Origin of the sequence: Novosphingobium terrae (assembly GCF_017163935.1) — a bacterium.
GTDB lineage: Bacteria > Pseudomonadota > Alphaproteobacteria > Sphingomonadales > Sphingomonadaceae > Novosphingobium > Novosphingobium terrae.
In genome coordinates, this window is the sequence record NZ_JABVZR010000001.1 from 2,794,190 (window position 1) to 2,849,952 (window position 55,763).

At 65.6% G+C, this 55,763-nt stretch carries 53 protein-coding genes and 1 tRNA gene (2 of these 54 running past the window's edge); 20 read left to right on the top strand and 34 right to left on the bottom strand.

The genetic code is table 11. The annotated features are described in order from the left end of the window. From HGK27_RS12495 to HGK27_RS12505, 3 genes are all read right to left on the bottom strand, one after another. Nucleotides 1-305 carry the 5' portion of a glycoside hydrolase family 3 C-terminal domain-containing protein gene (locus HGK27_RS12495; RefSeq protein ID WP_206240962.1) on the bottom strand. It extends 2,341 nt beyond the left edge of the window, so the window shows 305 of its 2,646 coding nt (coding positions 1-305); it begins with the start codon at nt 303-305; its stop codon lies beyond the left edge, outside the window. Nucleotides 306-334: 29 nt separating this feature from the next. Then, nucleotides 335-1,879: a tryptophan halogenase family protein gene (locus tag HGK27_RS12500; protein WP_206240963.1), complete on the bottom strand. Its 1,545-nt coding sequence runs from the start codon at nt 1,877-1,879 to the stop codon at nt 335-337. A gap of 74 nt (nt 1,880-1,953) precedes the next feature. Further along, nucleotides 1,954-4,869 (bottom strand): TonB-dependent receptor, encoded by a 2,916-nt coding sequence (locus HGK27_RS12505; protein ID WP_206240964.1) that lies wholly within the window; start codon nt 4,867-4,869, stop codon nt 1,954-1,956. Between the two features lie 358 nt (nt 4,870-5,227). Here HGK27_RS12505 and HGK27_RS12510 point away from each other — a divergent pair, with 358 nt between their 5' ends. The 3 genes from HGK27_RS12510 to HGK27_RS12520 all read left to right on the top strand — a co-directional run bounded on the left by HGK27_RS12510 (nt 5,228) and on the right by HGK27_RS12520 (nt 8,050). Beyond that, a complete protein-coding gene (locus HGK27_RS12510; RefSeq protein WP_206240965.1) occupies nt 5,228-5,905 on the top strand; it encodes a SapC family protein in 678 nt (225 codons plus the stop codon). 5 nt (nt 5,906-5,910) lie between these two features. Then, the gene (locus HGK27_RS12515) at nt 5,911-6,906 is read left to right on the top strand and encodes a cupin-like domain-containing protein (protein ID WP_206240967.1); all 996 of its coding nucleotides are present in this window, start codon (nt 5,911-5,913) and stop codon (nt 6,904-6,906) included. A 91-nt stretch (nt 6,907-6,997) separates the two neighbouring features. Beyond that, entirely contained in the window at nt 6,998-8,050 is a 1,053-nt protein-coding gene (locus tag HGK27_RS12520; protein WP_206240969.1) for a LacI family DNA-binding transcriptional regulator, read from the top strand. A gap of 83 nt (nt 8,051-8,133) precedes the next feature. Here HGK27_RS12520 and HGK27_RS12525 read toward each other — a convergent pair whose 3' ends face one another. From HGK27_RS12525 to HGK27_RS12535, 3 genes are all read right to left on the bottom strand, one after another. After that, nucleotides 8,134-8,559 carry a hypothetical protein gene (locus HGK27_RS12525; protein WP_206240971.1) on the bottom strand — a complete coding sequence of 142 codons (426 nt, stop codon included), beginning with the start codon at nt 8,557-8,559 and terminating at the stop codon, nt 8,134-8,136. Nucleotides 8,560-8,730: 171 nt separating this feature from the next. Continuing rightward, nucleotides 8,731-10,638, bottom strand: coding sequence for a sialate O-acetylesterase (locus HGK27_RS12530; RefSeq protein WP_241127102.1), 1,908 nt, complete (start codon nt 10,636-10,638; stop codon nt 8,731-8,733). 13 nt (nt 10,639-10,651) lie between these two features. Next, a complete protein-coding gene (locus HGK27_RS12535; RefSeq protein ID WP_206243132.1) occupies nt 10,652-11,752 on the bottom strand; it encodes a glycoside hydrolase family 43 protein in 1,101 nt (366 codons plus the stop codon). A 167-nt stretch (nt 11,753-11,919) separates the two neighbouring features. Here HGK27_RS12535 and HGK27_RS12540 point away from each other — a divergent pair, with 167 nt between their 5' ends. The 4 genes from HGK27_RS12540 (at nt 11,920) to HGK27_RS12555 (ending at nt 14,864) form a co-directional block, all read left to right on the top strand. Continuing rightward, nucleotides 11,920-12,864, top strand: coding sequence for a LysR family transcriptional regulator (locus HGK27_RS12540; protein WP_241127104.1), 945 nt, complete (start codon nt 11,920-11,922; stop codon nt 12,862-12,864). Nucleotides 12,865-12,972: 108 nt separating this feature from the next. Next, nucleotides 12,973-13,218: a hypothetical protein gene (locus HGK27_RS12545; RefSeq protein WP_206240972.1), complete on the top strand. Its 246-nt coding sequence runs from the start codon at nt 12,973-12,975 to the stop codon at nt 13,216-13,218. Between the two features lies 1 nt (nt 13,219). Then, complete coding sequence (locus HGK27_RS12550; RefSeq protein ID WP_206240973.1) at nt 13,220-13,552, top strand: hypothetical protein; 333 nt, start codon at nt 13,220-13,222, stop codon at nt 13,550-13,552. Nucleotides 13,553-13,835: 283 nt separating this feature from the next. Continuing rightward, entirely contained in the window at nt 13,836-14,864 is a 1,029-nt protein-coding gene (locus HGK27_RS12555; RefSeq protein ID WP_206240974.1) for an aspartate-semialdehyde dehydrogenase, read from the top strand. Between the two features lie 38 nt (nt 14,865-14,902). Here the strand turns inward: HGK27_RS12555 and HGK27_RS12560 are convergent, their stop codons facing one another. Further along, nucleotides 14,903-15,880, bottom strand: a complete 978-nt coding sequence (locus HGK27_RS12560) for a GlxA family transcriptional regulator (RefSeq protein WP_206240975.1) — start codon at nt 15,878-15,880, stop codon at nt 14,903-14,905. Nucleotides 15,881-16,109: 229 nt separating this feature from the next. On the opposite strand from HGK27_RS12560, the gene HGK27_RS12565 reads away from it, so the two are divergent. Further along, nucleotides 16,110-16,769, top strand: a complete 660-nt coding sequence (locus HGK27_RS12565; RefSeq protein WP_206240977.1) for an HD domain-containing protein — start codon at nt 16,110-16,112, stop codon at nt 16,767-16,769. Nucleotides 16,770-16,822: 53 nt separating this feature from the next. Here the strand turns inward: HGK27_RS12565 and HGK27_RS12570 are convergent, their stop codons facing one another. After that, on the bottom strand, nt 16,823-18,349 hold the full coding sequence (locus tag HGK27_RS12570; RefSeq protein WP_241127106.1) for an FAD-dependent oxidoreductase: 1,527 nt from the start codon (nt 18,347-18,349) through the stop codon (nt 16,823-16,825). A gap of 61 nt (nt 18,350-18,410) precedes the next feature. On the opposite strand from HGK27_RS12570, the gene HGK27_RS12575 reads away from it, so the two are divergent. Further along, nucleotides 18,411-18,863 carry a MarR family winged helix-turn-helix transcriptional regulator gene (locus HGK27_RS12575; protein ID WP_241127108.1) on the top strand — a complete coding sequence of 151 codons (453 nt, stop codon included), beginning with the start codon at nt 18,411-18,413 and terminating at the stop codon, nt 18,861-18,863. Here the strand turns inward: HGK27_RS12575 and HGK27_RS12580 are convergent. From HGK27_RS12580 to HGK27_RS12630, 11 genes are all read right to left on the bottom strand, one after another. Next, entirely contained in the window at nt 18,860-19,246 is a 387-nt protein-coding gene (locus HGK27_RS12580; protein WP_206240980.1) for a VOC family protein, read from the bottom strand. The two genes, HGK27_RS12575 and HGK27_RS12580, sit on opposite strands and share 4 nt — an antisense overlap. Beyond that, nucleotides 19,243-19,650, bottom strand: coding sequence for an ArsR/SmtB family transcription factor (locus HGK27_RS12585; protein WP_206240981.1), 408 nt, complete (start codon nt 19,648-19,650; stop codon nt 19,243-19,245). The genes HGK27_RS12580 and HGK27_RS12585 overlap by 4 nt, the downstream gene beginning before the upstream one ends. Further along, nucleotides 19,650-20,147 (bottom strand): SRPBCC family protein, encoded by a 498-nt coding sequence (locus HGK27_RS12590; protein WP_206240982.1) that lies wholly within the window; start codon nt 20,145-20,147, stop codon nt 19,650-19,652. The genes HGK27_RS12585 and HGK27_RS12590 overlap by 1 nt, the downstream gene beginning before the upstream one ends. A gap of 79 nt (nt 20,148-20,226) precedes the next feature. Then, the gene (locus HGK27_RS12595) at nt 20,227-21,795 is read right to left on the bottom strand and encodes a tryptophan halogenase family protein (RefSeq protein ID WP_206240983.1); all 1,569 of its coding nucleotides are present in this window, start codon (nt 21,793-21,795) and stop codon (nt 20,227-20,229) included. 203 nt (nt 21,796-21,998) lie between these two features. Beyond that, the gene (locus HGK27_RS12600) at nt 21,999-23,393 is read right to left on the bottom strand and encodes a glycosyltransferase 87 family protein (RefSeq protein WP_206240984.1); all 1,395 of its coding nucleotides are present in this window, start codon (nt 23,391-23,393) and stop codon (nt 21,999-22,001) included. A gap of 181 nt (nt 23,394-23,574) precedes the next feature. Further along, a complete protein-coding gene (locus tag HGK27_RS12605; protein ID WP_206240986.1) occupies nt 23,575-25,242 on the bottom strand; it encodes a TadE/TadG family type IV pilus assembly protein in 1,668 nt (555 codons plus the stop codon). An 11-nt stretch (nt 25,243-25,253) separates the two neighbouring features. Continuing rightward, nucleotides 25,254-25,805: a TadE/TadG family type IV pilus assembly protein gene (locus HGK27_RS12610; RefSeq protein ID WP_206240987.1), complete on the bottom strand. Its 552-nt coding sequence runs from the start codon at nt 25,803-25,805 to the stop codon at nt 25,254-25,256. Next, the gene (locus HGK27_RS12615) at nt 25,805-26,359 is read right to left on the bottom strand and encodes a TadE/TadG family type IV pilus assembly protein (RefSeq protein WP_206240989.1); all 555 of its coding nucleotides are present in this window, start codon (nt 26,357-26,359) and stop codon (nt 25,805-25,807) included. Before HGK27_RS12615 ends, HGK27_RS12610 begins: the two co-directional genes overlap by 1 nt. Before the next feature lie 132 nt (nt 26,360-26,491). Further along, nucleotides 26,492-27,448, bottom strand: a complete 957-nt coding sequence (locus tag HGK27_RS12620) for an autotransporter outer membrane beta-barrel domain-containing protein (protein ID WP_206240990.1) — start codon at nt 27,446-27,448, stop codon at nt 26,492-26,494. Continuing rightward, a complete protein-coding gene (locus tag HGK27_RS12625) occupies nt 27,445-29,442 on the bottom strand; it encodes a sensor histidine kinase (protein WP_206240991.1) in 1,998 nt (665 codons plus the stop codon). The genes HGK27_RS12620 and HGK27_RS12625 overlap by 4 nt, the downstream gene beginning before the upstream one ends. 97 nt (nt 29,443-29,539) lie before the next feature. After that, nucleotides 29,540-29,683 carry a hypothetical protein gene (locus HGK27_RS12630; RefSeq protein ID WP_206240992.1) on the bottom strand — a complete coding sequence of 48 codons (144 nt, stop codon included), beginning with the start codon at nt 29,681-29,683 and terminating at the stop codon, nt 29,540-29,542. 350 nt (nt 29,684-30,033) lie between these two features. On the opposite strand from HGK27_RS12630, the gene HGK27_RS12635 reads away from it, so the two are divergent. Then, on the top strand, nt 30,034-30,786 hold the full coding sequence (locus tag HGK27_RS12635) for a response regulator (protein WP_206240994.1): 753 nt from the start codon (nt 30,034-30,036) through the stop codon (nt 30,784-30,786). A 32-nt stretch (nt 30,787-30,818) separates the two neighbouring features. Here HGK27_RS12635 and virB11 read toward each other — a convergent pair whose 3' ends face one another. The 8 genes from virB11 to HGK27_RS12675 are packed head-to-tail and all read right to left on the bottom strand — an operon-like array spanning nt 30,819 to nt 38,267. Further along, the gene (gene virB11 / locus HGK27_RS12640; protein ID WP_206240996.1) at nt 30,819-31,787 is read right to left on the bottom strand and encodes a P-type DNA transfer ATPase VirB11; all 969 of its coding nucleotides are present in this window, start codon (nt 31,785-31,787) and stop codon (nt 30,819-30,821) included. Further along, complete coding sequence (locus HGK27_RS12645) at nt 31,784-32,869, bottom strand: TrbI/VirB10 family protein (RefSeq protein ID WP_206240997.1); 1,086 nt, start codon at nt 32,867-32,869, stop codon at nt 31,784-31,786. Before HGK27_RS12645 ends, virB11 begins: the two co-directional genes overlap by 4 nt. 10 nt (nt 32,870-32,879) lie before the next feature. Then, nucleotides 32,880-33,584, bottom strand: a complete 705-nt coding sequence (locus HGK27_RS12650; protein WP_206240999.1) for a TrbG/VirB9 family P-type conjugative transfer protein — start codon at nt 33,582-33,584, stop codon at nt 32,880-32,882. Continuing rightward, on the bottom strand, nt 33,581-34,726 hold the full coding sequence (locus tag HGK27_RS12655) for a type IV secretion system protein (protein WP_206241001.1): 1,146 nt from the start codon (nt 34,724-34,726) through the stop codon (nt 33,581-33,583). The genes HGK27_RS12650 and HGK27_RS12655 overlap by 4 nt, the downstream gene beginning before the upstream one ends. Next, nucleotides 34,723-37,092, bottom strand: a complete 2,370-nt coding sequence (locus HGK27_RS12660; RefSeq protein WP_206241003.1) for a VirB4 family type IV secretion/conjugal transfer ATPase — start codon at nt 37,090-37,092, stop codon at nt 34,723-34,725. The genes HGK27_RS12655 and HGK27_RS12660 overlap by 4 nt, the downstream gene beginning before the upstream one ends. Continuing rightward, nucleotides 37,082-37,378, bottom strand: a complete 297-nt coding sequence (locus HGK27_RS12665) for a type IV secretion system protein VirB3 (RefSeq protein WP_206241005.1) — start codon at nt 37,376-37,378, stop codon at nt 37,082-37,084. Before HGK27_RS12665 ends, HGK27_RS12660 begins: the two co-directional genes overlap by 11 nt. 5 nt (nt 37,379-37,383) lie before the next feature. Then, nucleotides 37,384-37,686: a TrbC/VirB2 family protein gene (locus HGK27_RS12670; RefSeq protein ID WP_206241007.1), complete on the bottom strand. Its 303-nt coding sequence runs from the start codon at nt 37,684-37,686 to the stop codon at nt 37,384-37,386. Continuing rightward, nucleotides 37,683-38,267, bottom strand: a complete 585-nt coding sequence (locus HGK27_RS12675) for a lytic transglycosylase domain-containing protein (RefSeq protein WP_206241008.1) — start codon at nt 38,265-38,267, stop codon at nt 37,683-37,685. Before HGK27_RS12675 ends, HGK27_RS12670 begins: the two co-directional genes overlap by 4 nt. Nucleotides 38,268-38,419: 152 nt before the next feature. On the opposite strand from HGK27_RS12675, the gene HGK27_RS12680 reads away from it, so the two are divergent. Then, entirely contained in the window at nt 38,420-39,346 is a 927-nt protein-coding gene (locus HGK27_RS12680) for a dioxygenase family protein (RefSeq protein WP_241127110.1), read from the top strand. Nucleotides 39,347-39,484: 138 nt separating this feature from the next. After that, the gene (locus HGK27_RS12685; RefSeq protein WP_206241010.1) at nt 39,485-42,832 is read left to right on the top strand and encodes a DUF3857 domain-containing protein; all 3,348 of its coding nucleotides are present in this window, start codon (nt 39,485-39,487) and stop codon (nt 42,830-42,832) included. Between the two features lie 20 nt (nt 42,833-42,852). On the opposite strand, the gene HGK27_RS12690 is transcribed toward HGK27_RS12685, so the two are convergent. From HGK27_RS12690 to grxC, 4 genes are all read right to left on the bottom strand, one after another. Continuing rightward, nucleotides 42,853-42,929: transfer RNA gene (locus HGK27_RS12690), tRNA-Arg, on the bottom strand. 106 nt (nt 42,930-43,035) lie between these two features. After that, nucleotides 43,036-43,521: a DUF1178 family protein gene (locus HGK27_RS12695; protein ID WP_206241011.1), complete on the bottom strand. Its 486-nt coding sequence runs from the start codon at nt 43,519-43,521 to the stop codon at nt 43,036-43,038. Beyond that, complete coding sequence (locus HGK27_RS12700; protein ID WP_206241013.1) at nt 43,518-44,360, bottom strand: carbon-nitrogen hydrolase family protein; 843 nt, start codon at nt 44,358-44,360, stop codon at nt 43,518-43,520. Before HGK27_RS12700 ends, HGK27_RS12695 begins: the two co-directional genes overlap by 4 nt. A 4-nt stretch (nt 44,361-44,364) precedes the next feature. Then, complete coding sequence (gene grxC / locus HGK27_RS12705) at nt 44,365-44,625, bottom strand: glutaredoxin 3 (RefSeq protein ID WP_206241015.1); 261 nt, start codon at nt 44,623-44,625, stop codon at nt 44,365-44,367. A 178-nt stretch (nt 44,626-44,803) separates the two neighbouring features. Between grxC and HGK27_RS12710 the strand changes: the two genes are divergently transcribed. Further along, the gene (locus HGK27_RS12710; RefSeq protein WP_206241016.1) at nt 44,804-45,283 is read left to right on the top strand and encodes an Hsp20 family protein; all 480 of its coding nucleotides are present in this window, start codon (nt 44,804-44,806) and stop codon (nt 45,281-45,283) included. 497 nt (nt 45,284-45,780) lie between these two features. Here the strand turns inward: HGK27_RS12710 and HGK27_RS12715 are convergent, their stop codons facing one another. The 3 genes from HGK27_RS12715 to tpiA all read right to left on the bottom strand — a co-directional run bounded on the left by HGK27_RS12715 (nt 45,781) and on the right by tpiA (nt 48,851). Further along, complete coding sequence (locus tag HGK27_RS12715; protein ID WP_206241017.1) at nt 45,781-47,412, bottom strand: CTP synthase; 1,632 nt, start codon at nt 47,410-47,412, stop codon at nt 45,781-45,783. Between the two features lie 156 nt (nt 47,413-47,568). Further along, complete coding sequence (secG, locus tag HGK27_RS12720) at nt 47,569-47,952, bottom strand: preprotein translocase subunit SecG (RefSeq protein ID WP_206243139.1); 384 nt, start codon at nt 47,950-47,952, stop codon at nt 47,569-47,571. Nucleotides 47,953-48,092: 140 nt separating this feature from the next. After that, a complete protein-coding gene (tpiA, locus tag HGK27_RS12725) occupies nt 48,093-48,851 on the bottom strand; it encodes a triose-phosphate isomerase (RefSeq protein WP_206241018.1) in 759 nt (252 codons plus the stop codon). 360 nt (nt 48,852-49,211) lie between these two features. Between tpiA and HGK27_RS12730 the strand changes: the two genes are divergently transcribed. The 7 genes in view from HGK27_RS12730 to moaC are tightly spaced (at most 38 nt apart) and all read left to right on the top strand, a layout consistent with a single transcriptional unit that may run on beyond the window. Beyond that, nucleotides 49,212-51,143 carry a peptidylprolyl isomerase gene (locus HGK27_RS12730; protein ID WP_206241019.1) on the top strand — a complete coding sequence of 644 codons (1,932 nt, stop codon included), beginning with the start codon at nt 49,212-49,214 and terminating at the stop codon, nt 51,141-51,143. A 38-nt stretch (nt 51,144-51,181) separates the two neighbouring features. Next, entirely contained in the window at nt 51,182-52,714 is a 1,533-nt protein-coding gene (gene trpE / locus HGK27_RS12735) for an anthranilate synthase component I (protein ID WP_206241021.1), read from the top strand. Continuing rightward, complete coding sequence (locus HGK27_RS12740; RefSeq protein WP_206241023.1) at nt 52,711-53,262, top strand: YcxB family protein; 552 nt, start codon at nt 52,711-52,713, stop codon at nt 53,260-53,262. The genes trpE and HGK27_RS12740 overlap by 4 nt, the downstream gene beginning before the upstream one ends. Nucleotides 53,263-53,272: 10 nt before the next feature. Continuing rightward, a complete protein-coding gene (locus HGK27_RS12745; RefSeq protein ID WP_206241025.1) occupies nt 53,273-53,881 on the top strand; it encodes an anthranilate synthase component II in 609 nt (202 codons plus the stop codon). Next, the gene (trpD, locus tag HGK27_RS12750) at nt 53,878-54,888 is read left to right on the top strand and encodes an anthranilate phosphoribosyltransferase (protein WP_206241027.1); all 1,011 of its coding nucleotides are present in this window, start codon (nt 53,878-53,880) and stop codon (nt 54,886-54,888) included. The genes HGK27_RS12745 and trpD overlap by 4 nt, the downstream gene beginning before the upstream one ends. Before the next feature lie 26 nt (nt 54,889-54,914). Beyond that, nucleotides 54,915-55,706, top strand: coding sequence for an indole-3-glycerol phosphate synthase TrpC (gene trpC / locus HGK27_RS12755; RefSeq protein WP_206243141.1), 792 nt, complete (start codon nt 54,915-54,917; stop codon nt 55,704-55,706). Nucleotides 55,707-55,710: 4 nt separating this feature from the next. Further along, on the top strand, nt 55,711-55,763 hold the 5' portion of the coding sequence (moaC, locus tag HGK27_RS12760; protein WP_206241029.1) for a cyclic pyranopterin monophosphate synthase MoaC. It continues 430 nt past the right edge of the window; only the first 53 of its 483 coding nucleotides appear in the window; the start codon lies at nt 55,711-55,713; its stop codon lies off the right edge, out of view.

The window sequence follows — 55,763 nt, forward strand, 5'->3', positions numbered from 1 at the left end:
AGCGGCGGGTTGAAGGTAGCGGCAAGGCCGATGGGTTCGGGGAAATTGGTGGTGGGCAGCGGGCCGAAGGCGCCATGCAGCGATTCCGTCCACCAATTGTAGGCCGGGATGTTGAGGCGCGGGATCGCGGGCGCCACATTGACCAGCTGGGCGATCTTTTCATCCACCGTCAGCCTGGCGACGGTGGCGGCGGCCATCTGTTCGGCCTGATCCTGGGCACTGACCGTCTGGGCGGAAAGAGTGCTGGCGATGATGGCCGCAGTGGACAGCAAAACGCGCAGGCAGCGGGCAGGCGATAAAGGCATCGTTCTCTCCAAGGGCGGTTGGGTGCGGCTCAGACCGGCTGCATCCCGTATTCGGCAATCTTGCGGATCAGTTCGCGGTGGCGCGGCAGGCGGGTGGCAAGCGCCTCGGTGCGGGCGCGGTTTTCGCGCAGGGCGCGCTGGGCGGCGCGTTCGTCCATGGCCAGCCAGGCCGGATCGACCTCGCTGCGGAAATCCATGCCATAGAGGACATATTGGTAGCTGGCCGCCGGGAAGACCTCGTCCAGCCGGTCGAACTCGTCATGGAACCATGGGGGCTGATAGCGCCAGAGCAGCAACAGATCGCGCAGGCGGTCCGGGATGGTCTCGGGGTCGCGGTTGTCGCGCCAGAAGGCGCTGTCTTCTCGTTTGGAGAGGACATAGTGCAGTTTCAGGAAATCGATGATCCGGCCCCAGCGGTAATGGGTCGTTTCATTGAAACGGCGGGCGACGATGTCCATCACCGCGCGCGCGGCGGGCATCTGTTCGGCAATCAGCTTGGCCGACAGTTCGATCAGCACGATGGCCGAGGCTTCGAGCGGTTCGAGGAACCCCGCTGCCAGCCCGACGGCCACGACATTCCCCTTCCAGAAGGTCTCGCGATGGCCCGAGCGGATGGGGATCTTGCGGATCGGCAGATCACGCCCCGCCGGGCCAAGATAGGCACGCAACTCGCGTTCTGCCCCGTCCTGATCGATATGGCGGCTGGAATAGACATGGCCCACGCCGCGCCTTGTGGGCAGGCCGATGTCCCAGATCCATCCGGCGCTTTGCGCGGTGGAGATGGTGTGGGTGGGGATCGGTGCGTCCTCGCTCTCATAGGGGAGTTGCACCGCAAGGGCCGTGTCGCAGAACAGCACGTCCGAGCAATCGCGGAAGGGGACGCCCATGGCCTCGCCGATCAGCAGGGCGCGAAAGCCGGTGCAGTCGATAAAGAGATCGCCCTCGATGCGCCCGGCGCGGTCGGTGTCCAGCGACAGGATATCGCCATTCTCGGCTTTGGCGACGGTGCTGACATTGGCCAGCACATGGCGCACGCCCAGCTTCTCGCAGCAATGTTTTTGCAGGAAGGGCGCGAATTTCCCGGCATCGAGATGATAGGCGTAATTGGCCGCGCCCTCATATTCCGGCGTGGTGATGGCCTTGGGGGCCAGCCCCTGATCGCAGATTACGCCTTGCGCGCAGACCGCATCGCAGAAGCTGCCGTCATCCTCTGAGGCCAGCCAATGCGGGGCGAGGTTCACCTGCTCGAAGCTCTGGGGCAGCATCAGCGGGTGGTAATAGGCGTCATCCTCCGCGCCGGTGGTCCAGCGGGCGAATTTGGCGCCCTGCTTGAAGGAGGCATCGCATTCGCGGAAGAAATCGGTCTCCGAAACGCCCATCTTCTGCAGGGTGGAGCGCAAGGTGGGCCATGTCCCCTCACCCACGCCGATGATCGGCGTATCGGGCGATTCCACCAGAGTGACGGTGAAACCGGCCTTCATCCGTGCGCGATGGCGGGCGGCGATGATCCCCGCCGTCAACCAGCCGGCGGTGCCGCCGCCCACGATCACGACATGCTTGACGGTGCTGCTCATGAACTCGCCTGCCCCCTCACCTGTCCCCAATGGGCGGGCCGGATAAAGCCCCCGGCCCGATCCCGTCTCAGTCCCTAGAAATGATAGCGCGCCCCGAATGTAAAGCGGCGACCATAGCTGTAGGCATCCAGCAGCTGATTGCTGAAGCGCCCATGCGTGCTGTAGACCGAATTGTTGAGGTTGGTGATGCCACCGAACACCGAGACGTTCTTGGTGATATCATAGCTGGAGGACAGATCGACCTGCACCTGGCTGTTGACGAAGGTCGGCTCGGCGCCGAACTGGCCGGTGTTCTGGTTCTGGCCGAATTGCAGCAGATAGCTGTCGCGCCAGTTGACCGCGACGCGGACCTGGAAGCCGTGCTTGTCATAGAAGGCCACCAGATTGGCCGAATTGGCCAGACCCGTCACGGCAAAGCCGCTGGTGCTGATATCCTTGGGGTCATAGGGCTTGTTGGTGCCCACGAAGGTGGCATTGGCCGTGAGCCCGAAGCCGCTGCGCCCGAAGACATGCTGCAGCGCGATTTCCACCCCGCGCACCGTGGCATCCGGCCCGTTCACCTGCTGCGAGACGGAGAATTGCGCCGCCTGCCCCGTGGTGGGATCGATCACCCCGTTGATGGTCTGGCGCTGCACGCCCGCCACGATGAAGTTGCTGACATGCTTGAGGAAGAAATCGACCGAGAAATAAGAGTTCGGCGCGTAATACCATTCCGCCGCCGCATCGAAATTGTCCGAGAGATAGGGGCTGAGATCGGGGTTGCCGCCGGTGGCCGTCAAAGCGCCGACGCGCTGGCCGGAACCGACATTGAGCACCGGATTGAGGTTCTTCAGCGCCGGGCGCGTCAGCGTGCGCGAGGCATCCAGACGCAGATGCAGCTTGGGCGTCACCTCCAGCTTCAAGTCCATGCTGGGCAGCAGATAATTGTAGCTGTTGCCTGCCGCGATGGTCGAGGTCGCTCCGCCATTGGCATAGACGGTGGTGAGCAGCGTCGGGTCGGCGGTGCTGGTGGTCAGCGAGACCGGGGTCTGGCCCAGCGCCAGCGTGTCGAGATGGGTGTTTTCATAGCGCAGGCCGGAGATGAAGTGGAACGGCATGCTGGCGATCTGGGTGGTGAAATTGGCCCGCACATAGGCCGCCCAGGTCTTTTCGGTGATGGTCGCCACGCTTGAAGGGCTCAGCGCCAGATCGAGCGAGCCGGTGTAGTTGCACAAGCCATCGGTGCCCGGCGGACGGGCGCAATAGTTGAAACCGGGAATGTTCTTGGTCTGCGGATTGCCCAGAGATTGCAGGTAATTGTAAACGGCCAGCGGATTGTAGACCAGAATGCCCGGCGCCAGATTGCCGCTGTAGCCCGGAATGAAATTGGCCGTGCTGATTGTGCCGCCATAGATGCTGGAGGGCAGTGCCACACCGGTGGTGCGCCCGGAAGGCGTGCCATAGCCGGCATAGGCTTGCCAGTAATCATTGGTGAAGGTGTCGCTCTCGGCCAGCCGGAAGGTGTCCTGCATATAGGAGCCGCCGAATTGCAGGATGAAATTCTCCTGCTCCCAGGCGCCCTTCACATGGAACTGGCGCACCACATCGGTGTTGCGCTGGGCCTGACGCACCATCACATGCGAGCCGATCACCGAGGTATCGAGGAACTGCCCCGCATTGCCCGAGGGGCCGATGTCATGCAGCACCGGCAGATAGCCGCTGCTGGCGCCGCCCACGGCCAGACCGGTGTTGGCCCCCAGCGTGCCGCCATAGCCGATATCGGAGCTGTTGTTGCCGATCTCGCCATTGGGGTTGAGCCAGCTCTTGGCGAAGGCCGCGTCCACATCCAGCTTGAGGTGATCGGTGACCTGATACTTCAGGTTCGCGCCCAGCTGGTTGGTGTTGATCAGCGAATGGGTGATGACCGCATTCATGTCCATCGGCGTGCCCGCCTGATTGAAATCGATCGCGGTGCCGTTGCTGTCCTGCTTGACGTTGGTCAGGCTGCTCATGTTGAACCAGGCGGCATAGCCGTAGCTGGTGGTCTGCACGACCTGACTGCTGAAATTGTCGTCGATGGTCAGCAGGATACGGTCACTGGGCTTCCACTGATAGACCAGCCGCGCATCGACGCGCTCGTCCCGTGTGGTGTTCTGCTCGGCGCCCGCCTGCTGGGGGAACCAGCCGAGCACGGTCTGCTTGTCGCTGGCCAGTCCGCTGGTGGTCGAGCCGGGGTTGCAGCTGGCCGCCGTGCTGCCCGCCAATTGGCAGGGCGCGTAATAGCCGCCTTCCCAGCCATTGACGAAGACATGGTTGGTGGTGGTGTCATGGCGGGAGTAGGCGATGTCGCCCAGCACGCCCATCGTGTCATCGGCAAAGGTGTCGCTGACCAGCAACCCGCCCGAGGGCACGACATTGCCCTTGCGATCCTGAATCGAACCCGAGACCGAGGCCGCCATATGCAGACCGGGATGATCGAAAGGCTTGGGGAAAGCGATATCAATCGTCGCACCGATGGCGCTGGCTGACAGCGAGACATCGGGCGTCTTGTAGACGTTGAGCTGGCCCACGAAATCGGAGCCCACCGTCGAGAAATCGACTGCACGATTGCCGGTGGCGGTGGAAATATGGCGTTCATCGTAAAGCGTTTCGTTGAAATCGCCGCTGAAGCCGCGCACGGTCACGCCCGTTGCTTCGCCGCGATTGCCCGAGACCTGCACCGAAACGCCCGGCAGACGCTGCAGCGAGGCCGCCACATTGGGATCGGGGAACTTGCCGATATCTTCGGAGGAAATGGCATCCAGCACGCCCGCCGCATTGCGTTTGATATCAAGATTGCGCTGCAGCGAGCCGCGAATGCCCGTCACGATGATGGCAGGTTCATCGCCGGACGGCGCCGATGTGGTGGCAGGCGCCGCCGTATCCTGAGCGAGCGCGGGTGTGCCGATGGCCACCGCCAGAGCGCAGGACGCGCCCGAAACCATCAACCCTCTTATGGATCGCCTGATCATACCCCTATCCCTCTGTTTTTATTGGCGGATATTTTCCCGCCCGGACAATTCTTGAGGCACGACTTTCCAGCCGCACAATCGATGAACGACGTGACGTGATTATTCTGTCTTCACACCGAAATTCTTATGTCCGCACTCTTACGGAGTGCATCCCTCTTCCTGTTACGCCTGCTTCGACGCATTGTGATTGACTTGTTAGGGGAAGAAGGTAGCGCTATCAAGAGATATTTTCAGGGACAATTAAGGACAGGTTTTACTGTTGCCGCCAGTGCACAGTTGCCGCCGACTGTCACTGCTGTATCCTGGGCCCAACCCCAGACAAGATGGCGCCAACAAGCCATGAACAGGGAGAGAGATCGTGCTGAAACAGATGGAAATTCTCAACACGCACCAGCATCGCGACCTGCATATGCATGCCGCCCTGCCCGATCATCCCCATTGCGTGCAGGTGGTGATCGGCGAGTTCGCGCATGCCGCCACCTGCTGCCCGCTGTTCTTCGTGAAGGAGCCCGAGACGGGGCGGTTCAATGTGGTCGCCCTCTTCGGCTTCACCCCGGGCGAACTGCTGGTGGAAGGGGCGGAAAAGGGCCAGGCGCAGTTCCTCCCCCTTGAAATGGTGCGACAAGGCTTCTTCATCGATGGCGAGCATATGGCCGTCGATCTGGCGCATCCCCGCTTCGGCCCGGGCGCTGCGGTGCCCCTCTTCGAGTCGAGCGGCGAGCCGACAGATGAAACCCGGCTGATCCAGCGCTCGATCGGCATGCTGGTTTCGGGGAAAGAGGCCACCGCCGCCTTCATCCGCGAGATGGTGGCGCTGCGCCTCATCGAGCCTGTCGGCATCACGCTGAGCTTCGACGATGGGCAGAAGCTGACTCTGGAAGGCCTCTACACCGTCAGCCTCGATGCGCTTCAGGAGTTGGAAGACGGCGACGTGCTGCGCCTGTTCCGCAACGGTCATCTGGCGGCGGCGCTGTGCATTCAGGCCTCGCAGCGGCAGGTTTCCGTGCTGGCCCAACGCCGCAACGCGCGGCTTTAAGCCTTATGCCACCCTCGCCCGTGCCCGAGATCGATGCCCGTCAACCCGTCGATCTCGCTGCGCTGACCGCCGCAGGCCAGCCCATGGTGCTGCGGGGGCTGGTGGCGGACTGGCCCACCTGTCACGCCGCCGCGCAGTCGCCCGAAGCGCTCAGCACCCATCTGCGCAGCTTCGCCAACCAGCAGCAGGCCGAACTCTTCACCGCCGATGCAGCGGGCGGGCGCTACTTCTACGGCGAAGATCTGGCGGGCTTCAACTTCACCCGCATCCCCGCCACGGTGGAGAGCGCACTTGATGCCATTCTGGCGCGGGTGGAAGAGCCCGCACTGGGCTCGGCCTATATGGGCTCGCTGCCCATCGCCGCCTATCTGCCCGGTTTCAGCGCAGCCAATCCGCAAAATCTGCTGCCACCCGGCGTCGACTCGCGGCTGTGGATCGGCACCGCCTCGCGCATCGCCTGCCATTATGATGCGGTGGACAATCTGGCCTGCGTGGTGGCGGGCCGCCGCCGCTTCACCCTCTATCCACCCGAGGCCATCAGCGACCTCTACATCGGCCCGATCGACCATACGCTGGCGGGCCAGCCGATCAGCCTCGCCACGCCGGACACCGGGCGCCACCCCCGCTTCGCCAGGGCGCAGGCCAAGGCCCTGACCGCCGATCTGGCCCCGGGCGATGCGCTCTATCTGCCCAAACTGTGGTGGCATCAGGTCGAGGCCGAAACGCCCTTCAACATGATGGTCAATTACTGGTGGGATGCCCATGCCATCGGGCCAGACGCGCCAATGCTCTCCATGCTGCTGGCGATGATCGCCATTGCCGAACGCCCTCAGGCCGAACGCGACGCCTTCCGCGCCTTTTTCGAACATTACGTCTTCCGCGCCGAGGGTCACCCCCTCGCCCATCTGCCCGAGGAGCAGCGCGGTATCCTGCGCCAGATTGATCGCGCCGCCTATGGCCGCATCCGCGCCACCATCATGCGGGAGCTGCGCGGCAGCTAGGCCATGTTCCAAAGTATAAGTCGGACAAGAGCTTAACTTGCTTTCCCTTTCCCCGCCGCGATAGACAGGCGCAGGGAAACGGTGAGTCACGATGTCAGAAAAGAAATCCAATCGTCGGCACTCCGGGCGTCCGACGGTCAGTGACGTCGCCCGTTTTGCGCAATGCTCTCCCATGACGGTCAGCCGGGTGATCAACGGTCACCCCAGCGTGCGCACCGAAGCGCGCGAGGCGGTGGAGGCCGCGATCAAGGCGCTGAATTACGCCCCCAACCGCGCGGCGCGCAGTCTGGCGGGCGCGGGGCAGATCCGCATTGCCCTGCTCTACACCAACCCCTCGGCGGCCTATCTGAGCGAATTGTTGCTGGGCTGCCTCGATGAAGCCAGCCGCGCCGATGTCCATCTGGTGGTGGAGCGCTGCGCCTTTGGCGAGGATGAGGAAAAGGTCGTCAAACGGCAGATGGCCGGCGGGATCGACGGCTTTCTGCTGCCTCCGCCGCTCTGCGACGAAAAGGCGCTGCTGGACCTGTTGCATGGGCTGAAGGTGCGCGCCGTGCAGATCGGCCCGGGGCAGGCCGACCCGCATCACGACGCGGTGATGATCGACGATTATCAGGCCGCTTATGATATGACCCGCCATATCATGGCGCTGGGCCATCGCCGGATCGGCTTTATCATCGGCAACCCGCATCAGTCGGCCAGTGGGTTGCGCCTTTCCGGATTTCGCGATGCCATGGCGGCAGGGCAACTGGCGGTGGAAGAGGATCTGGTGAGGCAGGGCAGTTTCACCTATCGCTCGGGCTTCGATGGGGCCGCCGCGCTGCTGGAGCTGGCTGCTCCGCCCACGGCCATCTTCGCTTCCAACGATGATATGGCGGCAGGCTGCGTGGCAGCGGCCCAGCGCCAGCATCTGGAGGTGCCGCAAGACCTGACCGTCTGCGGCTTCGACGATACGGCGATCGCCACGAAGATCTGGCCTGAACTGACCACCGTGCGCCAGCCGATCCATGCCATGGCCTGCACCGCGCTGAACCTGCTGGTCGAGCGCATCCGCGCGGAACGCGGCGCCGACAGGTCAGCGGTTCAGCACAAGGTGCTGGATTATGAACTGGTGAAGCGCGATTCCGATGCCGAGCTTTTACCCTAAGCAACGCGCGCATCGTGCGAGCGGGTCTGCACGGCCGGTTGGCGAAATATTTCGTCAACAGCGGCCTGACCGGAGCCGATAACTTAGCGGGCCTTCCATCGGGAGTGTGCAGTCTTCCAAGCCGATGCTGAATATTCCACGCAAGTGCTTTCAAGGTCACATCCGTAGCGTCTTTCAATCAATCTCCGGTATCGATTCGCGGTAAATTGGGATGTTCTGGCATCGATTATCAGCACGATTGCCGCTGAAGGAGTCAGCTGGCGGCTTTGTACGAGATAGCTTTCTAACATGTGTTCGCTGACCTGAGCCCCGTTCCAGTATGTCTTGTTATTTCCAATTTTCAAAAGATTAGCGACCATCAGTTCGCCATTTTCGCACCCTTGCTTGCGCCAGTGATTGGGCAACGGCATGCAGTGCTTTTGAAAATACTCCCAACCACCATGTGTAACGGGAGCGCCGGTTACGGGAGCAGTCGAAGCATAGAGCAATGCAATCAGGAAATTTATCATCCTGCCTTCATAACATAGATAAGGCCCGTCCCCCCTAACCAAGCCTCCCTTCCCCTGCTGCGCAGCAGCCTTCAAAAGCAGCCAAACAGCGTTCAACCTCAATCTGAAGCACAAGGCAGACACTAAAGGGATTGCAAAGGGCGATGGCCCTTTGCCCGCCGGAGGCCCCTTTTACCGATCCGTCACCGCCATTTCGAACCCCGGCACCGGCAGATCGCGTCCATCATAGAGATTGACCCGCGGACTATCAGCCCAGGCGTAGCGCACCACCTCCGCATCGCCCGCGTCGGGCAGCAGCACGCTGTCACCCTCGACCGTCGCGGCAACCAGACGGCAATCGCGGCCATCGTGCCCGCACAGTTCGAAACCCAAAGGCCCGACGCCGCTCCAAGCGTGAAGCCCGCCTTCCACACCGCTGAAGCGCAGGCGGATGGCGCTGCCCTCGCGCTGCGCCGAGAGCGGCATCGGCATGGGCACACCGCGCGCTGCCAGCGCCAATCGGTCCCCCAGCGTTTCCTTGTTGGCCGGGTGGATGTCGCTGCTCTCGCCAAGGTCGATCGCGGTGACCAGCGCCGCGCCCGGGGCCTGCGCCGCCACAAAACGCTGGTCATCACGCAGACGGGCCGTGTTGGAGGCCACCGCCCCCTTCTGCACCGGACCATAATTGGCCAGTTGCACCACCAGCACCCTCACATCCGTGCCGAACTGGCCGCGCCAGCCATCGATCAGGGCGGACAGGCGCTGACGATAACCGGGCTCATCGACATCGCTCTCGCCCTGATACCAGGCGACGCCCTTCAGCGCCAAGGCCCCCAGCGGCGCGATCATGTTATTGTGCATCACCCCGATCCCGCCATTGGCGTCCCATGGCGCGCGAGGCGGATAGGTCTGCGCGCCGGAGATGCTGAAGCGCCAGCCCTCGGCCAGCGGAATGGATGCGCCGCCCTTGATGGCCAGTAGCAGCACCTCGGGTTTGCTCTGGAAGCCGCCATCGGCATAGCTGTTGGTCACGGCGACCATGATCTCATTGACGCCGGGATGCAGATAGGCGGGCGGAACCGCGTAGTCCCGCTCGTAATCCCAGCCGAAGCTGTTGCCCACCGGATGGCCGTTGACGAATGTCATATCCATATCGTCCAGCACGCCCAGTTTCAGCGCGGCTCCGGCGGCGGCCTGTTCCGGTGTCAGGGTGATCTGGCGGCGCAGCCAGATGGTGCCCGTCGCCTTGGTGGCCAGAGGCGTGCCCTCCCAGCCCAGCCAGCCCGAGATCTTCGGCACGGCGCTCCAAGCGAGACTGTCGGGCTGGCGCCATGGCTCGGAACCCCGGGTGGCACCGCGATACCATTCCTGCCAGCGCGGCGCGAAGCGGCTGACGGCATCGAGCTTGTCACGCGCGAAGGCCTGCAGCATGGCCATATCCTCGGCACCATAAAGCTTCAGCCCCGCTTGCGGACTCAGCCATGCGCGCGCTTGCGATCCGCCCCAGCTGGAGTGGATCGCCCCGATCGGCACATGCAGCGCCTTGCGCAAATCGCGGGCCATAAAATAACAGGCCGCCGAGAAATTGGCGGCGGTCTGCGGGCTGCTCGCCGCCCAGCTTACCGGCCCGCCAAAGCTGGTCCGGGGCTGCATGGCGATGGTCTTGGGCACGGTCAGCAGACGCAAACCACCATCGCCTGCCGCCGCCACCTCGCCGGGGCCGTTGAGTGCGCGGGCCACCGGATATTCCATGTTCGACTGCCCCGAACAGAGCCAGACATCGCCCACCAGCAGATCGCTGGCCTTTGCCGTGTCAGAGCCTGCGGACACCGTCAGCGTCACGCCCGCATCGCTGGCCGGGCGCGCAGGAAAGCGCAGCGCGAAATGGCCGGAGGGATCGCTGGTGCCGGAGGCATGCGCCTCACCCAAGCTGGCCGAAACGGCGCGTTTGGGAGCGGTCCAGCCTTCCACCATAATGGGGCGGTCGCGCTGGATCACGGCATGATCGCCCCAGATCGGCGCCAGTGCCAGCCCCGCCTCTGCCGCATGCGCGGGCATGGAGGTCAGCACAAAACCGGCCATCAAAGCGGTGCAACGCATCCCCCCGCTCATCCTACTTGGCCTTCATCGGGTCGATGGTCTGGATCGTGCCGTCCGGGTTGAAGGTCAGCGGCGTCACCTTCACATTGCGCAGATGGTTGCGGTTGGAAAGCTGGGTGTCGGCATAGAACAGCCACCATTGGCCCTGCCACGCGACGATCGAGTGATGCGTCGTCCAGCCCTGCACCGGCTTGAGGATATGCCCCTTGTAATGGAAGGGGCCGTAGGGATTGTCGCCAATGGCGTAATTGATGAAATGCGTGTCGCCGGTCGAATAGGTGTAATAATATTTCCCATCCTTGCGGAACATCCATGAGGCTTCGAAGAAGCGCTTTTCATGGTCACCGCCCAGCACCGGCTTGCCCTGCTCATCAAGGATGACGGCATCGCGCGGCTTTTCGGCGAAGCTCTTCATATCCTCGCCCATGCGGACCACCTTGCCCGAGAGCGCAGGCGCATCGTCGCGCATCAGATCGGTGTTGGACCCCTTGGGGTCGAAGCGACCGCTGGCCCAGCGCTGCAACTGGCCGCCCCAGATGCCGCCGAAATACATGTAGCTCTTGCCGTCGGCATCGGTGAAGACGGCGGGGTCCATCGAGAAGCTGCCGGCAATCGGCGTCTTTTCAGCCTTGAACGGCCCCATCGGGCTGGTCGAAGTGGCCACGCCGATGCGGAAGGTCCCCAGCCCGTCCTTGTCCCGGCTTTTGTCGCGCGCGGGGAAATAGAGGTAATAGGTGCCCTTGCGATAGGCCGCATCGGGCGCCCACATCTGCTTGGAGGCCCAGGGCACATCCTTCACATCCAGCGCCACACCGCCCACCGTCACCGGGCCGCCGATGCGGTCCATGCGCAGCACGCGATAGTCACGCATGGCATATTCATTGCCCAGATCGTCGTCGGGAATGCTGGTGGGCACGTCATGCGAGGGATAGACGTAGATCTTGCCGCCGAACACATGAGCCGAAGGATCGGCGGTGTAGAGGCTGCTGACCAGCGGCTGATCGCGGAAAGCGCTGGCGGGGGCGCCTGTCTGCTCCTCGGCATGGGCTGCGGCAGCATGCAGCAGGGCGGCAGCCGCAACTGTGCAAAGGGGGGCGAAGGTCCCTTTCATCATCGTCATCCTCGATTCCGTCATTCTTGTGATTGATCGTTTTGGTAGCGCTATCTTATGACCTCATCTGACAGCCTCGGCAATGCGGAAATCACGCCCTGCAATGGCCCGCGACGGCGGCCCCGCTTCCATGCTAGCCTGCCGCCACCCCTATCCGAATGGCCAGCCTGATGATCGATGCCCGACGCCTTCGCTATTTCCTTGCCGTGGCCGGCGCGCGCAGCTTCACCAGGGCCGCCGAGGCGCTGCATATGGCGCAGCCCCCGCTCAGCAAGCGCATTCAGGAGCTGGAAGCCGATATCGGCACCCCCCTCTTCGACCGCGAGGCCCGTCCGCTGGCACTCACCCCGGCGGGGCGGCTGCTGTTCGAGCAGGGCATGCAGATCGACCAGCGCATGGAGCAGATGGCCCTCACCATGCGCCAATTCGTCGCGGCGGAACGGCGGCGGCTGGTGCTGGGGCTGATCCCCTCGGCCTTTCACGCGCAATTGCCCGATATGATCCGCCGCTATCGGCTGCTCGCCCCCGATGTCGAGGTCACGCTCAGCGAGATGACCACGCTGGAGCAGATCGCCGCGCTGAAAGACCGCCGGATCGATGCCGCGCTGGGCCGCGTGCGGATCGACGATGACTCGCTGGCCCGCGAGGTGCTGCGCGATGAACCCATGCTGCTGGCCCTGCCCATCGACCACCCGCAGGCGCTGGAGGAAGGCCCCGCCGACCTGCGCCTGCTGGAGGAGGTGCCGCTGATCGTCTATCCCAAGGATCAGAGCCCCTCCTATGCCGATCTGATCCTGTCGCAATGCCGCGACCATGGCCTGCATCTGCCCAAAACGGTGGAAGTGCGTGAGATGCAGACCGCGCTGATCCTGGTGGCGGCAGGCATGGGGGCCTGCATCGTGCCGGAATCGGCGCGGCTGATGGAGCGCCCGGAGATCCGCTTCCGCCCGATCCGCCAGCCGATGAGCGCACCGATCATCCTCTATCACCGCGAGGGCGACAATTCCTACGAATTGCGGATGATGTACCGCACCTGCGCCCAGCTTTACGCGGAATGGGGCCGATCCGTGCCCGATGTTGTGCGCGCCAGAATGGGCGATCCCGACGCGGCGTGAGCGGTCCATACCATCAGGATATGGACCGCGGTTCCAAACGGTCTTGGCGCTTTGGTCAACGCAGGTTCATATGCGGTGCCGGTTCAACAACACACCGGCAGACGCCCCATGATCAACCCGCCCCCTTCCCCCCGGCAACCACGCCATCCGGCCGCCCGGGCTGCCGTGCATCCGGCACGCACTCATCAGGCCATGGAGCAGAGCTTGCTCGCGCTGGTGGTGGTGGCACTGGGCAGTGTGATCTTTCAGGCGGTCTATCGCTCCTCGGATGATCTGGTGATGGCGGCGCTGGCGCCGGTGATCGCCTTCCTTTCGGTGGGCTCGCTGTTTGCCGGCCATGGCGGGAGGCACTGAGATGCTCGACTTCACCCATCACGAAACCTTTGAGATCGCCGACAACGACTCGAACGACAACACCCCGATCGTCACCGAGGACGCGCTCGATCCGCTCTCGCTGCGGGTGGTGCATCTTGCCCGCACGGAAGGCTGGCGCAGCATGGCCATGCGCTCGACCGGCAGCCGCCTGTGGCACTGGTTCCTGGGCGATATCGAGGAACCGCGCCAGCTCGCCAATCCGCGTCTGGAGATGCTGCGCAACTTCTGCACCTTCACGCTGATGGGCGATGAAAGAAGCGATGGGTTGGCAACCACCATGCTGCAAAGGGGCATTACAGCCCGGCCCAACTGAAAATTGCGCGTGATTTGAGCATCGCTGCCTGAATCTTGCCTTTCCGGCGCATCACAGACACAATTCCATTTACAGCGCAAAATTCCCCGGCTAAGGGCGCCTCATGTTCGTGAAGCCCATCATGATTATTACCCCGAAACCGACCGCCTCCGTGCGGACGGTGTCGCGGGTGTGCAGCTAAACGAAACAGCTCACCGGACACTTTCCCCGCACTCAGGCAGGCGGGGTTTTCCTTAAGGAACACATGAACCTCGCGCTGCTCCTCACCTGACAGGAGTATACCATGGTTCATGCCTTCACCCCCGGCCAGAAGCTCAATGTCGGCATCGTCGGCGCCACCGGCCTTGTCGGCTCGATGATCCGCGAGATCCTGGCCGAGCGCAATTTCCCCCTCGCCTCGCTGCGCCTGTTCGCCTCGGCGCGCTCGGCGGGCAAGGTGGTCGATGGCATCACCGTGGAGGATGCCGCCACCGCCGATTATGCGGGCCTCGATGTGGTGCTGTTCTCGGCGGGCGGCTCGACCTCGAAGGAACTGGCGCCCAGGGTGGCGGCAGCGGGCGCGATTGTGATCGACAATTCCTCGGCCTGGCGCAGCGACCCGCAAGTGCCGCTGGTGGTCGCCGAGGTGAACCCCCATGCGCTGGCCAATCTGCCCAAGGGCATCGTCGCCAACCCCAACTGCACCACCATGGCCGCCATGCCGGTGATGCGCCCGCTGCATGAGGAAGCGGGCCTGAAGCGCCTGACCGTCTCGACCTATCAGGCCGTCTCGGGCGGCGGCGTGGAGGCCATCGATGTGCTCTCGCGCCAGATCGCCCATGTCGGCGACCGCGCCCGCGAGCTGTCCACCGGCGGCCATGAGGCGCTGCTGCCCGCCGCCGAAAAGTGGGCTGTGCCGATCGCGCATAACGTCGTGCCGCTGAACTACGTCTATGTCGAGGACGGCTACACCGAGGAAGAGATCAAGCTGCGCGACGAAAGCCGCAAGATCCTTGAGCTGCCTGACCTGCTGGTCTCGGGCACCTGCGTGCGCGTGCCGGTCTTCACGGGCCATTCGCTGTCGATCAACGCCGAGTTCGAGCGCCCGATCAGCCCCGAGCGCGCGCTCGAACTGCTGGGCGTGGCGCCCGGCGTGGTGGTGACCGAAGTGCCCAACCCGCTGGAAGCCACAGGTCAGGACCCGGTCTTCGTGGGCCGCGTGCGCCGCGATCCCACCGTGGCGCATGGTCTGGCGCTGTTCGTTGCCGGTGACAATCTGCGCAAGGGCGCGGCACTGAACGCGGTGCAGATCGCCGAAGCGCTGATCGCCTGATGTGTGAGGGGCCCGGCCATAGAGCCGGGCCCCTTTCATCACGCTCCGCCATCCTCCAGACGAAAACTGCCGCGATAGGCCGCCGGGCTGACGCCCAGCCGTTTCTGAAACACCACACGCATCTGCTCGGCACTGCCGAAGCCGCATTCGAAAGCCACCAGCTTGAGCGGCTTGCTGGTCCCCTCCAGCAGATTGCGCGCATAGTCGATGCGCACCCCTTCCACGAAATCGTGAGGGGTGAGCGACAATTCCTGCGTGAACATCCGCGCCAGACTGCGCGGGCTGGTGCCAGCGATCCCGGCCAGCCGCTCAACCGGGAAAGCCTCCTGCACATGGTCCCGCACATAGGCCTGCACCCGTGCCAGAGGGGACTCGGGCGGCGATTGCGGCACCAGATAAGGGCTGAACTGCGATTGCCCGCCCTGCCGCTGCGCCGCCACCACCAGCCGCCTGGCGCAGGAGAGAGCCACCTCCGCGCCATGATCCTCGGCCACCAGCGCCAGAGTCAGATCGATCCCGGCCGTCACGCCTGCCGAGGTCACCAGCGGCCCGTCGCGCAGATAGATGCGATCGAATTCGACCGTCGCTCTGGGAAACATGGCGGCAAGCTGTGAGGCGACCTGCCAATGGGTGGTCGCCCTGCGGTCATCGAGCAGCCCTGCCCGCCCCAGCGCAAAAGCGCCCGTGCAGATCGAGCCATAGCGCTTGGCCCGCGTTCCCCAATCGCACAGCCATGCGCTCATGGCGCTGTCCTTCGGCCTGTCCGGCAGCGCCGGGCCGCCCGCGACCAGCGCGGTATCGAACGCCATCGTGGCTTCCGCGAAATCCAGATCGGGCGTCATGGACAATCCGTTGGAGGCGCGCATCGGGCACCTCTCCGCGCCGATCACCGTGATCTCGTAAAGGTCCTGCGGCGCGATAAAGCTGTTGGCCTCGGCAAAGACATCGAGCGGCCCGGCCACATCGAGCGCCTGCACACCATCGTGAATGATCAGGGCAACCGATCTTGTGCTCATGGCCTGTTTTTCCTCAAACATGCTCAGGCGGAAACCGAGGGGGTTTTGGCAGGATCTCCGGCCTCGCTCCGGTTGCGGCGCTGGCCATGCCCGTCGCATAGAATGGGTGTCGAGACCAGAGGCTCTCCCCCGTCCCTGATGCACCGCCTCCGGCCTCGGCACCTGCTTCCACCACGCGGCTGCCGCCCATTCCCGGGCGCGAGGACCCGCGCCTGCCACGGAGACGACAATGGCTTCCCATCAGACAATCCCCTCTAGCATCGACGGCATCACCATCCCCGACAGCACGCTGGCCCGCGCGATCACGCAGTTCGTGCGCGACACTGAAACCGATCTTCTGTTCAACCATTCGAGCCGGGTCTATCTCTTCGGCGCTCTGGCGGGCAAGCAGCGCGGGCTCAGCTTCGATGCCGAGCTGCTCTATGCCGCCGCCATGTTCCACGACATGGGGCTGATGCCGGATCACAGCAGCCACGATCACCGTTTCGAGGTGGATGGCGCGGATGCCGCACGCAGCTTCCTGAGCAGCCATGGCATCGGTCAATATGATCTCGATACGGTGTGGACAGCCATTGCCCTGCACACCACGCCGGGCGTGCCAGAGTTCATGCATCCGGTGATTGCGCTCACCACCGCGGGCGTCGAGATGGATGTGCTGGGCCTGACCTATGGCCAATATGCTGACGATGTCCGCGAGGCGGTGGTGGCGGCCTTTCCGCGCACGCCCAACTTCAAGGAGGACATCATTCAGGCCTTCTATGACGGCATCAAGCACAAGCCGGACACGACGTTCGGCAATGTGAAGGGCGATGTCATCGCCGACAAGCAGCCCCATTTCCACAAGGGCAATTTCTGCAGCGTGATCCGCCAGTCACGCTGGGCGGCCTGAACGGGTGAGATGGCTGGCTGCCTTACGGGCAGCCAGCCATCTGTGGCGCATGATCACGCGAGGGAGGATGTGGCTGGTCCATCCTCGAAAAAGGCCCGCAGCGCCTGATCCAGCTCGTCGGTCTCGACCAGCGCAGCCAGATAGCCATCGGGTCGCACCAGCGCCCATTGACCGGCGGCCAGCCCATAGGCGCCGGCGATATGCCCGCCCTCATCGACCAGATCGCCCCCATCCCCGATCACCGCGATGCGCAAGCCCGCGCGCGGCACGGGGCGCTCCACGGCATCGAAACCGAGCAAGGTCCAATGCGGCCCGGCAAACACCGAGAACAAACGCATCGGCTGGCCAGCCCGCCCCCGGCATGGCGCATCGGGCGCGCGGTCGCCCGGCTGAAGCCGCAGGTCGTTGAGGCGGGACGGCCGTGACAGAGACGATGCGCGATAGCCCAGATCGAGCTGGCGCGCCTCACGGTCACGGCGCATCGTGCCTTGCTTGGCCTCGCCCAGCAGTCGCGTCGCCAGCCCCAGCATGCCCGCCGCGATGGGGCGCCGCTCTTCCTCATAGGTGTCGAGCAGGGCCTCCGGAGCTCCAGCGATCACCGCCGCCAGCTTCCAGCCCAGATTATAGGCATCCTGCACGCTGGTGTTGAGCCCCTGCCCGCCCGTCGGCGGATGGGTATGCGCCGCATCGCCTGCCAGAAACACCCGCCCGACGCGATAGCGATCCGCCAGCCTTGCGTTCATCGAATAGGCCGAGGCCCAGGACACATCCCGCACCACAATGTCGCCGCGCCCGGTGCGCTGAGCGATCAGGCTGGTCAGGGCGGCGGCAGACAGGTCCACATCGCCTTCCAGCGGCACCGGTCCCTGCAACTGGAACAGATCCGTGCCCGCCAGCGGACAGGCCATCAGCTGCGTGGCGGGGGAGCCGATCTGGAAGCGATGCCACGCCAGCCGGTCGAGCCCTTCCAGTCGCACATCGGCGACCAGCGCCCGCACGCCCAGCGTCTCGCCCGGAAAGCCGATGCCCAGCGCATGCCGCACAAAGCTGCGTCCACCATCGGTTCCGATCAGATAGCGGGCGCGGACAGCATACTCACCTTGCGCATCCTCGATAAGGGCCGAGACGCCATCCGCATCCTGCTCGAACCCGGCCAACCGCCGTCCGAACTGCGGACGGTGGCCCAATTCGGCCAGCCTCTCGCGCATCACGGCTTCGGTGCGGAACTGGGCGATCATCAGCGGGGCAGCATAGGGCTCGGACGGGCTTGGCGAGACCTCTTCGCCCGTCAGCAGGGATTCCTCCGTGGTGCCATCCTGACGATACTGCCGGAGCGGCGGATAGGGCGCCCCCGCCGCCGCCAGCCGATCGACCAGACCAAGGTCCTCAAAAACCTCCAGCGTGCGGGGCTGGATGCCCTTGCCGCGCGATCCTCCGAAAGGCTTTGCGTTTTGCTCGATCAGCATGAAGGCGATGCCGCGCCGCGCCAGATCGATGGCAAGCGCCAGCCCCGCGGCACCGGCGCCGCAGATCAGGACATCGGTGTCGAAACTCTTTGGCGTGTCGAAAGACATTGGCATCTCCGCGAATCAATGTGTATTATGCACATATATTCCGCCGCATGATGAGGCAAGAAAAAGCGTGAATAATGCACACAATTGCGACATCCTGCGTGGCCTCCATGCCGCGCTCATCGATGTGGTCGATGAGATCAACCGGCCCCGGCGCGACGACCGGCTGATCGAGGAGGCCGGGATTCCGCTGGATCGCGCCCTGTTTCCGCTGCTGGCGCGCATTGGCCGCTATGGGCCGATCGGCGTCGTCGATCTGGCCGACCGCACCGGGCGGGATCACACCACCGTCAGCCGCCAGATGACGAAACTGGAAGAACTGGGCCTGATCGAACGCCAAGCCTCGGCGCGGGACAAGCGGGTGCGCGAAGCCACCGTCAGCGCCAGGGGCCAGGCCATGATCGATACGCTGAACGCCGCGCGGGAAAGGCTGGCCAACCGCATTCTGGCCTCATGGACCGACCCTGAACTCGATCAGCTGCGGCACCTGCTGCGCCGATTTGCCGACGATCTGATGCGTTAGGCTTCCCAAACAGCCTGCGGGATGTTCTGCCCGATGCGCCACAGCACACCGCTGGGATCATCCAGCGTGAAATCGCGGATACCCCATGGCCGGTCTTCCGGCGGCGCGGCACGCACGCCATAAAGCAGCGCAAGCTGCGCCGCTTCGACATGGCCCCACCAGGCATCGACGTCCTCGACCAGCAGATGCATCATAAAGTTATCGGCATGCTCCTGCCGATAGAAACGCTGCAGCAGGAAGCTGGTCTGCCCGGCATGGAAATAGGCCAGATCATCGGAGGACCATGCTTCGACAAAGCCAAGATCGGCATAAAAGCGGCGCGAAAGATCGAAATCCTTCGCCGGGATGAAGGCCTTGATCTCGACGGTTGCCAGATTGCTCATGGCTGTATCCATAGCGGCCGCCGCGTGGGGGGGCCATCCTGCAAGGTTTCATCCTGCGCGCCCTCGACATAGCTTTGCAGGCGCTGCAGCCGCAGATCCCATTGCCGCGACACCTGATCGAGGCAGGCGCGGGCCATCGCCAGCCGATCCGCCCGAACCTGCCACTGGCGATGCCGCCCGAGGCGCATGCTGTCGACCAGCCCCGCCCCTTCCAGCACCTGCAGATGCTTGGTCAGCCCCTGACGCGACAGGCCGGACCAGCCATCCCCCAGCATGACGGTCGAGAGCGGCCCCTCATCGCACAGGCGCGCCACGATCGCCCAGCGAAAGGGCTCGCCCAGCGCGGCGAACATCGCGACAGCATCGGGCGGAGGTGATGAGCCGCCCGAACCCGGCTCCGGCATCAGGCCTGACCCGCTTCAAGCGCCAGATAGCGCTCGATCAGCCTTGTCTGATGCTGCCAGCCGCCATCATTGGCCTGCCAGGCCATCGCCCGACGGGCCAGCGGCAATTGGTCAAAGCCGGTCTCGGTGATGCTGAGCAGCACCCCGCCCTCGGCATCGCTCAGGGTGAAGGTCACCAGCGTCATGGGCTCGGCCTCATAGTCATGGGCCGGGTCGATGGCGAAGGGATGCCAGCGGAAGGCGAAACTGTGCATCGGCTCGATCCGCTCGACAAACACCTTGAAGGCCGTGCCGCGATGCGGCTCCTGCAAGGCGGCCACAGCGGGGTCGACCGTGGTCGGCGTGATCCTGCCGACGATCTCCTGCCCCGCCACGAAAGGCCCATCGAAGGCGACGCCGAACCATGTTCCGAATTGAGCGGAATCACTGATCGCCTGCCAGACACGCTCTCGCGAGGCACGAAGGATCACCTGCTTCTCGACCTGATCGGTGTTCATAAGCAACCTCCTGGTTGCTTCCTGATAGCCCAACCGGGCTTCAGGCGCAATCTTCCGGTTGCGCCTGAAGGGCTGCCTTTCAGCGCGGCTTATGGATCAGATCGATCAGCGCACGGTGGTCAGGCAAGGTTGCAATGGCCTGAGGCGCGGCCTTGTGCAGCGCCGCCACCGCCGAGAGCACCTTGCCGGCCTCGGCAGGATCGGCATCGATGGCGCCGCGCCCGGCCTGAGTCTCAAAGCCCATGCCGTTGAGGATGTAACCCCAGCTGGGCGGCAGGAAGCTCTCATGGTCCACCACGAAATCGAAGCGGGATGGCACGCGGTGGCGCCATTGCTCGATGCGGTCACGCAGGGTGTCGCTCCAGCTGGCGGGGTCGGTGTTGTCGCGCCAATAGGGCGTGTCGCGGCGGTGGCTGATGCAGTAATGCAGCTTCAGGAAATCGGTGATCGCGGCAAAGCGCGCTTCCATCGTGCGGTTGAAGCTGCGCGCGCTGGCGGCCATCACGGCGGGGTCGGAGGGCACTGCCAGCATCTGGCCCAGCAGATGAGCCGCCACCTCGATCAGCATGATGCCGGTGGATTCCAGCGGCTCGAAGAAACCGGCGGCCAGACCCACGGCGGCGCAATTGCCGATCCACTGCTTCGCGCGATAGCCGGTGCGGAATTGCAGGCGGCGGGTGGAGAGTTTGTCGCCCGCAGGCCCGGCATAGCGGCGGATGGTCGCCTCGGCCTCATCGTCGGACATATGGGCGCTGGAATAGACGCAGCCGGTGCCGCGCCGGTCCGGCAGAGCAATGTCCCAGATCCAGCCGGCCTCATGCGCCGTGGCCTGCGTGTAGGGGGCAATGGGTTGGCCAGGCTCCGTATCGGGGATCTGCATGGCCACGGCGCGATCGTTGAGCAGCACATCGCCCACCGGCACGAAGGGCGAGCCCAGTGCCTCGCCGATCAGCATGGAGGCCAGACCCGAGCAATCGATGAAGAAATCCCCGGCGATCTCCGGGCTGCCATCCCTGGGCAGAATGGCGGCGATCTGACCCTCTTCGGTCAGCCGGGCCGAGGCGATGGTGGTTTCGATACGCTTCACGCCGCGCGCCTGCGCCATCTGGCGCAGCCATGCCGCCAGCGAGGTCGCATCGAAGTGATAGGCATAGTTGAGGGGCCCGGCGAAATCCGGGTCCTGAGCGCGCTTCGGGGCGCGGCCCGCGTGGATCACCGCCTCCTGCACCGAAAGCGAGCCTGCCCATGAGGGGCGGCGCGGATCGACGCTGCTGTCCAGCCAGTAGGGCAGCAGGCGTTCATCGAAATTGTCGCGCGGCAGATCGAAGGGGTGGAAGTAATCGTCGGCATGCGATCCCGGCGTGGGCTTGCCCGCCCAGCCAACAAAGCGCACGCCCTGTTTGAAGGTGGCGCGGGCGGCGCGCATAAAGCTGCGCTCATCCCCGCCCGGGAGCCCCTGCCCCAGCCTTGCCACCGTGCCTCGCAGCGTGGGAAAGCTGCCCTCACCCACGCCGATGATGCCGATTTCGGCGGATTCGACCAGCGTGATCGCCCAGCTGCCGCGCGGCAGCGCCTGCGCCAGCGAAGCCGCCGTCATCCAGCCTGCCGTGCCGCCGCCTACGATCACCAGATGGCGCGTCTCTGTCATGCCCGTCTTTCCGTTCGAGGCGATATGGACATCGTCAGAGCCGCAAGCGCCGGGCTTGCGGCAGGCCTATGCCATAACATCCATCAGATCCCTGTTCATGCCTTTCCAGCATGTGTGAGGGTGATCTGTCCTGTTTTGACATCGATGTCAACAGCACTTCACCGGCAGAAGTGGAAGCCTCTGCGGCGCTACCGGTTTGAACGTCAGGCCGCCGCAGGCACCATCGACAGTCTGGTCACCGGCTGTCGGCGGCCAGAGACGATAAACAGGCATCCCGTCAGCAGCAGCACGGCCACCAGCGGCCCCTGCGCATCGGGGTTCAGCAACGGCGAGGCGATCAGCCCCGACAGCCCCAGCAGCACCAGCCGGCGATCATCAGCCTCGGGCGGGTTGCGCGCCAGATCCAGCACCAGCAGCACGATCAGCGGCAGGATGCGCGAGAGATGGTAATAGCCCATCACCGGCAAGGACATGGGCGGCAGGGCCGTGAGGAAAAACAGCCATTCAAACCATGTCAGCTGGCGCTGCATCGCCCGGCGCGTGCCCCAGATCAGCGCCAGCGCCCCGGCGGCGAACAGCACCTGCTGCGAGACCACATCCCAGTGGGGGGCCAGCCCGGCCAGCCGGCGCAGCATGCGCGGAAAAATCTGCAGCGACACGTTCCAGTCATCGCCCAGATGGCCATTGGCATAGGTACGGTTGTAAAGCGCGATCCCCTGCCGGATATGCTCGGGCGTGTAATCGGGATAAATGGCATGGGCCTGATGGTAGCTCACCGCCAGCACCACAAGGGCGATCAGACCCGGCACCGCCATGCGCAGCAGCTTGCGCGGCCAGCTGGCATCGCTCAGCAGTTCCAGCAGGACCAGCAGCGCCGGTTCGGGCCGCATGTTCAGCGCCACGCCCAGCGCCAGCCAGCCGGCCCAGCGGTGGCGCCCGCTCTGCACCGTCAGCAGGTAGAAGAACACCAGCAGCATGACGAAGCCCGCGACATTGGCCCGCGTCAGCATCCAGATCGCCGGATAGGACAGGCACATCGCAAAAGCCGCAAAGCCGACCACGGCGCGCGGCGGCGTGGGCGCGCAGATCCGCGCAAAGGCCCTCACCACCAGCAAACCACCCAGCAGATAGGCCAGCACAAAGCCGATCATCACGATCAGCGGGCTGGTGGCATCCATCGCCCTGGCCGCCAGCAGATAGGTCATGGTGGCAAAGGGCGGCGTGTGCAGCGTGCTGATGATCTGGGAGTTGGGATTGGCCAGATTCTCCACCGCATTGCTGTAATTGCTGTGCAGCAGATAGGTCTGGAAAATCTGCGGCCATGAGCGGTAACTGCCGTGCAACAGCGTCTGCGTGAACAGGAATTTGTAGTTCAGCGCCACCTGCGCGAAATCGCCGAAAAGATCGGCGGGGTCGAAAAACATGCTCCACCGGCCCGGGCCGCCGAAGGCATGATACAGATCGTCCAGCAACCCGCGCAGCGCCATGATCGCCACCAGAACGGCAGTGACGCGTTTCGGCTCATACAGGCGATAGCGGAACAGGCAGCGCCCCAGATAGCCCGGCCACATCACCATCGACCTGAAACCCTTGACCATTCTCGCTCCTTGGCGCTCGCCCCAACGGGCGTGCCTGCGTCATGGCTAGGATGGGATGCCTCCCTTCGCAACGCCGCAAGCACAAAACAAGACGCCTGCACCGCAAATGTTACCCGGGACTTTCCCGAAGATTGCAGCCATGTTTCAGCGGGCGAGCAGGCCCGCAACCTTCAGGCCCGGCTCATTTGGCCAGATAGGCATTCTGCACCGCCGTCGCGAAGAGCTGGTTGAGCGCCGTCGAAATATCGTCGTCAGCCGAAACCTTGTAATAGAGCTTCGATCCATCCGAATTGGTCGAGGCGCAGGATTTCAGCTGGGTTTCGATATAGGGCACATTGGTGGTCGCCACCGTGTTGGCGAAGGAAATGCCGAAGCCCTGGATCGTGGAGGCCAGATATTCGGTGTAGAGAATGGCGATGCGGATGCCCCGGTTCTTGATCGTGGTGCATTGCGCCAGATGCGATGTCAGCAATTGGGTGCAGGCGCGCCCGCTGGTCTGGCAGCTGCTGCCTGACAGGGCCATATCGGCCATGCCATCGGTCACGATCAGCAGCACCTCCTGAGGCGAACTGGTGGAGGAGCCATCGCCTGGATCGGGCATGGCGCTGTTGATCGTGGTGAACATGGTGGTGAAATCGCTGTCCTCATCATTCGTCACCTTGCTCGAACTGGTCCAGTAGCCATTGTTGTAGAGCAGCGGCGCATTCAGCCCCAGATCGGTGATCGAGGAGGACGAGAGCGAATTCACATCGGTCAGCGCCGAGGTGATGGTCTGCGGGGTGGCATAATTGAACTGGTAGAACTGCATCTTGTAGACCACCGGATGGGCGGTGGAGGTGTAATTGGCCACCATGGTCTGGGCATAGGTGATCAGATTTTGCGCAGCGGTGGTTTCCGCGTCGATCCGCAGCTCGATCGAAGTGGGAGAGCTGAACAATTTGCCGAAATTGCGCGCCAGCCACCAGCTGTCGGCATACATGCCGCTGATGGTGGTGGAGCTGCCCGATGTGGTGGTCTTGCCCGAGGAAGAGGTGGTGGTCGCCTTATAGGTCAGCGTGCCCGCGCTGCTGCTGATCGAGGCGCTGGTGCCCAGCTGCGTGCCTGAGGAATTATAGACCACCTTGGTGGAGGTGTTGACCAGATAATAGGTGCTGTAGCCGCTCGACGCCGTGCTGGAATCGAGCCAGACCACGCGCGAACTGCTGTCGGTCACCGTCATGCCCATATTCTCGAAATGCTGGGTATGGCAGGCGAAATCGCAGCCCTTGGAATAGGTCGAGCTGATCAGCGCATTGGCCAGATAGCTGGTGCCGCTGGTCGTCACGGGCAGCAGCATCGATGGGCTGGTGTCCAGCATCACATAGAAATTGATGCTGGGCGGCTGCGAGGCATCGGCCACCGCCGTGCCCCCGATGGGCAGCGTGGCCTTCCCCAGAATGCCGGCGAAGACATTGGTGGAGGTGGCGGTGTAGGTCACCGTCGAGACCCGCGTTCCGGCCAGACTGCCCGAGGAGGTGGTGGGCGCCGTGGCGGTAAGGCTGGTGATGGTCACGCCGGTCAGACCGCTGGCCAGCGCGGTGAATTTGGCCTGGGCGGCAGCAGCGGCGACGGCATCGGTTTTCGAGATATAGGCCGGAGAGACTGCCACCAGCGCGGCGGAATCGGCAATGGCGTTCAGCTTGGTCTGCATCCTCTCGGCCCGGACATAATCCACGGCGAAGCCCACCGCGAAGGTCAGCGGGATCAGCGACAGGCCCAGAAGGATCAGCACGTTGCCGCCTTCATCGCGGCACAGGCGCGCGATCAGCCCCGTCAGGCGCGGCCAGAGCGGAAGGGAAGCCATGCGCATCGAACGCCTCTTCATGACAGGGGGATGGAGCTGGACAGGCGCGGCGACATGTAGATGCTGTCGTAAAAGGACAGGCTCTTGTTCGTGCCCAGGCTGATGGCGGGGGCGTAGCTGTATTGAACTTCGGACAGGATCTGGCAGCTGCCCGCCGTGAACAGCCCGCTGTTGACGGTGAAAGTGTTGCCCACTGTCAGCGCCGTGCCGTTCTGCACCTGGCTCCAGACCACCTGCACGGTGGTCGCGCTGGTGGAGAGCGCGCAGACCTCGCTGACGCGCACCATGGCGTTGCTGGTGCTGTAGGGCGTCAGGATCTGCTCGCTGGCGCCCATGATGGTGGCGATGCTGTTGGTGGCGGTGGTCGAGGTGGAGAGCGCCGAATAGCGCGTGGCCATATCGGCCATGGCGCGCGCGGTGATCGTCACCTTGCGGTTGCAGGCCGCCATGTCGGACAGCAGGAAAGCCATCATATACAGCAGCAGCATCACTGGCAGCGCGATGGCGAATTCCACCGCCGAGACACCCCGCGCATCATGGCGCAGCGCAGGCCAGAGACGGCGGATCATCAAGAGGAATAGCCTTCCACCTTGAACACGCTGGTCGCCAGCAGCAGGCGCTTGCCCGATGTCAGATTGCCCAGCGTGAAGCCCATCGGCGCCCCCGCCAGAGGCAGCACATACATCACCCGCAGCACCACGATCGAGCCCTGCGAGCCGATCGCATAGTTCCAGCTGTTCGAGACATTCCCGCTGCTGTCATAGGTCAGTGTGGGCATGCCGGTGGTGGCGTCGTCATAGCTGCTGACGGTGGTGACATCGATGTAGAGGTTGCTGCAGCTCATGAAAGGCGACTGCGCCTTCAGCATGGTGCAGACCGCCGAGGCGTAATCGCTCTGGGTCATGCCGGTGTAGGTCGTAGTGCCCGATGTGCCGCTGTAGGTCTGGGCCTGACCGGTCAGGATCAGGCGCGCGGCGGACTCCGCCGTGGTTTCCAGCATGGCCTGGGCGATATAGACGATGGAGATCTGGAAAATGGCGATCAGCAGCGCCAGAAACAGCGGCGCAAGGATCGCGAATTCAACAAGGGTCGCGCCTTTCCGGCACTCTATCAAGGCTTTCACGCGACCCATCCCCGGATTGGCCGGTATCGCATGACACCGAACACCCGGAGCTTGTGCAGCTACGTACTTTCACGGTGATTTCGAGAAAATTTCAGCGTGTGTCAGGCAAGCCCGCGAGGCGGCGAGCCGCCTTCAAAAACTGCGCCGCAATCCCAGGCTGATGCTGGTGCTGTTGCCCGCGGTCAGGGCAATCGTGCGGGATGCGCTGGCCTCGATCCGCCATTTTGGGCTCAGCCCCAGCGACCCGTGCAACCCCACTTCGGACCAGACAGCGTGAAGATGCTCGCTGGTGATGTCTCCCTCGCGAACCTCCCCGCCCCCGCCGCCAGAGGCACCCCCCATGATCCCGCCAAAGGTGGAGGTGGCATTGTTCGACCACAGCCCGCCAAGGCTCAGCCCCAGCCAGGTCTGGCGGTCATGCCCGGGCCGCCAGTCGAGCCGGAGGCGCAGCGCGCCGGTCCATGTCGGCTCGCTTGAGGTAAGGTCGGGGCCCCCGCTGCCCAGCGGAGCAGGCAGCAGAAAGCGGCTCCAGGCATAGGAGACCGAAGCCGTGGGGGTCAGCACGATCCGGGGCGAGGCCTCGAACAGGCGCCCGAAGCTGACGCCGCCGCCCCAATAGGGGCTGCCGCTCTGCCCGGCGGCGCGGCTGACATCGCCATAGCGGATGTCGTCGAAACGCTGACGGCCATAGCTGAGATAGCTGTCGATCACCCAATTGTTGTAATTGCCGCCAAAGCCGATGGTGCCGACCGTAAAGTCCGAGGGCACCGTCGCATCGCTCTGCTGCAGGGCGGTGCGGTAATGGGTCAGACCCAGTTGCAGATAGCTTGGCCCCACCTGCCGATAGAGCGAAGCGGCCTGATAGGTGCCCGTGGGGTTGCCCTCACGCGGAGCAACGCCCGCCGTCACTCCGGCCAGCCATTGCGGGCGCGCAGGCATCTCCGCAGCCATGCCGGGCACCGCCAGACAGGCCTCATCGGCGGGGTCCTTGGCGCAGGCGGCCATTTCGGCGGTCTGGGCCTGAGCCTCCGCTGCCAGCCCCAGAACAGAGACAACGGCCAGCCAGCAAGCCAGCCTTTCAGGCCTCATGCCGCCAGCCTTGGCCGCGCATCATAGACGACAGGCATCGTCAGCACGGCGGCAAAACCCTCGCTGCCATGGCGGAAGCAGATATCGCCGCCATGCGCCCGGGCGATCGAGCGGCAGACAGTCAGCCCCAGACCGCTGCCGGGGCGGCCCGAACGGCGCGCCTCGGGGCTGCGGTAAAATGGCTCGAACACACGGTCCATGTCCTCATCGGGAATGCCGGGGCCGGCATCGAGGATTTCAGCCATGGCCTCGCCATGATCCAGCGTCACCCGCACACGGGCACGCTCGCCATATTTGACGGCATTTTCCAGCAGATTGCTCAGCAGGCGGCGCAGGCCCACCGGATCGACTTCCACCATCGTCGGCACCTGCCCGATCAGCTCGACATCGGCGCCCACCAGACGGGCATCGGCAATGCTGTCGGCCACCAGATCGGCCAGATCGAGGCGCTGGCGCGCACCCGGCGTGGAGGCATCGCGGATAAAGGCGATCACCTCATGGATCATGCTCTCCATCTCGGCCACCTCGCGCAGCAGGGCCGGGCGCTGGGCGTCGCTCACATCCTCCAGCCGGAAGCGCAACCGGGTGAGCGGGGTGCGCAGATCATGGCTGATCGCCCCGACCATCGCCGTGCGATCGTCGACAAAGGCACGCAGGCGGTTGTGCATCTGGTTGAAGGCATGCGCCGCGCGGCCAATTTCGGCCGGGCCGCTCAGCGGAATGATGGTGGCCGAAGGATCGCGCCCCAGCATTTCGGCAGCGCGCGCAAAGCCCTCAAGCGGCAGCACGATGCGCCGCGCGAAGAACCAGGCCAGCGGGCTGACGATCACCAGCGAGAGGATGAACCACAGCAGCACCTGCTTCTGCCAGCGGTTGGGGAAAGGTTCGGCACGCGGCGCCACCGCCACCCAATGCCCATCGGGACGGCGCACCGCGGCGATGAAGTCCCCCTCGATAAAGGGCGGCGTCGCGCGGTCGAGCAGGCCTTGCGGCTGGCTGCGGAAGGGAATGGCCTGCGGCTTCTCGGTGCGGGCAGCGGCCAACGATGGCGCCACCCGGGGCGCTGCCGTGGGCAGAGCCGTCGCCGGAAGCGCCATCGGCGGCAAGGCCGCGCGTGCATGCGCGTCAACCAGCGGGGCAGCTTCGACATGCGATGCCACCCGCGGCGCGGAAGATGGCAAGGCAGCGGGCAACGGCGGCGCGACACTGTCCTGCGGATCAGGCAGGCTGCGATCCGGCGCAAGCGTATCATGAGGCAGCGGCGCGCGGAGCTGTCCCAGCACCGTCGCTCCCAGCGCGGGGCCGTTGCCCGCCGGATTGGGCGCGACCGGCCCTGTCGGCATGCCATGATGCGATGCCCCATTGCCTCTTGCGCCACCGCCGCCGGGGCCGCCGCCCGGACCGGGGCCATGCATGCCGCCCCGGTTATCGCCGCCGCGGCCACCGGGATATCCACCGCCGGGCATGCCGCCCGGGAAACCGCCCGGAGAGGTGCCGCCGGGAAAACCGACATTGGGCAGCGGCCCGCCCGGAAATCCGCCGCCCGGGCCACCGGGCATGCCTTGCGCATGGGCTTCAGGCACAGCGAAAGGCGAAAGCGTGGAGGAGCGCACCGTGAAAGGCACCCTTTGGCGGGCGGGAATCGCCACGCCTCCCACCGGCAATTGAGTGTAGAAGGCCAGCACGATATCGCCCTCCGGCTTGCCGAGCTGCCTGGCCAGCGCCTGACGCGCGGTCTGCGAGATCAGCCAGCCTGTGCCCTCGACATCGGGCGGCCCGTCCAGCCGGGCTTGCTCCAGATCCGGGTCCAGCCCGTGACCGGCAAGGGCTGTGGCGACGGAATCGAGGTTCCATTGGCGTGGGGGATGGGGCGGCAACAGCAGGGTCAGCGCCAGCGTCACCAGCTGCGCGGCAACCAGCGTACACACCAGCATGGCGACCAGCTGCCAGCCCAAGGGCGGCCCGGCCAGCGGAGGAAAGCGCGGCGTTCTCATGGGGGTCTGCTGTGCCACAGAAGGCTGGCCAACAGAAGGCTGAGCCACAGAAGAGTTTCGCTTGCGCGGCATCAGCGGCATGGCCCGAACAAGGCGGTCACGCACTGCCGACCGCGCTGACGATGGCCGCCGCGACCAGCAGCCCGATCACCGTGGCCACAACCGCCACCCGCTCGGGACGCGGTTCGCCCAGCCAGCCCAGAGCAAGCGCGATGCAGCGCGGTTTGGGCGATGCCTTCATCACCTTGCTCCACCGTGATGATAAAAAAGTCGGGGCCGCCAAACAGCATGAACGGGTGCGACCTCGCGTCCTGCCCTTATGACGGCCCCGACGCCGTCGCCGGTCCTGATCGACCCGGCGGCGGCCAGCAGGCTGTGACTGGCCTTCTCCGGAAACGAGCCAAGGCCTGCCACAGGGGCGGACGGGCCATGGTCGAGGGAGAAAGCTGCCTGCATGCCCTTTTTCTCGGCGCCCCATGTTGCACGCGGATTTCACAGACATCTCGCCCGCATGTCAGCGGGCCGGCTGGCTGAAATGCTGTTGGAGCCTGGCCTTGCTATCGTTCCGCGATGCACATATCACCTTGCACCATGGACCTCGATACCTCGATCCTGATCGTGGATGACGATGACGGCATTCGCGGCCTGATCAGCGATTTCCTGCAGAAGCACGGATATCGCACCGACACCGCGCCGGACGCCAGCACGATGCGCAGCATGCTGGCGCAGCAACGCTATGATCTGATCGTGCTGGATGTGATGATGCCGCGCGAGGACGGGCTGACCGCCTTGCGTCAGCTGGGCCCGGGCGCGCCGCCCGTCATCATGCTGAGCGCGGTGGGCAGCGATATCGACCGGATCGTCGGGCTGGAAATGGGCGCCGACGATTATCTGGCCAAGCCCTGCAACCCCCGCGAGCTGCTGGCCCGCATCCGCACCGTGCTACGCCGCGAGGCCCGCTCGGGCGGCGAGACCGGCCAGACGCCGGGGGTGGAGGCCGCTCCCGGAGATCCGGCCCAGCCGGTGCTGCATTTCGCCGGTTGGCAGCTGGACATCGGCATGCGTCTGCTGATCGATCCTGCCGGTCAGGCGATCACCCTGACCGATGGCGAATTCCGCCTGATGCGCGCCTTTGCCGAGCATCCGCGCCGGGTGCTGACGCGTGACCAATTGCTCGACTGGTCACGCGGGGAAGACAGCGACCAGTTCGACCGCGCCATCGACGTTCAGCTCAGCCGCCTGCGCCGCAAGCTGTCGATGGGCGAAGGCGGGCAGGATGTGATCCGCACGATCCGCAATGAGGGCTATCTGTTCCAGCCGGTGGTGACCCAGCGCGCCGGATAGGCTGCGCCGCCCGGGAGCAAGCGGCGATCCGGTCAGAGGTCGCCGCTCCCCACACAGGCAAGGTCAATGATGCGGCGCTGCCCCCCTTCCCGCCCCAGCACCACCACCACATCGATCACCGATGCGGCATAGGCCAGCGTATCGGCCCGGCTGAGCCCCAGCCCCGATTGCAGCACCATCAGCGCCAGCTGATCGAGCGCGCCGCGCGCGCTGTTCGCATGGATGGTGGAAAAAGACCCCTGATGGCCAGTGTTGATCGCGCGCAGAAAGGTCACCGCCTCGCGCCCGCGCATTTCACCCAGCACGATCCGGTCAGGACGCAGACGCAGGCTGGCTTGCAGCAGATCCTCGGTGGTGACCTGCGCCTCGCCCTGTGCCTCACGCACGGCCACCAGACCCAGCGCATTGGGAGCCGAGAGGCGGATTTCGGGCGTATCCTCCACCGCGATGATGCGGTCCCGCTCCGGCACGGCGGCGAGCAGGGCATTGAGAAAGGTGGTCTTGCCGGTCGAGGTGCCGCCCGCGATCAGGATTGTGCGCCGCTGCGCCGCCGCCTGCTTCAGCCAGCCGATGGGATCACCGTCGCGATCGGGCGGAAAGGGTGCGCGCGGCGGCAGCAGCGGCCCCTCGGGGCGCCAGCTGTCGAGCGGCAGATCGGGCAGGCGATGGCGGCGGATGGCCATGGCCCAATGTTTGCGCGTGGCGGGCGGAGCGACGAACTGGATGCGCGCGCCATCGGGCAGCACCGCGCCCAGCAGCGGGCTCTGGCGGTTGATGCCCTGATGGCTGATGCGCGCCACCTGCTGTGCCAGTCGGCCGAGATGGCGGTCGGTCAGTTCGGGGACGGGGTGACAGACCATGGCGGCTTGCCCGGCGGCCTCCACCCAGACTTCGCCGGGGCGGTTGACCAGAATTTCGGTCACCTCCTCGCGGTCCAGAAAGGGGCGCAGGGGCTCCAGCGCGGCGGCGAGGAAGGCGCCCTCGGCGAGAATGGCGCTCATGGCTCGACCGTCGAGAAATCGAGATCGCGCGCGATAAACACGCGGATCGGCGTGCCGACGCGAATGCGTACCGTGGGCGGGATCTGCGCATCGCGCTGCGCCGCGACCGAGGCCGCGCTCTGTCCGCTGGAACCGATCACAACGCTGGTGCCGGAGCCCACCAGCGCCCCCGCCCCGCCCAGCACCGACAGGATCGCGGCAGCGCCGAAGCGCTTGAAGAAATGGCCGTTCACCTCGCCCGAAAGGCCCGAGCGGCCCGAGAATTCCACTGCGGGCGAGCCCAGCGCCACGCTGACGCCATCGGGGCGGATCAGGCGGCTCCACATCACATAGGCCCGCGTCTGCCCGGCGGCCAGACCGCTCTTGTACTGCCCGATCAGGCGCGAGGAGCGTGGCACCACCACCTGCGATCCATCGAAGGAGCGGATGTCCTGCGTGACCACCGCGCGCACGAAGCCGGGCAGGTCGCTGTCGATGGCGGTTTCCAGAATGGCGGGGATCAACGTGCCCTGCGTCAGGGTTGAGGCCGGATTGGCCAGACGGCTGGCGCTGGCCGTTTCCACGCCGCCGCCCGCGATGCGGCTGGCAAAGGCGTCGTTTTCGGCCAGAGGCGCGGCTGGCGAAGCCGGGCCGGGGGTGGCGGGCTTGGCGGCGGGGGGCGGAAGGACATCGCTCGGCGCATCATAGACCATCACCGGCGAGGCCTGATGATCGGGCAGCCCGGCCCCTGCCCCCGCCTTGGCCAGCGCCGCCTGCTGGGCGGAGGTCAGCGCGGGCGGCGGCGAGGCTGTGGGCGTTGGTGCGGGGATGGCCGGCACGGCTGCAACCGGCGCAGGTGTGGCGATTTCGGCAGCCTCGTGAACGGGCTCTGCTGCCGGGGCCGGTGTACGGCTCAACGAGAGGAAGGTCACCGCCCCCAGGGTCAGCGCGATGGCAGCGCCTGCCAGAAGCCCCATCCTGTCGCTGCGCCGCGTGGCGCTGGCCACCACGGGGAAGCCATGGGTGGCCGCCTGCGCCAGATCCTCATCCGACAGGCTGGCGCGCGGATCGTTGCGGGCGGACAGAGGCGTTGGGCTCATCATGCTGGGGCTTTCATGGGCAGGCGGCGGCATCAGGGCAGTGCTCCAGCGTGGCGGTGGCCGCGCCCGCGCGCAGGATCAGCCGCTGCGGCAGGCCATCGACCACGATCAGCCCGTCACGCATGGCATAATTGACCGGCCCCTCGGTCTTGCCGTCGCTGGCCAGCACGGCGGGCAGATCGCGCCCCTGCGGCCAGGAGAGATAGGCCGAAGTGCCGTCATCGAACACCCGGTCGGGCAACAGGGCGGCGTCTCCGGTCCGTTTCCACGCGAAGTTGAGGCGGGGCATGGCGACCGGTTCCTCGGGCGCGGCGGGCTTGTCCGGCAAGGCTGGCGCGGCAACCGGCGGGGGCGGATAGGCAAAGCTGACATGGTAGAGCGGCGTGCCCCTTGCCGAGGCATGCAGTTCGAACAGATAGGTGTGCCGGTCGGTGATGACCGTCATGTTGGTGACGGGGGCGCGGGCGCTGACGGGTTTCAGGAACACCAGATTGGCGCGGCGGTTGGGCGTCACCTGCCACAGGGCGGAATCGCCGATGGCGATGTTTTCGATCCGCTCTTCCGGGGAGAGGGCGATAGTCGCCTCGAAACCGGGCATGGTGGTGATCGGCACCACCATGCCGGATTGCCATGGCAGTTCCAGCACGCGGCGGTCAGCGGCCTGAGCAGGAGAGGCGATCAACAGGGCCAGCATGGGGCCAAGGTGGCGCAGGATCATAAGCGGGTCTCCTGCCCGGAGGGTCGGCGCAGGCTGCGCCCGACCTGTGTGGCGCGGCTGGTGCCCTGCGCGCTGGCGGAGGGCGTTGCGGTGGTGATGGTCGTGGTGGTGGACGAGCTTGCCCCGCCCGCGCTGCGGCCCAGAGCCATCACCATGTCGCGCACCCTTTCGTCGGCTTGCGCAGGGGTGGTGTCAGGCGTCGTGCCCGTTCGGGAGCTGGTGAAGGATTGCGCCATGGATTGCGCATGATAGGCCATCTGCATGGAGGCCGGAGCCACATCCGCAGGGGCCGCCGCAGCGGGCGTAAAGAGCCGCCACTGCCCGGTGATATGGCCCGCCACCTTCAAGGACAGCGCCATCAGCACCGCGTGAATGATTGCCGCCATCAGCACCATCACCGCCTGCGCCATGGCGATCTCGCCCGTGTCCAGCGCCTCGACCATGGGGCCCAGCACGCCGACTGCGCCCACGCCGATCAGCACCGCGAAGAGCGGCACCAGCGCGAAGAGCACGGTGGCTTTCAACCAGCCCTCGGCCAGCCCGCGCCCGCCGCGAAACAGCGCCAGCACCACAAAGACCGGTCCCGCCGCCAGCAAGGCCGCCAGCACGATCCGGCTGGTGACCAGCACACCCACTGTGCCGAGCAGGAAGATCAGCGCGGCCCATGTCAGCAGATCGGCAGGGCTGGTGCCCTTGGCGTCGGCCTGAGCGGCGCGGGCGCGTTCGGCGGCCTCGCTGATGGTGGTGAAAATATCGTCCAGCCGCCCGGCAAAGGCGTGGGAGGCGCTGCCCTTGATGCCCAGCATGGCGCTGGCCAGCTCGTCCGGCCCGGCGGTCAGGGCGCTCCAGACCACCGTCTGATAGGCGGCCCAGCTGGTGGCGAAGGTCAGCACCAGCCCCAGCGCCAGAAAACGCGGCCCCAGCGTGCCCAGCCCGATGGTCAGCCGCCCGCTGAGCAGCCCCAGTGCCAGAAAGCCGACATAGAGGGTGAGCGCGATGGTCAGCGCCGCCGTCAGCGCGCCATGCGTGCCGAACAGGCGGGAAAAGGCGCTGGCCGTAGCCTGCGCCGAGAGGCAGTCCACCGCGCGCAGGCTGTCGGCAATGCTGACGCCCGAGGGCGAGGCGATGGCGGGGCAGTTCATGCCGCTTCCTCCGCCATGCCGGGCCAGTCCGTGCTGGTCAGCGCGGGCAGCCAGAGCGCGGGGTCATCCCCCAGCTGAGCCCGCAAGCCATCGAGCTGGCGCACACTGCCCTCCCGCCCGGACAGCACGGTGAGGAAGGGCGCCATGCCCTCCATATCCAGCCGCACCACGGCGGAGTCCTGTCCTTGGCGGATCAGGAAGCAATGGCTGGCCACCGGCAGGGCGCGGATCAGCTCCAGCTCATGGGCGGAAAGGCCGAAGCCCTCGCAATAATCCTCGGCGCGGGCGCGGGCGTTGGGGGTGAAGATCATGGTGGCGGTCTGCTCGACCAGCGCGGCGGCGATGCCGCTGTCCAGCGCATCGCGCGCCGATTGGGTGGCGAAACCGACGATGGCATTGCGCTTGCGCAGCGTCTTCAGCCAATCGCGCAGTCTTGCGGCGAAGATCGCATCGTCCAGTGCCTTCCAGCCTTCATCGACAAGGATCATGGTGGGCGATCCGTCCAGCCGCTCCTCGATGCGGTGGAACAGATACATCAGCGTGGGGGTGCGCAAGGCGGGCGTATCGAGCAGGGCGGTGATATCGAACCCCAGCACGCGCTGGTCGAGATCGAGCCGGTCCTGCGCATGGTCGAACAGCCAACCCTGAGCGCCGCCCGCCACCCATGGGGCAAGGCGGCTGGCCAGATCGCCGGGACGCGGGCGGTGATGCCCGGCCAGCAGCTCGCCCAGATGCGAGAGGCGGCGCAGGGGCGGCGCGTGATCGTAGAGCGTCTCCACCGCATCGGCGATGGTGGCCAGCTCGCCCGGATCGCCGGCGTCCAGCAGGCAGGCGAGGAAATCATGCAGAAAGGCGCGGTTGCCCGGCGTGTCGGGCAGGCTCAGTGGGTTGAAGCCGGTGGGCTGGCCCGGCACCAGCCGCGTGTAATGGGCGCCCATCGCGCGCAGGAAGATTTCCGCGCCGCGATCCTTGTCGAAGAAGACGGTGCGCGGGGCGACCTTCTGCGCCTGCGCCGTCAGGAAATTGAGCACCACCGTCTTGCCGCTGCCGCTGGGGCCGATGACGGTGAAGTGGCCCAGATCGCCCTGATGGAAGTTGATGTAGCGCGGCGTGGCGCTGGTGGTTTCCAGCACGCTGATCGCGTCGCCCCAGTGATTGCCCCGCGCCTGCCCCGGTGCAAAGCCGTGCAGCGAGAGAAACCCTGCCGCATTGGTGCTGGAGATCATCGCGCGGCGCACGGCATAGGCCTCATTGCCCGGGAATTGTGCCCAGAAGGCGGGCTCCAGATTGACATCCTCGCGCACGGCGATGGCGCCCGTTTCGGACAGGGCATGGCGCACGGCGGAGCAGGCGGTTTCCAACGCCGCCAGCGTTGGCGCGCGGACCATCACGCTCAGATGGTGATCGCCAAAGCCCGCCTGCCCCAGCCCCAGCGCATCACGGGCCGCTGACATCTGCCCGCGTTCGGCCAGAGCATCGGCGTCGGCGCTGGTCAGGCGGCGGATGGCCAGATCGATCCTTTCGCGCGCCACCTGTCGGTCGGCGGGGGCATAGGTCTGGGTCAGCACCATGGGGGCGGGCACGCGCAGCATGGCATCCACGAGCCCCGCACGGGTGGTGTCGGGGTAGTCCTTGATCGAGAGGATCGCGGCGACATCGCGCCCATCGGGGCGGCGGGTTTCCAGCGCCTCCAGCCCGAAGGAGACGCGGGCATAGGGCAGATGATGGCCCAGATCGACGCTCTCCACAGGCTTGGCCACCGCTTGCCAGTCGCCATTGTAGATCGCTGAGAGCAGTTCCAGCGGCTCGGAGCGGCCATCGGGGCAGCCCAGCAGCCTCGCGCCATAGGGGGCGAGGCCCGAGAGCAGCGCCTCGCTGGCGGCGGAGAGTTCGCGGCGCAGCGCGGGATCGGCCTCGCTGCCCACGCGGCGGCCAAGGCGTTCGAGCAGGCCCACCTTGCCGCGCGGCGGGCGGCGCACCAGCGTGAGGAACTGCTCATTGAGGAAAAGCTGGCGGCGGGAAAGCTGGTCCTGCCAAGCCTCATCCAGCGCGGCGGAGAAGGCATCGGGGAAACGCGCGGGCAGCGCCACCGAGACCGCGCGCCGCACCACATGATGATACAGCACAAAGCCTGCATCCAGCGCCGAGCGCAGCATCACATCGCGTACCGCCAGCATATGGTCGAGATGCTCGGCATCCTCGGTTTCGAAGGGCAGGCCCGGCACCGCCAGCATCTGCATCAGCGCTCCATCGCGCAGGCGCAGCGTATGGGGATCGAGATGGGCGGCATAGGGCAGCCGGTCGCCCGCGCGGGCTTCTCGCGGCCCCCATGCGGCGGGGCCCAACCATTTGCGATCAGGGCGCATAGGAATTGCATCCCCAGTGCAGCCAGTTGCGTACGCGCGGGCAGCGGCTGACGCGGGTCAGCCACAGATCGAACACGCGCGGTTCGCGCAGGCAGGCCAGATAGCCCGCGCCATGGATCACCAGCGCCAGCGGCAGGATCCAGAAGCTGCGCAACACCAGAAACGCCTCGGTGGTGGCCGCCATATTGATGACGAAAAAGGAAAAGGTGACGCCGCCGAACATCTGCGGCCGGGTCAACACCCGAAACACCGGCGCGCGCCCCAGCCCCGCCCCCCGCTCTCCCATGGCGATCAGCCGCCCATGCCGGCGGCGGACTGGATGCCCGCCACGATGCTGGCCGCGCCGAACAGGATAAAGCAGCCCAGAATGACCGTGGCGCCAAAGCGCCAGTTCATCCGGCCCGTCAGCATCATGAAGCCCACCATGGCCACGGCGATCACCGCCACGGTGGTCGCCACCTGACCCATCAGCGTATCACGCACCCAGCTCAGCGCCGAAACGATCGGTCCCGATCCGGCAGGCCCGCCGCGACTGGCCGCGAAAGCCGGTGTGGCCCACAGCAGGACGGAGAACGACAGAATGGGGCGGATCATTGGCCTTCTCCGGATGTGGTGGCAATCAGGCGGTTGGTGATGGCGCGGACATAGGCGCGGGTCTCGGCGATGGCGGGCACGCCATGGGCGCGCTCCACCCGCCCGGGCCCGGCGTTGTAGGCGGCCAGAGCAAATTCGAGATTGCCGCCGAAATGGTCGATCTGCTGGCGCAGATAGCGCGCCGCGCCATGGATGCTGGCCTGCGGATCGCGCGGGTCCACGCCCAGATGGCGGGCGGTGGCAGGCATCAGCTGCCCCAGCCCGACAGCGCCCGCGCGTGAGACGGCATCGGGGTGCCAGCGGCTTTCCTGCCAGATCAACGCCTCCAGCAGAGCCGGGCTGAGCGACTGGCGCGCGGCGGCAGCCTGCAAAGTGGCGGCGTAAGGGGCGGGCGCGAAGGAAACGGTTGGGGCGGCTGCGGAGGCCTGCGCGACAGGCTCGGCGCCTTCCTCGCGCCATTGCACGGTCATGGCGCCCCGGCGCCAGCTGCGCGCGCCATCAGGGGCGATGTCCAGCACATCGGCATAGGCCGGATCGGGCCAACAGAGCCATACGGCCAGAACAGGGATAAGATGTCGCATCCTATGCTGTTGACCGGGCCCGGTTGCAGCAGAATTTCAGCATTGTTGCAAACAATCACCCTATCGCCCTGGGCCATCTCTTCCTGAAATTCTCACGAAACACAGGCGCACAAGACTTGGCGGGATTGACCCACTGTTCAGGAGAAAAGCCCATGCGCGACAACGATAGGGAAGAGGATCACGCCCATGGCCTGATGAATGACCTGTCCGCCTTCGAAAAGCTGAGCCTGGGGCGGCGGCGCGCGCTGATGTGGTTCGCTTCGGCGGGCACGATGGCGACGGTGGCGGCCTGCGGCGATGGCAGCGGATCATCGTCGAGCAGCTCATCCTCCAGCGCGTCGAGCAGCTCGTCCTCCGCCTCTTCGGCCTCATCCTCGGCCAGCAGCAGCAGCAGTTCTTCCTCCAGCTCAGGCAGCTGCGTGGCGGATTCGGTGGAAACCAACGGCCCCTACCCGGCTGACGGCACCAACACCTCGGCAGGCGCCACCTCCAACGTGCTGACCGTGAGCGGCGTGGTGCGTTCGGACATCCGCTCCAGCTTCATTTCCTCCACCACCACGGCATCGGGGGTGCAGGTGACGCTGACCCTGACGCTGGTGAATGTGAATTCAAGCTGCGCGCCGATTTCCGGGGCGGCGATCTATGTGTGGCATTGCGATGCCAGCGGGCGCTATTCGCTCTATTCCAGCGGCGTGACCACCGAAAGCTATCTGCGCGGCGTGCAGGTCACCGATGCCAACGGGCAGGTGACCTTCACCACCATCTACCCCGCCTGCTATTCGGGGCGCTGGCCGCATATCCATTTCGAGGTCTTTCTGGGCGGCCTTGGCACATCGCCCAAGGGCACGACATCCTCGCTGATCTCGCAACTGGCGATGCCTGCCGCGATCAACACCGTGATCTACAACGGCGATTCCCGCTATTCGGCCAGCATCAGCAATTATTCGGCCATTTCGCTCTCTTCGGACAATGTGTTCGGCGACAACAGCGCCGCCGTGCTGGCCCAGCAGACGCCGACCATGTCCGGCAGCATCGCCGATGGTTATACCGCGACAGCCACGATCGGGATTGCCGTCTGACCGCCCGGATCGGGCACAAGGCCTCAGGTCATATGGGAGGGGCAGAGGCTGCCTGCAAAGACCATCAACAGATCCCATTGCCTGGCTGAAATAAAAGCCTAAATCACTCTCCCTTAAGGGCGGTAAGGGGGAGTGTTCATGAAGGGCCATTGGCGTCACCGTGCAGGTCGTTTTCCCAAGCGGAGCACGGCAACAGCTCTGGCCCTGATCCTGACATTGGCCGCTGGCGCGGCGCCCGCCCGCGCCGCCGACAAGCTGGTAATCGCCCCGCCCGCGCCCTGGGTGGTGCCGGTCGGGATGCCGACCGACATGCAGGGCGACACGGCAAAGCCATCCTCGCCCGAGGCGGGGGCCGCGCCGGTCCGCCTGCTGCTGAGCGATGAGCAACAAGACATCCAGCCCGGCAAGATCACCCGCTATCAGCAGACCATCTATCGCCTGCAGACGGCGCAAGGCCTGCCCGCGGGCGCGGTCTCCTTTGCCTGGGACCCGGCGACCCAGACCGCCACGGTCCACAAGCTGCAGATCCATCGCGGCGGTCAGGTGATCGACGTTCTGGCCAGCGGACAGACCTTCACTGTCGTGCGCCGCGAGACCAATCTGGAAAGCGCCGTGCTCGACGGGCAATTGACCGCCTCGATCCAGCCCGAAGGTCTGCAGGCGGGCGATGTCATCGATCTGGCGGTGTCGATCACCACCAGCGATCCGGCTGTGGGCCATCATGTCGAAATGATGGGCGCGGCCTGGAATGGCGCGCCGATCGCTCATGCGCATTTCCGCGCGCAATGGCCAGCCACCGTGCCGATGCGGATGCAGGCCGATGGCGGGCTGGTGCTGCCCAAGGTGCAGCGCAAGGATAGTCTGGCCAGCATCGAGATGACCATGGCCGATCTGCAGCCGCCGGTGCTGCCGAAGGGGGCGCCGCCGCGCTATCAGATCGGCCGGCTGCTGGAAATGACCGACCTGCCCTCATGGGATGCGCTGAGCGGGCTGATGACGCCGCTTTTCGCCAAGGCCGAAGTGCTGCCGCCGCAGAGCGCGGTGCTGGCCGAGATCGCGAAGATCAAGGCCCTCTCGCCCGATCCCAAGGTGCGCGCCGAAGCGGCACTGGCGCTGGTGCAGGACCGGGTGCGCTATGTGCTGCTCAGCCTCAATGACGGCGGGCTGGTGCCGGCGGATGCGGACACCACCTGGTCGCGCCGCTTTGGCGACTGCAAGGGCAAGACGGTGCTGCTGCTGGCACTGCTCCACGGCTTGGGGATCGAGGCCCATGCCGTGCTGGTCGGCACGCTGACCGGCGACGGGCTGGACCAGCGCCTGCCCCAGATCCGCCTGTTCGACCATGTGCTGGTCAGGGCCAGCATCGGCGGGCGCGACTATTGGCTCGACGGCACGCGCGTGGGCGACCGGTCGCTCGACGGGATCGAGACGCCCGATTTCCGCTGGGGCCTGCCGCTGATGGCGGGCTCAACGGGGACTGGCCATGCAGCATTGGTGGCCATGGTGCCTCCGCCTTCCGACAAGCCGCAGGTCGATGTCGCCATCACCATCGACGCGCGCGGCGGCATCCTGGTCCCTGCCCCCATTCATATCGAGCGCAGGCTGCGCGGCGACGTGGCCGTGGGCACCAATCTGGCGCTGGCCAGTCAGGTGGGCGACGCGCGTGACGCGGCGCTGCGCCAATTCTGGAAAAGCACCTACGACTTCGCCGAGCCCAAAAGCTTCACCACCAGCTTCGAGCCCATCAAGCGCGAATTGCTTTTCGTGATGGATGGCACGACAAAGATGGACTGGAACGATGGCTGGTATGAGGCGGATCACGTCTGGGTCGGCTTCAAGGCCGATTTCAGCCGCGACGCCGGGGCCGACAAGACCGCGCCCTATGCCGTCGCCTACCCCGCCGCCACCCATGTCACCGAAACCATCCTGCTGCCGCCGGACACCGGCACATTCGCGGTGGTGCCCGGATCGGATGTCGACCAGACCGTGGCGGGGCGCGAATATCACCGCCACGCCCGGGTTGAGGGCGACCGTTTCGTGGTCGAGGAAAGCGACCGCAGCATCGCTCAGGAATTTCCCGCAGCGCAGGCCCCTGCCGCCGAGGAAACCCTGCGCGCGCTGGCCAAGAAAAGCGTCTTTCTGCGCCGCCCCAACGACTATCACGGAACGCAGGCCGAGCGTGATGCCGTCCTCGCCTCGGACCCCACCACGGCGCCGGAACTGGTCCGGAAAGCCCGCATCCTGCTGGCCGCCAATCGCGTGCAGGAAAGCGTGGCGACACTGGACAAGGCCATCGCGCTCGATGCCAAAAATGCAGAAGCCTTCGGCCTGCGGGCCATCGCCCGGATGAACCTGCAGCAGATCGCCGCGGCCAAGCCCGATCTCGATGCGGGGCTGGCGCTCAATCCGCATGACGGCGCCGTCCTGCAGGCGCAGGGAGAATATGCGGGCCGCCGGCAGGACTATGCCACGGCAGTGGAGGCCTTTTCCGCCCTGTTGCAGAACGCCCCCGATTACGCCCCCGCGCTGATGGGCAGGGCGCAGGCCTATTATTACGGGCAGCATCGCCTCGATCTGGCGCTGGTCGATGCGGATGCCGCGCTCAAGACGATGCCGCATAATACGCAACTGCACCTGCTGCGGGCCAACATCATGCGCGTCAAAGGCGATCTCAAGGCGACGGCAGCAGAGGCCGATGCGCTGATGACACCCGCGCCCGGCGATGTCCTCACGCTGGTCACCGCCAGCCGGATCTATGCGGCGGCGGGTCGGCGCGATGACGCGATGCATGCGCTGGACAAGGCGCTGGCGATCCAGCCGGCCGCCTACATCTATATCAACCGCTATGATATCCGACCCAAAAGCGACTTGGCCGGGCGGCAAAGCGACATCGACGCGGCCCTCAGGCTGGAACCGGCCTCGCTGGAGGGCCAGGCGGCCAAGGCCCATCTGCAAGGTGAGCAGGGCAACTGGCATGACGCGGTGGAGACCCTCTCCGCCCTGGTCACGCGCTATCCTGCGCGCTACGATCTGCTGCTGCGGCGGGGGATCGCCTATGCCAAGGCGGGCGATGGCCCGGCAGCCGACAAGGATTTCGCCGAGGCCCATGCCCATACTCAGGGCGCGCAGCCGCTCAACAACCTGTGCTGGACCAAGGCGATTGCCGGAGTCGGGCTGAACCGCGCGCTGGCGGAATGCAACGCGGCGCTGGTGCTCTCGCCCGGGGCGCTCGACATTCAGGACAGCCGCGCTCTGGTCCTGCTGCGACTGGGCCGGGTGGATGAGGCGCTGGAAGCCTACAACATGATTCTGGCCAAGGCACCGACCCAGGCCGGTTCGCTCTATGGCCGGGCCGTGGCCGAGGAACGCAAGGGCAATGCCGCAGCCGCCGCCCGGGATGCCGCCGCGGCGCTGAAAGCCAATCCCGGCGAGGAGGAAGCTTTCGCAAGCTACGGCATGGCGCTGCAGACCAAGGTAGGCGGGTGATCGCGCGCTGCGGCGTAGGTTGGTGCACCCAACTGGATTCGAACCAGTGGCCTTCGGATTAGGAATCCGACGCTCTATCCTGCTGAGCTATGGGTGCTTAACCCCGCCAACCAGCAGGATGCAGAGCGCCTCTTAATCGCCAGCGGGGCGCATGGCAACGGTTCAGTCGCGTTTCGATCCCGGCATAAGAAAGCGCCGGCGTTTCAGTTGATCTCTTCGGGCGGCGCGACCGGGATCAGCAAAGGCGCAATGCCGATGCCTTCCTCCAGCATCTCCTGCACATCCTGCGCGCTGGCGCGGCCATGGATGGGGGCGTTTTCCTTCTCGCCATAATGCATGGCGCGGGCGTCTTTGGCGAAACCATCCCCCACCCAGCGCGAGCTTTTGATCGCCTCGGCCTGAAGCGCGGCCACCGCTTGCAGCATCGCCCTGGCCTCAGGCGGCAAGGCAGGCGGCGTTGGAGCAGGCGCAGGCGCAGCTGACACCTTGGCCGGTTCGAGTTCGACTGCCTTCTGGTTGCCCTTGCGCCCCAGATTGGGCGCCATCAGCGCCTTGCTCACGCGCGCGCTGCCGCAATCCGGGCAGGCAATCAGCCCGCGCGCCTGCTGCCCGTCAAAATCGCCCGAGGAGCCGAACCAGCCCTCGAATTTATGGCCGCCCTCTTCGCATTGCAGATCGTAGACAATCATGATGCGCGGGCGGCTCCCACCGGACGACGGTTGTCGAGGCTGGGCAGTTGAGCGCGCACTTCAGCGGTGCGGGCCGGATCGATCTCGGCGAAGGCCACGCCTGCCGCCTCTCCACCCATATCCAGCGCCACGCCGCCCCATGGGTCGACCACGAGGCTGTGGCCATAGGTGGCGCGGCCATCCTCATGCGTGCCCACCTGAGCCGCCGACACCACCCAGGCACTGGCCTCCACCGCACGGGCGCGCTGGAGCAGATGCCAATGCGCCCCGCCTGTCGGCACGGTGAAGGCGGCGGGAATGGCGATCACATCGCAGCGCGCCTGCCCCAGCGCCTCGAACAGCGCCGGGAAGCGCAGATCGTAGCAGATCGCGAGGCCAAGGCGGCCCAGCGGCGTTTCCACCACCACAGCGCCCTCGCCCGGGGCATAGGCGGCGGATTCGCGCCAGCGCTCACCGGTGGCCAGATCGACGTCGAACATGTGCATCTTGTCGTAGCGCGCGGCGATCGCGCCCTTGTCGTCGATGACGAAGGTACGGTTGGCATAGCGGCCATCGGCACCTTCTTCGCCCTCGCGGTCGATCGCCAGAGAGCCCAGTGCGACCCAGATGCCATGCTCTGCTGCCGCCTTGCGCGCGGCAGCCAGCACCACATCATCGCCTTCCTTGCGGATGCTGGCGCGGGCGCGGGTGCGATCCTTGTCGATCAGGCCGCACATTTCGGGCGTGAACAGCATCACCGCCCCGCCCGCCTTGGCCTGCGCCACCGCCTTCACGGTGGCATCGGCATTGGCCTGCGGGTCAATGCCCGAGGTCATCTGGAACAGGGCCACCCGCGCCATGGCGTTACAGGCCCAGCATCGCGTCAAGCTTGCCCGCGCGGTCCAGCGCATGGAGATCGTCCGATCCGCCAATCGCCGCATCGTCGATAAAGATCTGGGGCACGGTGCGCGCATCGGGCTTGCGCTCGACCATCTCGCGGCGCTTCGACGTGTCCATCGAGGTGTCATATTCGGTGTAGGCCACGCCCTTGCTGTCCAGCAGCGCCTTGGCGCGCACGCAATAGCCGCAGCCCCACTGCGTGTAGATTTCAACCTTGGCGGTCATGGGCATATCCTCACTTGAACAAAATCGTCATGCCCCATGTAGGCGGGGGGCTTGAAATGCCAAGCGGCTATCATACCTTCCGTGATGTGTCATGGCCCACCGGGGATGGCACGGAACCCGAGGCGCCTTTTGGGCCTCACATTTGTGAAATTGCTCAAAGCAAAGAGGATTTTACCGTATGAACCGTCTGGATTTCACCCCCTATCGCCGCAGCACTGTGGGTTTCGACCGTCTGTTCGACCTGCTGGAAAACAATGCACGCGCCAACAGCGGGGACAATTACCCCCCCTTCAACATCGAACGCCGCGATGAAGATGCCTATCGCATCACGCTGGCCGTTGCCGGTTTCAAGTCGTCCGAGATCGACATCACCGCTCAACAGAATCTGCTGGTGATCCAGGGCCGCAAGGCCGAGGAAACCCAGAATGCCGGGCAGTTCCTGCACCTTGGCATCGCGCAGCGCGGTTTCGAGCGTCGCTTTGAACTGGCCGATTTCGTCCGCGTGGAAAGCGCCGGGCTTGAAGACGGCCTGCTGGTGATCGACCTTGTGCGCGAAGTGCCCGAGGCGATGAAGCCCCGCAAGATCGCCATTGGCGGCACCCAGCCGCTCAGCGTGATCGATGGTGGCGCCAGCAGCAGCGAGGCTGACGCGGCGTAAACCGCGATCCGGGCCCGGCGTTTCCGGGCCCGCGCATCATCAGATATAAAAACAATTCGCCCAAAACAATTCGGGGGTGAGTCCGGGAAAGACTCACCCCCACGGCTTTGGCGCCGCCACGTTCCCCCAAGAGCGATCCGGGTCGCTAAAGACCGCTCGCGCGGAACGAGCCGTAAAACCCGTTCAACATCATAGTTGCATGAAGCCGCGACCAACCGGACGGTGATCGCGCATTGCATCTCATCATCGGCCTGCTGAAGGTGCAGACCTTGTAGGCATCCTCTCCACCAGAGACCGTTGACCGATCTCCATCCCTTTGGCGCCCAGGTTGCGCCTTATTCTTTCACCGGCACGAACAAAAATTTCATTCAAGCCGGTGACTTGTTTTAGAAATTATCGCCGCGTTCAGCTTGAGGCAAGGCAGTAAAGCTGCATTCCGTCGCCGCCAAAGACCGGATGGGCGCGATCGGACAATTCCGGCCGCACCCATCACGCAATCAGACCAAGCGCGCCTGACGCACCGCCGCGCTGATGAAACCGGCAAACAGCGGATGCGGCTCGAAGGGGCGGCTCTTGAGTTCCGGGTGGAACTGCACGCCCACGAACCACGGATGGTCCGGACGCTCGACGATCTCGGGCAGCAACCCATCGGGCGACATGCCGGAGAAGACCAGACCGCCCTGCTCCAGCGCCTCACGATAGTGGCTGTTCACCTCGTAACGGTGGCGATGGCGTTCCGAAATGGTCTCGCTGCCATAGATGGTGGCGACATGGCTGTTGCCCGCCAGCTTGGCCTCATAGGCGCCCAGACGCATCGTGCCGCCCAGATCGGTGTCGGCATGGCGGGTCTGCAGGCCCTCTTCGCTCATCCATTCGGTGATGATGCCCACCACCGGCTCGGAGGTCTCGCCGAACTCGGTCGAGGAGGCCGAGGCGAAGCCCGCCGTGTTGCGCGCCCCCTCGATGCAGGCCATCTGCATGCCGAGGCAGATGCCGAAGAAGGGTACCTTGCGCTCACGGGCGAAGCGCACCGCGGCGATCTTGCCTTCGGTGCCGCGCTCGCCAAAGCCGCCGGGGACCAGCACGCCATGCAGCGGTTCGAGCGTGGCGGCGATTTCCTCGTCGCCCTTCTCGAAGATTTCGGCGTCGATCCACTTGATATGGACCTTCACCTTGTTGGCCAGACCGCCATGCACCAGCGCCTCGTTGAGGCTCTTATAGGCATCCTGCAGCACCACATACTTGCCGACCACGCCGATGGTCACTTCACCCTCGGGGTTGGCGTAGGACTTGGTGATGCCTTCCCAGCCGGTCAGATCGGGCGTGGGGGCGGTGAGGCCGAAGTGATGCAGTACGGCGGCGTCCAGACCCTCATTGTGGTACTGGATGGGCACGGCATAGATGTTGGGCGCGTCCAGCGCGGGGATCACCGCTTCCTTGCGCACGTTGCAGAAGAGGGCGATCTTGGCGCGCTCATTCTCGGGCAGCGGATGCTCGCAGCGGCACAGCAGGATGTCGGGCTGGATGCCCAGGCTGGTCAGCTCGCGCACCGAGTGCTGCGTGGGCTTGGTCTTCAGTTCGCCGGCCGCCGCGATGTAGGGCACCAGCGTGACATGGGCGAAGCAGGTCTGCTCGCGGCCCAGATCGTTGCGCAGCTGGCGGATGGCCTCCATGAAGGGCAGGCCCTCGATGTCGCCCACCGTGCCGCCGATCTCGCACAGCACGAAGTCCAGACCATCGGTCTCTTCCTGCGCGAAATTCTTGATGGCGTCGGTCACATGCGGGATCACCTGCACCGTCGCGCCCAGATAGTCGCCGCGGCGCTCCTTGGCGATGACGGACTGATAGATCCGGCCCGAGGTGATGTTGTCGCTCTTGCGGGCCGAAACCCCCGTGAAGCGTTCGTAATGGCCAAGGTCGAGGTCCGTCTCGGCGCCATCGTCGGTCACGAACACTTCACCGTGCTGATACGGGCTCATCGTGCCCGGATCGACGTTGAGGTAGGGATCGAACTTGCGAATGCGGACCTTGAAGCCGCGCGCCTGAAGGAGCGCTGCCAAGCTTGCCGCCATGAGGCCTTTGCCGAGCGAGGAAACCACGCCGCCGGTGATGAAAATATACCGCGTCATGGGAATCGCGCCTTAATCGTGAGGAGGGGGGAAAGACAAGCGCCATCGGCGCCAATCCGGGAATGAATCCACAATTGCGTGGATCGCTTATCGCAAACAAGGCTCCGCCCGCCCCTCCGAAGGTCGGCGGGGCGGGCGGGCATCATGCTGGAATGCTTACTTTTTGGCCGCGCCAGCCAGCGGATCGAGCGGCGCTGCCGGAGCAGGGCTGTTCGTCGCAGCGGGAGCCGTGGTCTTGCCCAGCGGATCGGCGGGCGCCGAGGCCGGAGCGGTGGGCACGGCGCGGTTGAGCGAATCATCCACCGTCTCGGCCGAGCCGCTCTTGACCGCCAGAGCAGCCAGAATGATCGAGAGCGCCACGAAGAGGCCGCCCAGAACCTGGGTCATGCGCGTCATGAAATCGGCGGCGCCGCGTGCCGACATAAAGCCCGAGGGGCTGCCGCCCACGCCCAGCCCGCCGCCTTCCGACTTCTGGATCAGGATCACGACGACCAGCAGAATGGTAACCAGGGCCTGCACGACCGTCAGGAACAGAAACAGGGAGGACATGAACAGGCTCTCATCGCGTGAAACGGATTAAAATCGCTGGCGCATCTAGGCGTGCGAGGCCACGAGCGCAAGGCGTGGCCGGGCGATTTTAGCAACTATTATGACACAGTGGACACAGACAAGGCTGCGGATCAGGCCTCGACCAGCGCGGCGGCGGCCAGAATGATCCCGGAAAAACGCTCTGCGGTCAGGCTCGCGCCGCCCACCAGCGCCCCGCCGACATCCTCGGCAGCCAGCAGTTCAGCGGCATTCTCCGGCGTCACCGAACCGCCATAGAGGATACGCACCCCCTGCCCCGCCGCGCCATAGACCTCGACCAGCGTGGCGCGGATGGCGCGATGCATCGCCCCCACATCCGCCACCGTGGGCACGCGACCCGTGCCGATCGCCCAGACCGGTTCGTAACCGACCACCAGATGGGCGGCGGCATCGGGCACCTGAGGCAGCGAGGCGCGCAATTGCGCCGTCACCGTCGCCACGGCCTGGCCTTCAAGGCGCTTGTCCTCATTCTCGCCGACACAGACCAGCGCCTGCATGCCGGCGGCCAGCACCGCCTCGGCCTTGGCACGGACCAGCGAATCATCCTCGCCCTGCTGCCAGCGCCGCTCGGAATGGCCCACGATCACGAAACGCGCGCCGGAATCGGCCAGCATGGAGGCAGAGACCTCACCGGTGAAAGCGCCGCTCTCGCCGGTATGGGCATTCTGGGCGCCAACGCCGATATGCTGCGCCTCATGCGCCACGGCGTAAAGCAGCGTGGCGGGCGGCGCGAGAGCGATCTCGACCGAAGGATGGCGCTGGGCCAGCCGGTCGATCGCCCTTGCCTCGGCCAGAGCGCCGCGCAGGCCGTTCATCTTCCAGTTCCCCACGATATACGGCCTGAGCGCCATCAAATCTCGTTCCCTCTCTGGGCGCCGCCCGGGGGGCGACACCGATGAATCGCGGCGCGGGCGAAACGCTCGACACAGGATGGAGCGCTGCGGCGCCCTTGCCGCAAAATAAGCTGCATGTCCGGAGCGATCTCATCGCATTCCGCTTCCGCATAGGTATGCATAACCAGCAATCCATGCCCAATGCAAGTCCTTGCTGCAAGCGCACAGACCATAATGGACCAATGCGGGCAGACCATTGCGGGAACGCCCAAGGCGCTCTAAAGCCCCGAGCCATATGTTCGCCCGGCCTGGGGCGCGTCCTCCTGTATCGGGAGCGCGCTGCTGGCACACGGGGGGCGGTTGGATTAAGGTTGGCCGATGCTTCAGTTCTTTCGCAACATCTTCAAATCCTCGCTGGGTGTCGGCATCGCCATCGCCTTTCTGGTGCTGATCATCGGCGGTTTTGCCGCCAGCGATGTCGCCAGCAATCTGGTGAGCGGCGGCGGATCGGGTGAGACTGTCGCCAAGGTCGGCTCGACCACGATCACCGGCACGCAGGTGATGAAGCAGGCCCAGCAGTCGGTCGAAATCGCCCGTCAGGACAACCCCAAGGTGACGATGCGCGATTTTCTGGCGCAGAACGGCCTGACGCAGGTGATCGACCAGATGGTCGACCGCACCGCTTTGCTGGTCTTCGGCCAGAAGAACGGCATCGTTGCTGGCAAGCGCCTGGTGGACAGCGAACTGGCCAAGATCCCCTCGCTGCAGGGCCCGGACGGCAAGTTTGCCGATGCCAACTACCGCCAGATGCTGGCCCAGCGCAATCTGACCGACAAGGACGTGCGTGAGGATATCGCGCAGGGTCTGGTCGCCCGCCAGCTGCTCACCCCCGCCCAGCTGGGTACGGTGACGCCGATGGAAGCCGCGCTGCGCTATGCCACGCTGCTGAAGGATCATCGCAGCGGTTCGGTTGCGGCGCTGCCCTCGCAGGCCTTCCTGCCCGCCACGCCGCCCAGCGATGCCGAGGTGGCCAGCTGGTACAACAGCCACAAGCTGTTCTTCAACCAGCCCGAACACCGCGTGATTCGCTATGCCACCTTCGATGACAGCGTGGCCCGGAACGTCACCGCGCCCACCGATGCCGAGATCGCCCAGCGCTACAACGCCGACAAGGCGCAGTATGAAGCCAGCGAGACGCGCAAGATCAGCCAGCTGATCCTGCCGACCGAAGCCGCCGCCAAGACCCTCTCGGAGGAACTGGCCAAGGGCACCTCGATGGAAGCCGCCGCCAAGGCGCGCGGTCTTTCGGTGGGCAGCCTCGGCCCGGTCGCCAAACCGGCGCTGGCCGCGCAGACCTCGCAGGCGATCGCCGATGCCGCCTTTGCCGCGAAGAAGGGCGTGCTGCCCGCGCCGGTGAAGGGCATTCTGGGCTATGCCGTGGTGCGCGTGGACGACATCATCGTGAAGCCCGCCCGCACACTGGATCAGGCCAAGGGCGAGATCGCCGAGGCTCTGCTGGCTGACAAGCGCAAGGCGGCCCTCGCCAGCGTGACCACCAGGATCGAGGACAGCTTCGGCAAGGGCGGCGCGCTCAGCGATGCCGCCAAGGAGCTGGGCGTGACGCTGACCTCCACCCCGGCGCTCAACGCCGATGGCACCGTCTTCGGCAATCCCCAGCAGAAGGCCCCGCCCGAGCTGGCCAAGGCCGTGCCCGCCGCCTTCGCCATGGAGCGCGACCATGCGCCCCAGCTGGCCGAGATCGAGCCCGGCAAGAAGTTCCTGATGTTCGATGTGGACAGCATCGTGCAGGCCGCCCCGCTGCCTCTCGATCGCGTGAAGCCCGCCGTGGTCGCCGCGATCCAGATGGAAAAGGGCGCTCAGGCCGCCAAGAACGCCGCGCTGCGCGTGCTCGACAAGGTCAAGCATGGCGGTGAACTGGGTGCCACCGTTGCCGGGCTGGGCGTCAAGCTGCCGCCGGTGCAGGCGCTTTCGCTGGGTCGTGAGCAGCTTCAGGCCCAGCAGGGCCAGCTGCCGCCCGCCATGGGCCTGTTCTTCTCGATGGCAAAGGGCAGCACCAAGCTGCTGCCGCTGCCGGGTGGCCGCGGCTGGCTGGTGGTGCAGCTCAAGGACATCACCACCACGCCGGTCAAGCCCGACGATCAGCTGGTGAGCGATGCCAAGCGCGAACTGGCCAGCCTGCTGGGCCGCGAATATGGCGATTCCCTGCGCCGCGCGATCCGCGCCGATGTGGGCGCCACCCGTAACGAGGCCGCCATCAACGGCGTCGCCAAGCAACTGGCGGGCAACTGAGCCCGCCTCCCTTTCCACCAACTCAAGAAAATGGAACCATGACCCAGATCAGCACCACCGCCCGCCCCGACAACCAGGAGGCAGCCCTTGCCGCCCTGCGCGAAGGCAAGCCGGCGCTGGTCTGGCGTCGCATCATTGCCGATACCGAGACGCCGGTGGGCGCGGGCGCCAAGCTGATCGAGAGCGGTCGCGGCGATTTCCTGCTCGAATCGGTGCAGGGCGGCGAGGTGCGCGGGCGCTACAGCCTGCTGGGCCTCGATCCCGATCTGGTGTTTCGCGCTGTCGGCAAGAAGGCAGAAATCAACCGCATCTGGCAGCATGACCGCGCCGCATTCGAGCCGCTGTCGGCCGATCCGCTGACCGAGCTGCGCGCTCTGGTGGCAGCGTGCCATATCGATGTGCCGGCGCAGCTGCCCCCGGCGCTGGCCTGTCTGGTCGGCTATTTCGGCTATGAAACCTTCGGACTGGTCGAAAACCTGCCGCGCCCGGCGCAGAGCGATCTCGATCTGCCGGACATGCTCTTCGTGCGCCCGCGCCTCATTCTGGTCTTCGACCGGCTGAGCGACGAGCTTTTCGTGATCGCGCCGATCTGGCCGTCATCCACCCCGCCCGAGCGGGCGCTGGATGCCGCGCATGACCGGATCGACGATGCCCTGCGCCGTCTGGCAGGCCCGACCCCGGACACCACCCACGCCATCACCGAAATGCCCGAGCCGCAGCTTACCCCGGTGATGCAGCCGGGCCGCTATGGCGAGATGGTCAAGGCCGCCAAGGATTACATCTCGGCGGGCGATATCTTTCAGGTGGTGCTGGCGCAGCGCTTCACCGCGCCCTTCACCCTGCCGCCTTTCGCGCTTTACCGTTCTCTGCGCCGGGTGAATCCCTCGCCCTTCCTCTATTTCCTCGATCTGCCCGGCTTTGCCGTGGTCGGCTCCAGCCCGGAAATTCTGGTGCGCGTGCGCGCCGGGGAAGTGACGATCCGCCCCATCGCGGGCACCCGTCCGCGCGGCAAGACCGCCGAGGAAGACAAGGCCAATGAGATCAGCCTGCTGGCCGATCCCAAGGAGCGGGCCGAGCATCTGATGCTGCTCGATCTGGGCCGCAACGATGTGGGCCGGGTGGCGGCGCGCGGCAGCGTGAAGGTCACCGAAAGCTACACCATCGAGCGTTACAGCCATGTGATGCACATCGTCTCCAATGTGGTGGGCGAGCTGGATACGGCCAAACATGACGCCATCGATGCGGTCTTTGCGGGCTTTCCGGCCGGCACGGTCAGCGGGGCGCCCAAGGTGCGTGCCTGCCAGATCATCGCCGAGCTGGAAGGCGAGACGCGCGGGGCCTATGCGGGCGGCGTCGGCTATTTCGGACCCGACGGCAATCTGGACAGCTGCATCGTGCTGCGCACCGCCGTGGTGAAGGATGGCATGATGCATGTGCAGGCGGGCGCGGGCATCGTGGCCGACAGCGATCCGGCCAGCGAGCAGCGCGAGTGCGAGCATAAGGCCGGTGCCCTGTTCGCCGCCGCCCGCGAGGCCGTGCGCGTGGCAAGCGAAGCCGGTTTCGGGCAATGAGCGACAGTCTGGCCGACAGCCATTCCTTCACCATCGTCAGCGATGAGAAGGATTGGCTGTCGGCAAGCTGGCTGCTGACGCGTCATCGCTGGCTGTGGAAACGGCTGATCGTGGTCTCGGGCTCAATCTGGCTGCTTTACTGCGGCTTGGAGGTGTTGCCCGATGGCTTGCAATATGGCTGGCATCGCGCATGGATTCTCCATGGCCTGCTATGGGGCACCGGCATCACGCTGGCGGTGATCGCCATCGGTGTGGCCTTGGCTTGCGGCCTGCTGCCCTTCCGGGTGCGCAAACTGTTCCGTGACGCGTCCAAGCTGGCGCAGTCCACGCAGTTCACCTTCGATGCCAAGGGACTGCGCACCGCCAACCAGCACGCCACCACCACGCTGGACTGGCTCCAGTTCGAGCGATGGCTTGAGAATGACCGCATCCTGCTGCTGATCGTGATGCAGCGCAGCTATTACGCCATTTCCAAGTCGCAAGTCGCTCCCCATATCATCGACGCGCTGAGGTCGGCCCTGATTGCCGCCCGCGTCCCCCATCGCTAGGTTTTTCGCCATGATCCTCGTTATCGACAATTACGACAGCTTTACCTTCAACCTCGTCCACTACCTGCTGGAACTGGGCGCCGAGGTCGAAGTGGTGCGCAATGACGCGCTTTCCGCCGGACAGGCTATTTCCTCGGGCGCTCAGGGCTTCCTGATCTCGCCAGGGCCCTGCACGCCCAATGAGGCGGGGATCAGCCTCGATCTGGTCGGCGCCGCCGCCGACGCTGGCAAGCCGCTGCTGGGCGTGTGTCTGGGCCATCAGGCCATCGGCCAGTATTTCGGCGGCAAGGTGGTGCGCGGCGGGCTGATGCACGGCAAGACCAGCCCGGTCACCCATGACGACACCGGCGTGTTTGCAGGCCTCCCCTCGCCCTTTACCGCCACCCGCTATCACTCGCTGATCGTGGACAACATTCCCGAGACGCTGGAGGTCAACGCCCGCAGCGACGATGGCCATGTGATGGGCTTCCGCCACGCCACCCTGCCGATCCATGGCGTGCAGTTCCACCCCGAGAGCATCGCGACGGAACATGGCCATGCCATGCTGGCCAACTTCCTGCGCAGCGCCGGGATGAGCGTGACCATGCCGGAAACCCTTACGCCGATCCGCGCGGCATGAGCATCCTCTCGCAGGGCACTCTGCCCCCCGTTGCGCTGACGCCCTTCGCTCAGGATGAGGCCGAGGCGATCTTCGCCGCGATCCTCGACGCGCAGGTGGATGCCGACGCCATCGCCACCTTCCTCTCGGACCTGTCCGACCGGGGCGAAACCGCCAGCGAGATCGCCGGCGCCGCTCTGGCCATGCGCGCCCGCATGATCCCGGTGGAAAGCCCCGAGGGCGCCATCGATGTCTGCGGCACGGGCGGCGACGGCCATCATACGCTCAACGTCTCGACCGCCGTCAGCCTCGTGGTCGCGGCCTGCGGCGTGCCGGTGGCCAAGCATGGCAACCGCGCCGCCAGCTCCAAGGCGGGCGCCGCCGACACGCTGGAGGCGCTGGGCCTGAACCTCGCCAACGCCGGGGAGCGCGCCGCCGAAACGCTTGAGGATATCGGCATCGCCTTCCTCTTCGCGCAGACGCATCACCCCAAGCTGGGCCCCATCGCGCCGATCCGCAAGGCGCTGGGCAAGCGCACCATTTTCAACCTGATGGGCCCGCTGGCCAATCCGGCCAATGTGCAGCGCCAGTTGGTGGGCATCGCCCGCCCCGCCTATGTGCCGATCTATGCCGAGGCGCTGGAAGCTCTGGGCACGGAGCGCAGCTTTATCGTCTCGGGCGATGAGGGGCTGGACGAACTCTCGCTGGCAGGCGGCAATGAATGCGCCGAGGTGCAGGGCAAAACCATCGCCATGCATCGCGTTTCGGCAGCGGATGTGGGCCTGCCGGTGCATCCCGTCACCGCGCTGCGGGGCGGCGATGCGGCCTACAATGCCGATGCCCTGCGCCGGCTCTTGATGGGCGAGGAAGGCCCCTATCGCGATGCCGTGCTGTTCAACGCCTCTGCCGCGCTGCGCGTGGCGGGCGAGGTGGAAAACTGGCGTGAAGGCGTCGAGGAAGCCGCCGAGGTGATCGACAAGGGGCTCGCCAAGGCGCTGCTCGACTGCTGGATCGATGCGGTCCGATGAGCGATATGACAAAGATGGATACGACGATGACCGACAAGCTGACCGAAATCTGCGCCACCAAGGCTGAAGAGGTTGCCGCCCGCAAGCCGCTGGCCAGCCTGTCGGACCTCGACGCACGTGCTGCCCTGCAAACCGCCCCGCGCGGGTTTGAGGCCGCTCTGCGCGCCAAGGCCGCCACCGGCTTCGCGCTGATCGCGGAGATCAAGAAGGCCAGCCCGTCGAAGGGCCTGATCCGCGCCGATTTCGATCCGCCAGCCCATGCCCGCGCCTATCAGGCCGGGGGCGCCGCCTGCCTCTCGATCCTGACCGACGCGCCCTATTTTCAGGGCCATGAAGATTACCTCATCGCCGCCCGCGCCGCCTGCGACCTGCCCGTCATCCGCAAGGATTTCATGATCGACCCATGGCAGGTGGCCGAGGCGCGTTCCATCGGTGCCGATGCGATCCTGATCATCGTCGCCGCGCTGGAAGACGCCCAGATGGCCGAGATCGAGGCAGCGGCGCTGGAACGCGGCATGGATGTGCTGGTCGAAGTCCACAATGAGGCCGAGATGGAACGTGCCGCGCGTCTCACATCCCGCCTGATCGGCGTGAACAACCGCGATTTGAAGCGCTTCAAGACCGACATCGCCACCACCGAGCACCTCGCTCCGCTGGCGCCTGAAGGCACGCTGCTGGTGGCTGAAAGCGGCATCAACAGCCATGAGGATCTGGTGCGTCTGGCGCAAAGCAACGCCCGCACGTTCCTGGTCGGCGAAAGCCTGATGCGTCAGGCCGATGTCGAGGCCGCCACGCGCCAGCTGCTGACCGGCGCCTGATCCGATGGCCGAGCTGACCCACCTCGACGCTCAGGGCCATGCCCGCATGGTCGATGT

Excerpts from the sequence above, each read along its gene's own strand:
- HGK27_RS12500 (WP_206240963.1), bottom strand. The coding sequence starts at position 1,879 with ATGAGCAGCACCGTCAAGCATGTCGTGATCGTGGGCGGCGGCACCGCC.
- HGK27_RS12505 (WP_206240964.1), bottom strand. The coding sequence starts at position 4,869 with ATGATCAGGCGATCCATAAGAGGGTTGATGGTTTCGGGCGCGTCCTGC.
- HGK27_RS12515 (WP_206240967.1), top strand. The coding sequence starts at position 5,911 with ATGCCACCCTCGCCCGTGCCCGAGATCGATGCCCGTCAACCCGTCGAT.
- HGK27_RS12520 (WP_206240969.1), top strand. The coding sequence starts at position 6,998 with ATGTCAGAAAAGAAATCCAATCGTCGGCACTCCGGGCGTCCGACGGTC.
- HGK27_RS12525 (WP_206240971.1), bottom strand. The coding sequence starts at position 8,559 with ATGATAAATTTCCTGATTGCATTGCTCTATGCTTCGACTGCTCCCGTA.
- HGK27_RS12530 (WP_241127102.1), bottom strand. The coding sequence starts at position 10,638 with ATGCGTTGCACCGCTTTGATGGCCGGTTTTGTGCTGACCTCCATGCCC.
- HGK27_RS12535 (WP_206243132.1), bottom strand. The coding sequence starts at position 11,752 with ATGATGAAAGGGACCTTCGCCCCCCTTTGCACAGTTGCGGCTGCCGCC.
- HGK27_RS12540 (WP_241127104.1), top strand. The coding sequence starts at position 11,920 with ATGATCGATGCCCGACGCCTTCGCTATTTCCTTGCCGTGGCCGGCGCG.
- HGK27_RS12545 (WP_206240972.1), top strand. The coding sequence starts at position 12,973 with ATGATCAACCCGCCCCCTTCCCCCCGGCAACCACGCCATCCGGCCGCC.
- HGK27_RS12550 (WP_206240973.1), top strand. The coding sequence starts at position 13,220 with ATGCTCGACTTCACCCATCACGAAACCTTTGAGATCGCCGACAACGAC.
- HGK27_RS12555 (WP_206240974.1), top strand. The coding sequence starts at position 13,836 with ATGGTTCATGCCTTCACCCCCGGCCAGAAGCTCAATGTCGGCATCGTC.
- HGK27_RS12560 (WP_206240975.1), bottom strand. The coding sequence starts at position 15,880 with ATGAGCACAAGATCGGTTGCCCTGATCATTCACGATGGTGTGCAGGCG.
- HGK27_RS12565 (WP_206240977.1), top strand. The coding sequence starts at position 16,110 with ATGGCTTCCCATCAGACAATCCCCTCTAGCATCGACGGCATCACCATC.
- HGK27_RS12570 (WP_241127106.1), bottom strand. The coding sequence starts at position 18,349 with ATGCCAATGTCTTTCGACACGCCAAAGAGTTTCGACACCGATGTCCTG.
- HGK27_RS12580 (WP_206240980.1), bottom strand. The coding sequence starts at position 19,246 with ATGAGCAATCTGGCAACCGTCGAGATCAAGGCCTTCATCCCGGCGAAG.
- HGK27_RS12585 (WP_206240981.1), bottom strand. The coding sequence starts at position 19,650 with ATGCCGGAGCCGGGTTCGGGCGGCTCATCACCTCCGCCCGATGCTGTC.
- HGK27_RS12590 (WP_206240982.1), bottom strand. The coding sequence starts at position 20,147 with ATGAACACCGATCAGGTCGAGAAGCAGGTGATCCTTCGTGCCTCGCGA.
- HGK27_RS12595 (WP_206240983.1), bottom strand. The coding sequence starts at position 21,795 with ATGACAGAGACGCGCCATCTGGTGATCGTAGGCGGCGGCACGGCAGGC.
- HGK27_RS12600 (WP_206240984.1), bottom strand. The coding sequence starts at position 23,393 with ATGGTCAAGGGTTTCAGGTCGATGGTGATGTGGCCGGGCTATCTGGGG.
- HGK27_RS12605 (WP_206240986.1), bottom strand. The coding sequence starts at position 25,242 with ATGCGCATGGCTTCCCTTCCGCTCTGGCCGCGCCTGACGGGGCTGATC.
- HGK27_RS12610 (WP_206240987.1), bottom strand. The coding sequence starts at position 25,805 with ATGATCCGCCGTCTCTGGCCTGCGCTGCGCCATGATGCGCGGGGTGTC.
- HGK27_RS12620 (WP_206240990.1), bottom strand. The coding sequence starts at position 27,448 with ATGAGGCCTGAAAGGCTGGCTTGCTGGCTGGCCGTTGTCTCTGTTCTG.
- HGK27_RS12625 (WP_206240991.1), bottom strand. The coding sequence starts at position 29,442 with ATGAGAACGCCGCGCTTTCCTCCGCTGGCCGGGCCGCCCTTGGGCTGG.
- HGK27_RS12630 (WP_206240992.1), bottom strand. The coding sequence starts at position 29,683 with ATGAAGGCATCGCCCAAACCGCGCTGCATCGCGCTTGCTCTGGGCTGG.
- HGK27_RS12635 (WP_206240994.1), top strand. The coding sequence starts at position 30,034 with ATGGACCTCGATACCTCGATCCTGATCGTGGATGACGATGACGGCATT.
- virB11 (WP_206240996.1), bottom strand. The coding sequence starts at position 31,787 with ATGAGCGCCATTCTCGCCGAGGGCGCCTTCCTCGCCGCCGCGCTGGAG.
- HGK27_RS12645 (WP_206240997.1), bottom strand. The coding sequence starts at position 32,869 with ATGATGAGCCCAACGCCTCTGTCCGCCCGCAACGATCCGCGCGCCAGC.
- HGK27_RS12650 (WP_206240999.1), bottom strand. The coding sequence starts at position 33,584 with ATGATCCTGCGCCACCTTGGCCCCATGCTGGCCCTGTTGATCGCCTCT.
- HGK27_RS12655 (WP_206241001.1), bottom strand. The coding sequence starts at position 34,726 with ATGAACTGCCCCGCCATCGCCTCGCCCTCGGGCGTCAGCATTGCCGAC.
- HGK27_RS12660 (WP_206241003.1), bottom strand. The coding sequence starts at position 37,092 with ATGCGCCCTGATCGCAAATGGTTGGGCCCCGCCGCATGGGGGCCGCGA.
- HGK27_RS12665 (WP_206241005.1), bottom strand. The coding sequence starts at position 37,378 with ATGGGAGAGCGGGGGGCGGGGCTGGGGCGCGCGCCGGTGTTTCGGGTG.
- HGK27_RS12670 (WP_206241007.1), bottom strand. The coding sequence starts at position 37,686 with ATGATCCGCCCCATTCTGTCGTTCTCCGTCCTGCTGTGGGCCACACCG.
- HGK27_RS12675 (WP_206241008.1), bottom strand. The coding sequence starts at position 38,267 with ATGCGACATCTTATCCCTGTTCTGGCCGTATGGCTCTGTTGGCCCGAT.
- HGK27_RS12680 (WP_241127110.1), top strand. The coding sequence starts at position 38,420 with ATGCGCGACAACGATAGGGAAGAGGATCACGCCCATGGCCTGATGAAT.
- HGK27_RS12685 (WP_206241010.1), top strand. The coding sequence starts at position 39,485 with ATGAAGGGCCATTGGCGTCACCGTGCAGGTCGTTTTCCCAAGCGGAGC.
- HGK27_RS12695 (WP_206241011.1), bottom strand. The coding sequence starts at position 43,521 with ATGATTGTCTACGATCTGCAATGCGAAGAGGGCGGCCATAAATTCGAG.
- HGK27_RS12700 (WP_206241013.1), bottom strand. The coding sequence starts at position 44,360 with ATGGCGCGGGTGGCCCTGTTCCAGATGACCTCGGGCATTGACCCGCAG.
- grxC (WP_206241015.1), bottom strand. The coding sequence starts at position 44,625 with ATGACCGCCAAGGTTGAAATCTACACGCAGTGGGGCTGCGGCTATTGC.
- HGK27_RS12710 (WP_206241016.1), top strand. The coding sequence starts at position 44,804 with ATGAACCGTCTGGATTTCACCCCCTATCGCCGCAGCACTGTGGGTTTC.
- HGK27_RS12715 (WP_206241017.1), bottom strand. The coding sequence starts at position 47,412 with ATGACGCGGTATATTTTCATCACCGGCGGCGTGGTTTCCTCGCTCGGC.
- tpiA (WP_206241018.1), bottom strand. The coding sequence starts at position 48,851 with ATGGCGCTCAGGCCGTATATCGTGGGGAACTGGAAGATGAACGGCCTG.
- HGK27_RS12730 (WP_206241019.1), top strand. The coding sequence starts at position 49,212 with ATGCTTCAGTTCTTTCGCAACATCTTCAAATCCTCGCTGGGTGTCGGC.
- trpE (WP_206241021.1), top strand. The coding sequence starts at position 51,182 with ATGACCCAGATCAGCACCACCGCCCGCCCCGACAACCAGGAGGCAGCC.
- HGK27_RS12740 (WP_206241023.1), top strand. The coding sequence starts at position 52,711 with ATGAGCGACAGTCTGGCCGACAGCCATTCCTTCACCATCGTCAGCGAT.
- HGK27_RS12745 (WP_206241025.1), top strand. The coding sequence starts at position 53,273 with ATGATCCTCGTTATCGACAATTACGACAGCTTTACCTTCAACCTCGTC.
- trpD (WP_206241027.1), top strand. The coding sequence starts at position 53,878 with ATGAGCATCCTCTCGCAGGGCACTCTGCCCCCCGTTGCGCTGACGCCC.
- trpC (WP_206243141.1), top strand. The coding sequence starts at position 54,915 with ATGACCGACAAGCTGACCGAAATCTGCGCCACCAAGGCTGAAGAGGTT.